This window comes from Rhizobium sp. G21 (assembly GCF_014158035.1).
In the GTDB taxonomy this organism is placed as follows: Bacteria; Pseudomonadota; Alphaproteobacteria; order Rhizobiales; family Rhizobiaceae; genus Rhizobium_E.
In genome coordinates, this window is record NZ_JACFXW010000001.1 from 4,038,174 (window position 1) to 4,095,476 (window position 57,303).

Genomic DNA, 57,303 nt, shown 5'->3' on the forward strand with positions numbered 1-57,303 from the left:
TTGGCAGACCAGCCTGAAATAGGCCATGGCGTCGCGGATTTCGAGGCGCTCATAAAAGCGCGGGCCGCCGATGACGCGGTAGTTCAACCCCAATGTCACAAAACGATCTTCGAATTCGCGCATCTGGAAGGAGGCGCGCACGAGGATGGCCATGTTGTTGAGCAGATGCTTTGTCCCGTCGGCGCCGTCGCCACGCTGCAGGCGCTCGATCTCCTCGCCGACCTGCCGGGCTTCTTCTTCCGAATCCCAGGCGGCGTGGACCTGCACCTTCTCGTCGTCGGGATCGTGGCGTTCGGTGAACAGCGTCTTGCCGAGCCGGCCTTCGTTGTGGGCGATCAGAAAGCCCGACGCGCCGAGAATATGGGCGGTGGAGCGATAGTTGCGCTCGAGCCGGATGACGGCTGCGCCCGGGAAATCCTTCTCGAAACGCAGGATATTGTCGACATCGGCGCCGCGCCAGCCATAGATCGCCTGGTCGTCGTCGCCGACGCAGCAGATATTGACCGAGGCGTGTGATGAAGACCCCTCCCCAACCCTCCCCACAGGGGGAGGGAGTCTGGCTGCGGCGCGTCGCCGGGAAAATCGTCGCCATCCACGAAATCCGTGTCCGAGGTTGCGCCGATACGGTCGCCACGGGCTCCAAGCCCCGCCCCCTTGTGGGGAGGGGTTGGGGAGGGGCTCTTTCTCCCTGGCCGCTGCGCCAGCAGCCGCAGCCACATATATTGCGCCGAATTGGTGTCCTGATATTCGTCGACGAGGATATAGCGGAAGCGGCTTTGGTAATCGGCGAGAATGTCGGGATTGGTCTTCAGGATGCGGATCGGGTGCATCAGCAGATCGCCGAAATCGCAGGCGTTCAGGCTGATCAGCCGGTTCTGATAGGCGGTGTAGAGCGCGCGGCCCTTGCCATTGGCGAAGGCGCGGGAATCCCCTTCGGGAATCTGGCTGGGGTCGAGACCCTTGTTCTTCCAGCCGTCGATCATCAGCGCGAATTGCCGCGCCGGCCAGCGCTTGTCGTCCAGACCCTCGGCCTGGATCAGCTGCTTGACCAGCCTAAGCACGTCGTCCTGGTCGAGAATGGTGAAGTCCGAGCGCAGCGACACGAGTTCGGCGTGGCGGCGCAGGAATTTCACGCCGATCGAGTGGAAGGTGCCGAGCCAGGGCATGCCCTCGACGACCTCGCCGGCGAGATGGGTGATGCGCTCGCGCATTTCCCGCGCCGCCTTGTTGGTGAAGGTCACCGCGAGGATCTGGCTGGGATAGGCCCGCCCGGTGGCGAGGATATGGGCGATGCGGGTGGTGAGCACCCGGGTCTTGCCGGTGCCGCGCCGGCCAGCACCAGAACCGGGCCGTCCAGCGTTTCCACAGCGCGCAATTGTTCGGGGTTCAGCCCTTCGAGATAGGACGGACGCGCCACCGCGCCATTGCGGGCGGCGAGCGCCCGGGCGGCGATGCCGCTGCCGCCGGCGCGTTCCGGCGCGGGCTCGCGATTGGTCCTAGGGCGCGCGGGCTGGGAGTCCGGCTCCTCGTCAAAGAAGGGAATGTCGTCGAAACCACTGGTCATGCCGCCTAATGTAGTGATTCGGCTGCTGATGGCCAGAAGCAGTTTCCGCTTTGTTCATGTGGAAAGGGCGGGGGTCGGCTGAATTTCCGCGATCAACGCGTCGATTTCCCTGGTCCAGTCTGCCGAGAGCGTCCGCTTCTCGCCATCGTCGAGCCAGCTGCAATCGATGCCGTCGAGGATGGAACGGCGGAGCATGTCAGGTGAAAAGCCGAGCAAATCATGCGCCTTGCGGTATTCCTCGCCGAGATCGGTGGAAAACATCGGCGGGTCATCGGAATTGATCGTCAGCTTCAGGCCGAAATCCGCCATCCGGCGGATGGGGTGCTCGGCGTCGAGGCTCTTCCAGGGCGAGGTGACTGCCGCGGTCGACGGGCAGCAGGTGAAGAGAATGCCGTCGTCGCGGCAGCGCCGCATCAGCGCCTCATCCGTGACCACGTGATAGCCGTGGTCGATGCGGGCGACGCCGAGCGCATCGATGGAGCCGGCGATATGGGCGGCGGGGCCGCTTTCGCCGGCATGGGCCGTGACTTTGAGACCCGCCTTGCGAGCGCGGGCGAAGAGAGCGGCATAGGGCTCCGGCGGGAAGGGCGCTTCGAGGAAATCGAGACCGATGCCGATCAGCCGCTCTTCCTTACGCGCCAGGATCATGTCGAGCAGGTCCTCGCCGGCTTCGGGCCCGAGTTCGCGGTTGACGCCGGGGATGATGCGGCTTTCGAGACCGAAATCGACCTTGGCGTCATCCATGCCGGTCGTGATCCCGTCGATCATCGTGTCGAAAGTGACGCCATGGACGAAATGCACCTGCGGCGAGAAGAAGAATTCGACATAGCGGGCATTGTTGGCCGCACAGCTCTCCAGCATCTCATAGGTGATGCGCCGGTAATCGTCCGCCCCGATCACGCTGTCGGAAACGGCGGTGTAGATGGCGAGGAACTCCTTGAGGTCCCGATAATGATAGAGGTCCTCCACCCTGTCATGCGGCGGCAATATCACATTGTTTTGATGCGCAAGGTCCGCCGCCGTGCCGGGCCGGATCGAACCTTCGAGATGAAGATGCATTTCCATCTTCGGCAGGCGGTGAAGAAATTCATACATTGTCAACATCAGGTTTTGCTCGAAAAGTGGGCGTTCTGTCGCCTTGCCTAAAAAATCCCCGATGGTGTCCTTTGTCAAGTCGAGCCGATCTCGATCATTACATTTCAGTCATCTGGCGTGCATGATCTTGTGGCAAAGGACCGAAACGCGGATAAGCAGATCCGCGGCGTTGCGAAAATCGTAAAGACCTCACGGCGCAAGACTGGAGACATGAATGCGGTATCTCGTCCAGATCCTCACCGGCCTCGTCTTTTTCGTGGTGGGCGCACTGATCCTGATGCATTTCATGCCGGGATCGGCCTCCCTGGCGCGCTCCATCGGCGTGCCCGAGTCCGTCATCGAACTGGTGGCCCGCGAGGAGCCCGACGCGCAGCCGGCGCAGAGCAACAGCCGCCGCCGCAATCAGGGACCACTGGTCGTGGTTGTGGAACCGGCCGGCGAAGGCCGCGTCAATGATCGCCTGAGCGCGCTCGGCGACGGCGACGCCATCCGCTCGGTGGCGGTGACGCCCTTCGTCTCCGGCCAGATCGCCGAGGTGATGGTGAATGCCGGCGATCGGGTGAAGCAGGGTCAGGTCGTCGCGCGCCTCGACGACGAGGTCGAGAAAATCGCCCTCGACCGCGCCAAGGTCGACCTCAAGAGCGCCGAGACGACGCTGACCCGCAATCGCGACCTCAAGAAGATCGTCTCGGGGGCCGATCTGCAAATCGCCGAAACGGCGGTCGACACCGCCCGCCTCGCCGTTGCCGGGGCCCAGGTCAATCTCGAACGCCGGCTGATCCGCTCGCCGATCGACGGCGTCGCCGGCATCGTCAACATTACCCAAGGCGACTATGTCACCTCCGCGACCCAGATCGTCACCGTCGACGACCGCTCGCGGCTGCTGGTCGACTTCTGGGCGCCCGAACGGTTTGCCGGCCTGGTCGAGGAGGGGCAGGAGGTGTCGGCGCAGCCGATCTCCCGGCCCGGCAAGAGCTATACCGGCAAGATCGCGGCGATCGACAACCGGATCGATCCCGCCAGCCGCACCATTCATTTGCGCGCCGAAATCGCCAATGACGGCGACGAGCTGCGCGCCGGCCAGTCCTTCGACGTGACGCTGGCTCTGGGCGGCGATCGTTGGCCGAGCGTCAATCCCTTGTCGGTTCAATGGGATAGCCAGGGTTCGTTCGTGTGGCGGGTCAAGGACGGCAAGGTCGAGCGCGTTGCGGCGGCGGTGATCGAACGCAATCCCGACCGGGTTCTGGTCGACGCCAAACTGGCGGCTGGCGACATGATCGTCACCGAAGGTCTGCAGCGGCTGCGCAACGGCGCCGAGGTGCAGATTTACGGCGAGAAGAAGCCCGACGCCGACAAGGTGGCCGATGCAGCGCCTGCGGTGAAACCATGAGCGGCGCCGCGCTGAAACAGGCCTTCTCGGCCTCGCTTTTCGTGCGACGACCCATTCTCGCGCTGGTCGTCAACGCGTTGATCGTGGTGGCGGGTCTCGCGGCGTTGAGCGGCGTCGAAGTGCGCGAACTGCCTTCGGTCGACCAACCCGTGATCACCGTACGCACCGAACTCGACGGCGCGTCTCCCGAGACCATCGACCGCGAAGTGACAGACGTCATCGAAGGCGCGGTCGCGCGCGTGACCGGCCTCAAATCGGTGTCCTCGACATCGGCCTTTGGCTCCAGCCGCGTGACGCTCGAATTCACGGACACCACCGATCTAGCCGCCGCCGCCGCCGATGTGCGCGACGCGCTCGGCCGCGTCAACGACACGCTTCCGGAAGACGTGACGGCTCCGCGCATCATCAAGGCCGATGCCGATTCCCAGCCGGTCATGCGGCTGGCGGTCACCTCGACCACCATGCGGCCGGAGGACCTGACCGTCTATATCGAGGACAAGATCGAGCCGCGCCTCGCCACCGTCGAGGGCGTGGCCGATCTGCAATATTACGGCGAGCGGGAAAAGGCGTTCCGGATCGACATCGACCAGGCCAAGCTCGCCAGCCGCGGCCTGACCATCGCCGATATCCGAACCGCGCTGTCGACCGCCGCACTCGACGTGCCGGCGGGCTCGATCGAAAGCGCGCAGACCGACATCGTCGTGCGCGCCACCTCCGACATCACCACGCCCGAGGCGTTCGAACGGCTGATCATTTCGGGCCGTGTGCGGCTCGGCGACGTGGCCGATGTTTCTCTCGGGGCGGAAGAGGGCACATCCTCGCTGCGCTCCAACGGCGCGCCCGGCGTCGGCCTCGGCATCGTGCGGCAGGCGCAATCCAATACGCTGGACATCTCCCAGGGCATCCGCTCCGCCGTCGCCGAGATTTCCAAGTCCCTGCCCGAGGGCATGACCATCCGCGTCACCTCCGACGACGCCAACTTCATCCGCGGCGCGATCCACGAAGTGGTGGTGTCGCTGGTGCTGGCCGTGGTCATCGTCGTGGCCGTCATCTATCTTTTCCTGCGCAGCCTGTCGGCGACGCTGATCCCGACCATCACCATGCCGGTGGCGTTGATCGGCACGCTGGCCGCGCTCTATCTCGCCGGCTTCTCCATCAATATCCTGACGCTGCTCGCCATCGTGCTCGCCACCGGCATGGTGGTCGACGACGCGATCGTGGTGCTCGAAAACATCGTCCGTTTCCGCTCACAGGGCATGGGGCCGCGCGCGCGGCCGTGCTCGGCACGCAGCAGGTGTTCTTCGCCGTTGTGGCGACCACCATCACACTCGCCGCCGTCTTCGTGCCGCTCGCCTTCCTGCCCGGCCAGGCCGGCGGACTGTTCCGCGAATTCGGCTTCGCGCTGGCGATTGCGGTGATGCTGTCGGGCGTGGTGGCGCTGACGCTCTGCCCCATGCTGGCCTCGCGTTTCGTCGGCCCTCAGGACGCGGAGCATGACGCCGGCGGGCTGCTCGGCGCCTTCGGTCGCGGCTTCGCCTATCTCTACGAGAAATCGCTGGGCGTGATGCTGGCCGCTCCGGGACCCGTGATCGCGCTGTCGCTGCTGTTCTCCTTCGCCGCCGCCGTCACCTTCTTCGCGCTGCCGCAGGAACTGACGCCGCGCGAGGACCGCGCCACGGTGCTGGTGCGGGCGCAGACCCCGCAGGGATCCAGCCTCGCCTATACCGAGGAGCAGTTGCGCCGCGTGCAAGCGGAGCTGCAGCCGCTGGTGGATCCGGCGAAGTGGTCAACATGTTCGTGATTTCGGGGCAGGGCGGCAATTCCAATTCCGGCTTCATGGTGCTGACGCTGGCGCCCTGGGAGAAGCGGGTGCGCAACCAGGCGGAGATTTCCGACGACGTCCGCGCCGCGCTGCGCGTCGCGCCGGCGCTGCAGGCCAACATCATCCAGCCCAACAGTCTCGGTATTCGCGGCGCGGGCGGCGGCCTCAACTTCGCGCTCACCGGCAACAATTATCAGGCGCTTTACGCCTCGGCCGCCAAGATGATCGATGCGCTCAACGCCACGGGCCGCTTCGAACTGGTGCGTCTGGACGCCGACCCAACCCAGGCTCAGATCTCGGTCAATATCGACCGCGAACGCGCCGCCGATATCGGCGTCGACATCAGCGGACTGGCCTCGGCGTTGCAGGCTCTGCTGAGCGGCTCCAGCATCGGCGACGTCTTCCTCGAAGGACGACGCATCGGCCTGTTCCTGACATCGTCGAGCAATCCGATCAATGATCCGCAGGATCTCGAAAACATCTTCCTGAAGACGGCGGACGGCAAATTCGTGCCGCTGTCCACCGTGGCGTCGCTGACGGAACGCTCGATCCCGCCGCAGCTGGCCCGTGAAAACCAGACCCGTTCGGTGAGCATCACCGCGAGCCCCAAAGGCGATCTCGGTCTCGGCGACGCGCTGGCGCTGGCCGAGACCATCGCCGCGCAGACGCTGCCGGATGGCGTGGCGCTTCTGCCGCTGTCCGAGGCGGCGACGCTCGGGGACAATTCCTCCGGCATGGCGCTTGTGTTCGGCTTTGCGCTGGTGATCATCTTCTTGGTGCTGGCGGCGCAGTTCGAAAGCTTCCTGTCGGCACTGATCATCATGGCGACCGTGCCGCTGGGACTGGCCTGCGCGGTGTTCGCCATGGCGATCACCGGCCAGAGCATCAATATCTACAGCCAGATCGGGCTGGTGCTGCTGGTCGGCATCATGGCCAAGAACGGCATCCTGATCGTCGAATTCGCCAACCAGCTGCGCGACGAGGGGCAATCGGTCGGCGACGCCATCCGCAATGCCTGCCGTATTCGCCTGAGGCCGGTGATGATGACGATGATCGCCACCGTGCTCGGCGGCGTGCCGCTGACGCTCGCCGTCGGCGCGGGCGCGGAAGCTCGCGTGGCGCTGGGATGGGTCATCGTCGGCGGCCTCGGCCTCGCCACGGTGGTGACGCTCTACATCACCCCGGTCGCCTATCTCCTGATCGCCGGCCTCACCAAGCCGCACGCGCATGAGGAGGAACGCCTGGCGCGCGAAATGAGCGAGGCGGAAGCCCGCGAACTCGACGACGAGATGCCGCTTGCGGCCGAGTGACCGGAGGCGAAGATGATCCGCAAATGTTCGGTGACGCTGAACGGCCACCGCACGTCCTTTTCGCTCGAAGAGGAGTTTCATGCAGAATTGCGCGGCATCGCGCTCGCAAGGGGCCTGTCGCTGGCGGGCTTGATCGCCGAAGTCGACGAAGGCCGCGAGGAGGGCGACAATCTCTCCTCGGCGCTCAGGGTCTACGTGCTCAAGGCGGTGAAGGCGCGACCGCTGGGCGACGGGAAAGACGGCTGAGGCCCGTTCGGAGGGGGCGGCATTCCCGTCATTCACGAACGGCGTTACTGCACCGCAGGCGCGCCGTCTTCGAGACTATCCCGGAGCGCTTTTTCGGCATCGAGGCGCTCTTTCTCTTCGCGGGCGAGGCGGGAAAGCGCCTCTTGCTGCTCGCGCAACAGGCGCTCTTCGTCGACAGCCTTTTGCCGCAAGCGCTCGCGTTCGGCGGCTTTCGCCTTCCAGAGCATCGTTTCGCGGCGCAGCCGTTGTTTTTCCTGCATCTTGGCCTGCAGGATCTCGACGCGGCGGCGCTCCTGCTCGAATTTGCGGAGCGACAGGAAATTGCTCATGGCGGTGAAGTCCGCCTTTCGCTCCGGCGTGGCGAACGGTCCCTGGAACGCCAGCGTCACGGAAGGTTCGGCCCCGCTCATGCGCTCCTCGCCGGGGTCGTAGCCGAGCGTCATCTGCGCGTCGAGCGTACCGTCGGCCAGGTCGACGGCGCTCTGCGCGTCGAGCCGGGCGCCGTTCTTCATCACGCCCGACACTTTGTCGACCCGCAACCTGCCGCCGGCGATGGAGAAGGGGATGTCCAGCTTGTCGGCCTCGATCGCGCCGGCGAACAAGGCGTCTTCGATCAGCGGGACGAGCGTCGCATCGGTGAACTGACCCTCGATCTTGTCGGCCGCGGCGAGAAGCGGCGGCACGGCGTTGGCGTTCAGGCCGTTGATGGCGAGATCGGAAAGCGTCAGCGCGCCTGAGCCGGTGGCGCCGTCGAGAAGCGCCTCGGGACTCCCGCCCGCCGCATCCAGCGTCATGGCGAGATCGGCGCGGGCTGCGGCGACGGGTTGGCCGGCGAACCGCCAGAAAGCGGTCTTCAGCGCGGCGTCGTCGACGGAAAAGCGGGCGCGGAAATAGCCCGCCCCCTCGGTGTCGCCGAGTTCGGCCTGCCCCTTGAATGTGCCGCCGAGGAGGTTGCCTTTGGCGCCCGACAGCGCGAGCCGGCCGGGCTCCATCGTGATCCGGCTCGAAAAGTCGGTGATCGTGGCGAGCGAACCGACACGCATCGTCTTCGAATTCAGCCCGAGGCTGACATTGAACGGCGTAACCGGCCGTTTGGGCAGCGCGGCTGCGGAAAAGCCGCCGTCGAGGCCCTCGAGCGGTCCGAATACGGTTTCCGCCAGCCAGCCGAAATCTGCGGCGTCGACGGTGAACTCGCCGCCGACGCTGGGGACGGCCTGGGTGCGGTCGATGCTCGCCATTCCGGTGAAGGCGTTGCCGTCCGCCTTGCCGTTGACGCCCTCCAGGGCCACCGCGTCCTTTTCGGCGTAGATGTTGGCGTTGACCGAGAAGGGCATGCCTTCGATCAGCCGCGGCAGGGCCAGGCCGTTCATCGCGAGATAGGGGGCTATGTCGCCGCTGTCGAGGCTGAGCGCGTAGGAGCCGGACAGGAAACGACCGGCGTCGAGCGCCGTCTGACCGCGTAGAGTGAGATCCGTGGTGCCCGAGGTGAAGGACAGGTTTACCTGCGGATCGGCGTCCGCCGGCTGCTCGACCTTGAGCGTCAGCAGCCCGTCCTGATCGGCGTCGACCGGCAGCGTGTTGAGGCCCGCCTGGCCGAGCATCACCCAGGCGTCCGGATTTTCGAGGGTCGCGTCGAGCGACAGGCCTCCGGAATTGGCGAGATCGAGGCTCTGGGCGGTCATCTTGCCGCTCAGGCGGCTGCCATGGGCAATGCCCGACAGCGTCGCCTCGATCGGCCAGTCGCCCTTGCCGACATTGAGGTCGACGAGAAAATCCGAGCCCTCGTAGTATCGCGCGTTCTTCGCGAGCCGGGCGAGAGCCGGATGGCCGGGAAGACGCTCCGTCATCAGCGCGAAGAGCCGCGTCGGATCGTCGGACTTGACGCTGATGCGGGCCGCGCCGGTGGGGCGTTCGGAAAGTCCCTCGAACCCGCCTTCGACGCTGATCCGGGCGCCGTAGAAATCGCCGAGCGTCAGCCGCGCATCGGTGAGCGCGCCCTGCGACAGGGAAATCGCCGCTTCGACGTCACGGCCTTCCAATCCGAGGCCGGAGAAATGGTCGAACTTCAGTCGCGCGCCGATGCGATGATCGAGGAAATCACCCATCTGCGTTTCGCCGGTGACGAGGCTGGCGAGCGCCGTCATGGTTTCCAGGTCGAAGTCGTTGCCGGCGAGTTCGGTCGAGAGAGCCGGCTGTTCGCCGTCGTTCATTTCATGTTCGAGCCGGCCGGTCAGGCGCGCATTCCCGAAGACGATCTCGAGATTCTCGAAACGCTGCAGGTCCGGGGTGAGGCTGACATTGGCCGAAAAGCCGGCGGTCTTCAGCCGGCGGATGGCGTCAGGAGTCTGGCCGGTCACCCATTCGGCGAAGCCGGAGGGCTGGTTGGACGCGAGCAGCAGTTCGCCCTGGAAACCCTGCGCGGCGGCGAGCGTCAACTTGCCCTTGGCGGAGAGCCGGGTGCGGCCCGGAAGCTCTGCCTCGGCCTCGTCGATCAGCCAGCCGTCGCCCGCAGGCCGCGTCTTGAGGGTGATGTTGCGGATCACCGTGTCATCGGCGATCACGGCGGGCAGGGTGATCTCGGCGCGGCCGGGCATCGGCGGGACCGGAATGTCGCCAGCCAGGGCCAGGAAAGCGCGCAGACGGTCTTTGAGAGGCAATGCGGCGCTTTCGCCTTCGCCGCCGCCGATCCGGCTCATATCGACCTGTTGTCCCGCCGCCGTCAGGAGAAATTCCGGATTGCGGCCGGCGTCGATCGTCGCTTCGCCGGTCACGGTGTACGGATCGTCGACCGGCCCCATGCTGAACTGGTATTTGTCGATGCGGAGTCGGTCGTTGTTGAGCCTGAAATCGCCCTGTATGCGCGGCGCGGACGCGGAGACCGCATCCGTCTCGCCGCCCTCGCGTTCGGACGCCAGTTGCCGGCGCAGCCGGAAGGAGCCGGCATATTCAGGGCGCAGGTCTTCGAGCCCGATCAGTCCTTCCATCTCCGCGACGATCGCCGGGTTCTGGGGCAAAAGCCGCAGCTTGAGGAAGACCTTGTCGTTTTCCGGCACGTTGGTCGACAGGCTGACGCTGCCGCGCTGGCCGTCGGCGGCGCCGGTTCCAGAGATCTTCCAGGGGCCGGCGAGCGTCTTGGCGGAAAGATCGAGATCGAGATCGGTCAGCTTGCGGGTGCGGCCGGTCTGTTCGTCGATAAATTCGACCGCGCCGTCGGTGACCTCGACCTTTTCGAGCACCACGCTCGAGGCGGGGATGCGCGGCTCGCCCGTTTTGACCCAGTCGAGCGCGCCGTCGGCGCCGAGCCTCAGCGTAACCTTGGGCTGGTCGACCCGCATATTGTAGATCAACGCTTCGCCGCTGAGGAAGGGCGCGAGTTCCGTCTCCATCGAAAAGCTCTTGGCGGAGACGAGCGCGCCGCCCTTGCCATCCTCGCCGACGCGGACGTCGGTCAGCGTCACCGAGGGGAAGGGCAGGAGCCGCGCGTCGACCGAGCCATGAACCACTACCTTCTTGCCGATGATGCGGCTCGCCTGATTTTCGAAGTCCTGCCGAAAATCGGTCCAGTCGACGAAATAGGGCGCGATCAACGCTGAAAACAGCGCTGCGGCCACCAGGCTTCCGACGACGATGAACAGGCGCGCCAGCACGGTCTTGTCTTCCTCAGGTCCGTTTGGTCAGGAAGCGCGGCTGGACCATCCAGTCACGCTAGTCGTTTGTAGGTTAAGGGATATTGCCGATGACGCAAGCGCGAAGGCGGCTCATCCCCGGTCGAGCGCGAAGATCTTGCCGGGGTTGAAGATATTGAGCGGATCCAGCGCGGTCTTGATCTGCCGCATCAGGTCGACGGCGCCGCCCAATTCGGCTTCGAGAAATTCCTGCTTGCCCTGGCCGACGCCGTGCTCGCCGGTGCAGGTGCCGTCCATGGCGAGCGCGCGGGCGTTCAGTCGCTCGATAAAGGCTTCGGCGCGGGCGATATCGGCGGGATCTTTGTCGTCGACGATCAGCGAGACATGGAAATTGCCGTCGCCGGCATGGCCGACGATCGGTCCTAGCAGGCCGTTGGCGTCGAGATCGGCCTCGGTTTCCGTGACGCAGTCGGCAAGCCGTGAGATCGGCACGCAGACATCGGTGGCGAGCACCGCCTTGCCGGGCGCGAGCGCCTTGACCGACCAGAACACATTGTGACGGGCCTTCCAGATTCTTGCGCGCTCCTCGGCGTTCGAGGTCGCGACATAACCGGTCGCGCCGTTGTCGCGGGCGACCTCGCCGAAGGCTTCGACCTGCAGCGCCACCGAGGCGGGCGAGCCGTGGAATTCGACGAAAAGCGATGGTTGCAGCGGCAGGCTCAGGCCGGAATAGGCGTTGCAGGCGGCCACCTGCGGCGCATTCATCAGTTCGATGCGGGCGACGGGTATGCCGAGCTGGATCGTCATGATCACGGCTTCGCAGGCGTGCTTCAGCGTGGGGAAGGTGCAATAGCCGCCGGCGATGTCCTCCGGAATGCCTTGCAGCCGAAGGGTCACCGAGGTGATCACGCCGAGCGTGCCTTCGGCTCCGACGAACAGACGGGTGAGGTCGTAGCCGGCCGAGGATTTGCGCGCGCGATGAGCGGTGCGGATTTCCTCGCCATTGGCGGTGACCACCGTCAGCGCCAGCACATTGTCCTTCATCGTGCCGTAGCGCACGGCGTTTGTGCCCGAGGCGCGGGTCGAGGCCATGCCGCCGATCGAGGCGTTGGCGCCGGGATCGATGGGGAAGAACAGGCCGGTGTCGCGCAGTTGCGTGTTGAGCTCCTCGCGGGTCAATCCAGGCTCGACGGTGCAATCGAGATCCTCGGCGTTGACGGCAAGCAGGCGGTTCATGCGGCTGAAATCGAGCGAGAAGCCGCCCGAGGCGGCGTTGACCTGGCCTTCCAGGGACGAGCCAGCGCCGAACGGCACGAGCGGAACGCGGTGCTCGGCGGCAATCCTGACCGCCGCCTTCACGTCCTCGGCGCTCTCGACGAAGATCACGCCGTCGGGCGGCTGCGGCGGCACCCAGGTCGTGGTGTGGCAATGCTGGTCGCGATAGGCCTGCGCAGTCGAAAAGCGCGCGCCGAAAATCTCATGATAGGCGGACGCTGCGGCTAGGATGCCTGCATCGTTGCGGACTCCCGGTCGGATCTTGGAGATGCCCATGTCTCGATACTCCCTGCACATGCTGACGGCGCGACGGCTTGAACTTCCATTATATCGTTGTAAATAAGAATGTTATGACCTTCTTGAGCATGAGCCCGCCTTGATTGATCCCGTCACTTTCGATACGCCCGTCATCGCCTATGGTCTGCGCACGGAGCAGGACTGGTTCGACGCCTCGGGCTGCCTCTCGAGCTGGGGAACGAGCCGGATTTTCGACGGAATCGCGGCGACCGGCTTCGCCATCCTCGACTGCGGCGAGGCATATCGCGCGCGGAGCGGCTGCGCAATGGCGCTGCGCCAGGCGATGACCAGCATTCTCGAGCCTGTCCGACAGGCGACTCCGCTTCGAGGGGCTTTCCGGCTTCTCGACGCCGGCGGCGGCGCTTTACATGTCTATCTGGAGATCTACGACGCGCTCGGCCGGCTTTCCGCCGCCCAGGAGGCGGTTTATGCGCTTACGGCCGCCGGCGGGGCGGTCGCCGCGTTCACCGACGCCCAGCGCGCAAATATCGAGATCATGCTCCGCTACCACGCTCCGCTGCCGAAACCGAAGCATCGCGGCAGGATGGTCACGTTGGATGCGGCATAAAACGACCTGTTTCCTGATGAATGACCGGTATTGGGGCGGTCGTGAAAGTTTAGTGGCGTAAATCAACCGAAAATTAGCGGTTGCTGTCGATCATCGGCCCCGTTGACAACGGGGGAATGCAGATGGCGGCGGCAAACTGGACGCTCGATCAGGTCCTTGGGCAACTCAACTCCGGCAATTCCTGGTCCGGCGACGAGATCACCTATTCGTTTCCCCGCGACGCGTCGCAATTCATCGGTTGGGACGAGGCGGACGGCTTCGTCGCCATGAACGACGCCCAGATCGAGATCGTGGAATATGCGCTGGCCGGTTGGGACGAACTGATCGCCGCGGATTTCACGCGGGTCGACAGCGGTTCCGATATCGAGATCGCTTACACCACCACGGGCATCGACTACGCCCACGCCTATTTTCCCGGCACGGGGAGCGTCTGGTTCAACTCTGACTACGACGACGTGAAGAATCCGGTCGTGGCTCAATACGGCTATGGGACCATCATCCACGAACTCGGCCATGCGCTCGGCCTCGACCATATGGGCGAGTATAATGGCGAAGGCGAGTGGGCGCCGTCGAGCTATCAGGACAGCACGGTTCTGTCGATCATGTCCTATTTCGGCCCCGATCATTTCGACGGCGAAGGACAGGTCATGTGGGCGGATTGGGAGAAGGACGGTCAGGTCTATTCGCCGCAGACCGCCATGCTCAACGACATCATGGCGATCCAGCATATCTATGGCGCCGAGACGTCGACGCGTCTCGGCGACACCGTCTATGGCTTCAACAGCAACATCGTCGGCGCGGCCGCCAAGATCTTCGACTTCACCATCAACGAGAATCCCATCCTCGCCATCTTCGATTCCGGCGGCCGGGATACGCTCGACTTCAGCGGCTTCCTCAGCGACAGCGTCATCTCGCTGGTCTCGGGAACCTATTCGGCCGTCAACGAGATGACCAACAACATCGCCATCGCCTATAACGCGGTGATCGAGAACGCGGTGGGCGGCGCGGGAGACGACGAACTCATCGGCAACGACATCGCCAACATGCTGAGGGGCGGCGCAGGCGACGATTTGTTGAAGGGCGGGGCGGGCACGGATACGGCGATCTTCAGCGGCGCGGCGTCGGACTACGCGATCACCGCCAATGACGACGGCTCCTATGCGGTCCGGGCGCTCGGCGGCGATGAAGGCGAGGACACGCTGATCGATGTCGAGAAGCTCTCCTTCAGCGATGGCGAGGTGAATCTCACCGACGACGTCGTCACCAACAGCGCGCCAGTCCTGGCCTCCGCCATCGCCGACATCCAGGCCGAAGCCGGGACGAATTTCCTCGTCGAGATCTCGCCCGGCGCTTTCGAGGATCCCGATGGCGATTCGCTGACCTATTCCGCGACACTGGAAGACGGATCGGATCTGCCGGACTGGTTGAGCTTCGATCCGCAGACGCTGACGTTCAACGTCGCCCCGGGGGCTGGGGATGTCGGCGCGGTGTCGGTGCGCGTGACGGCCAGCGACGGCAAACTGACGGCGTCCGACCTTTTCGCAATCGTGGTCAATGAGGCCAATACGGCGCCGGAGATCACGGCCGACATCGCCGCCGTGACCGAAGGCAAGACGGTGCTGGTCGACGTTCTGGCCAATGATTTCGATGCGGATAACGACGGGCTAACCTTGATGTCGGCCTCGGTCGTCTCCGCCAACGGCACGGCCGTGATGGAAGATGGTCAGTTGCGCGTCGCCTATGACGGCATGGATCTCGCCCGCGGTGAAAAGGCCGAAATCGACGTCGTCTACATGGTCACCGATGGGTCGGCGATGTCGGAGGGCAGCCTCACCGTAACGGTAAACGGCGTATGGAACACGATCAGGGGCACGGCGAAGAGAGACACGCTCTTCGGAACCGACAGCGACGATTTCCTCCAGGGTTTCAAGGGCAATGATACGATTTACGCCTTTGGCGGAAACAACACGCTGGATGGCGGCGGCGGCGGCGACACTCTGTGGGGCGACGTTGGCGCCGACACATTCCGGTTCGCCTCCAAAAGTGGTCGCGACATCATCTTTGATTTCACGGAGTCGGACAAAGATCGCATCGATCTCTCCCGCGTCTCTGAGATCAGCAATTATCGGGATCTCGTCAAAAACCATCTGAAGGATGAGGGCGACGCGGTGATCCGTATTTCGAACGGCAACTCGATCACCCTCGACGGCGTCGACGCCGGCGGTCTCGACCGCGGCGACTTCATCTTCTGATCTCTGCACGAAAAAGCGCGGCAGACACTGCCGCGCCGATGCATAAGATGATCAATCCGTCAGTTCTCGTCAGGCCGTTCCAGCTTGCCCTGATCGAGCGCTCGTTCGGCCTTTTCATTCAGCGACTTTGTCAGCTGCTTCTCAGCCTTGGTGCGTCCGAAGGTCAGGCGGTTCTGTTCGGCCGTCTTGTCCTTCTCCGCCCGGGCTTTCACTTTTCTGGCCTGCCGGAGATTGATGATGTCGGCCGCCATGGCGTCTCTCAGTTCTTCTTGCGGAACGCGTCGAGCGAGACGACCGAGCCGCCGGCCTTGGCGTCGTCGCCCTTGGCTTCGCCTTCGACGGTCTTGGCTTCGTCCGAAGACACCGGGTAAGCGGTGATCTCGGCGCTGTCGCCGGTTTCCTCGGCGACGGAAACGTCGAATTCGAGTTCGAAATTCACGGAAGGGTCGTAGAAACCGCGCACGGCGGCGAAGGGAATGGTCAGCTTTTCCGGCTTGTCGGAGAAGCTCAGGCCGATCTCGAAATAGGCGTCATGCACCTTGAGATCCCAGAACTGATGCTGGACGACGATGGTCATCTGTTCGGGATATTTCGACTTCAGATGCTGCGAAATGCGCACGCCGGCGGCCTGGGTCAGGAAGGTGATGAAGAAATGATGGTCGCCCGGCAGGCTGCCCGTGGCGGAAACTTCCGACAACACCTTGCGGATCACGCCTCGCAGCGCATCCTGAGCCAAAATATCGTAGCGGATGTGATCCTGCCCCATGTCGATTCCCATTTCCAATTCCAGATGTTGCTCTGACTATGCCATTTTCTGCTGCTTTGGCAAAGCTTTTCGTGGTCGGGAGGCGGCGCGCGGACGGGGGAAGGTAAGTGGAGGCTTCTGTTGCCAGGCGCCTCCGAGCCCCGCCTTACAGTGCTACCCGTAAGGACTTAATTTGGGTTTCTGGCACCGCGATTAAGCAGCGACAGCGTAACCCTGAGCGTTGTTGTCGTTTGCAACTACTCTGTTGACCCGATAACGGTGGTATCATGCCGAGCAAAAAGTCGATCTTTACGCCCTTGTCGATCCTATTTCGCCCCCATCAAAAGCGGCTCGTCGGTTGAGCCGTTTTTGGTGGAGGCGCCGGGTACCGCCCCCGGGTCCAATGGGTTTATTACACCGCCCGTTTATTGCCATAGCCGGCGAACCGGCAACGTCTATATAGGAGCCGGGGCTCGGTTTGGGAAGTGCATAGACGAAGTTTTCCGCTCTCGCCGTCATCTTCTCGTCATCGTCCCGTCACTCCGGTCGAACGGGTCGTCTTGACGGATGCCGTCTCCAGGTCCACCTAATATCCGTCGGTGGAGACCAGGGAGAGGATCGATGAACGACTATCTCGAGAATGTCCGGAAATATGACGCGTCTGCGGATGAAGCGGTGGTGGCCAAGATCGTCCGCCATCTCGGCATCGCGCTGCGAAATCGCGATTCTTCGCTGGTGTCCGCCTCCGACGCCCAGGAACTCGCCCGCGTCGAGGAGAAATGGTGCGGCAAGAAGCTCGGCGTCGTCGGGCCGGCGGCGAAAGCCGCTGTGGACGCGGTCTGCCAGGTCATGGCGTCGGAACGAGCGAAATCGAGGGTCACCTTCTACTATCTCGTCGCCAAAGAGCTGGGCAAGCTCGAAACGCTCTGACGGAGCGGCGTCGCCACCTTGGATAAGGTTGGCGCGGGCACAAGAGATTGTTGAGCAGGGGCGGCATTTGCCTATATGTGGAGCGACGCAGAAAGCGGAGCGCCGACGATGAAGCAATATCACCAACTCCTGTCGCATGTTCTGGAGCGCGGCGTCGACCGCGGCGATCGCACCGGCACCGGCACGCGCGGCGTGTTCGGCTATCAGATGCGTTTCGATCTGGCCGAGGGCTTTCCGCTCGTCACCACCAAAAAGCTGCATCTGCGGTCGATCATCCACGAACTCCTGTGGTTCCTGAAGGGCGACACCAATATTCGCTACCTGCAGGACAACGGCGTAACGATCTGGGACGAATGGGCGGATGAGAACGGCGACCTCGGCCCGGTCTACGGCTCGCAATGGCGTTCCTGGCCTGCGCCCGACGGCGGCCAGATCGACCAGATCGCCAATGTGATCGAATCCATCAAGACGAACCCCAATTCACGCCGGCATATCGTCACCGCCTGGAATCCGGCCGAGGTCGAGCGCATGGCGCTGCCGCCCTGCCATTGCCTGTTCCAGTTCTATGTTTCCGAAGGCAAATTGTCCTGCCAGCTTTATCAACGCTCGGCGGATATCTTTCTCGGCGTGCCGTTCAATATCGCCGCCTACGCGCTGCTGACGATGATGGTTGCGCAGGTGACGGGGCTGAAGCCCGGCGATTTCGTCCACACGCTCGGCGATGCGCATCTCTATTCCAACCATTTCGAGCAGGCCAGGCTGCAGCTCACGCGTACGCCGAAGGCTCTGCCGACCATGAAGATCCACCCCGAGGTCAAGGACATTTTCGGCTTCCGCTACGAGGATTTCGAACTCTTGGGCTACCAGGCCCATGAAAGCATCAAGGCGCCGGTGGCGGTATGAAGATCTCCCTCGTGGTGGCCATGGCCGAAAACGGCGTGATCGGGCGCGACAATGGCCTGCCCTGGCGTCAATCCTCCGACCTCAAGCGCTTCAAGGCGATGACGACGGGCAAGCCCGTGGTGATGGGGCGCAAATGCTACGCCTCGATCGGCAGGCCGCTGCCGGGTCGCCCCAATATCGTCATCACGCGCAACCGGGATTTTACGGCCGACGGCGTGGCGGTCGCGCATGACTACGATGCTGCGATCGCCCTGGCCGCGGGTGAGGCGAAACGTCTCGGCGTCGAGGAAATCTGCGTCATCGGCGGCGGAGAGATCTATCGCATCGCCATTGAGACCGCCGACCTGCTGCATGTGACGCATATTCTGGCGGAGATCGACGGCGACACCTTCTTTCCCGCGATCGATCCGGAGATCTGGGCGGCGGGCGAGGCGGAAGAACTGCCGTCCGGCGAGAAAGACGATCATCCGACCCGGTTCGCGACCTACCGGCGGCGGTCCGCATCCCCGACATAATTTTAGCAAAAGAACGCTGTTCTCTGGCGCTCGTCGTTGAAAGACCGGGGTGGATACCTATAAAGTGTCCGGGAAACCGACGGTCGTGAACTGCCGGTGTTGAGGTTTGGCAAAAGAGGTGTGAATGCCCTGGAGCAATCAGAACGGCGGCGGCGGCCCTTGGGGCGGCGGCGGCGGCGGCAAGAATCAGGGTCCCTGGGGGCAGGGACCGAACCGGCCGCGCGGCGGCGGAACGCCACCGGATCTCGACGAGATCATCCGGCGCAGCCAGGATCGGTTGAAGACCATGATCCCCGGCGGCATGAATGGCGGCATCTTCGTCATCGTGCTGATCCTCGCCGCGGTGTTCTGGCTTCTCAACGCCGTCTACACCGTCCAGCCGGATGAGCGCGGCGTCGAATCCCTGTTCGGCAAGCCCAAGGAAGAAATCTCCGGCCCCGGCCTGCATTTCGTGATGTGGCCGATCGAAACGGTCGAACTCGTCAACGTGGCCGAACAGCAGCAGAAGATCGGCGCCGTCGGCGACCAGGGCGAGGGGCTGATGCTCACGGGCGATCAGAACATCGTCAATGTGCAGTTCTCGCTGCTGTTCTCGGTCGGCGATCCCCGCGCCTATCTCTACAATGTGTCCGAACCCGGCCGGACGCTGGCGCAGGTCGCCGATTCCGTGATGCGCGAAATGGTGGGACGTCGACCCGCCCAGGACATTTTCCGCGACAACCGTCAGGCTGTCGCCCAGGAGGTCAAGGACGCGATCCAGCAGACCGCCGATCGATACAAGCTCGGCGTCGTGGTCAACACCGTGTCGATCGAGGACGTGTCGCCGCCCAAGGAAGTCTCGAGCGCCTTCGATGAAGTCCAGCGCGCCGAGCAGGACGAAGACAAGATGATCGAGCAGTCCAACCAGTACGCCAACCAGGTTCGTGGTCAGGCGAATGGTGAGGCGGCCAAGATTCGCGAAGAGGCCGCCGCCTACAAGAACCGCGTCGTCAAGGAAGCGGAAGGTGAAGGTCAGCGCTTCCTGTCGGTCTATGAGCAATACAAGAAGGCGCCGGATATCACCCGCAAGCGTCTCTATCTGGAAACCATGGAACAGGTGTTGCAGAACTCCAAGAAGGTCATCACCGACACTGCGGCGGGCCAGAACGGCGTCGTGCCTCTTCTGCCGCTCAATCAGTTGACGCAGCCGGCGCAGAAGGAGACGCAGAAATGACCAATCGTCTCGCCGTCGCCGCCATCGGCCTGTTCATCATCGTGGTAGGGTTGTTCTCGTCTTTCTACATCGTCAACGCCCGCCAGCAGGCGATCGTCATCCGCTTCGGTCAGATCACCGACGTGAAGACGGAGCCGGGCATCTATTTCAAGATGCCTTTCGCCTTCCTCGACGCCGACCGAGTCCAGTATGTGTCCAACCAGGAACTCCGTCTGGACCTCGACAATATGCGCGTGCAGGTCTCGGGCGGCAAATTCTACGAAGTCGACGCCTTCGTGGTCTACAAGATCACCAACGCCCGGCTGTTCCGCGAAATCGCCGCCGGCGACGTCGTGCAGGCGGAAAGCCGGTTGCGCACCCGCCTCGACTCGGCTTTGCGCCGCGTCTACGGTCTGCGCGGCTTCGAAGCGGCGCTGTCCAACGAACGCGCCTCGATGATGAAGGAAGTGAGCAACGACATCACCAAGGACGCCGAATCGCTCGGCCTCACCATCACCGATGTCCGCATTCGCCGCACCGATCTGACCAAGGAAGTCTCGCAGCAGACCTTCGACCGCATGAAGGCCGAACGTCTGGCCGAAGCCGAAGCCATCCGCGCTCGCGGTAACGAAGGCGCGCAGCGCCGTCGGGCCGTGGCCGATCGCGGCAAGGTCGAAATCGTCGCGGCCGCCAGCAAGGATGCGCAAATCCTGCGCGGTCAAGGCGATGCGGAGCGCAACCGCATCTATGGCGAGGCGTTCTCCCGCGATCCGGAGTTCTACGCCTTCTATCGGTCGATGCAGGCCTACCAGCAATCGCTGGGTTCGGGCGACTCGACCCTGGTGCTGTCGCCGGAATCGGAATTCTTCCAGTATTTCAACAGCGAAGTGCCGAAGCCTGGAGCGCCTCCCGCGCAATAAATTCGCTGCTCACGGTGAATTCAACAGATCGAGAAGGGGTTGCTCTAGCCAGCAGCCCCTTCTTCGTCAAAAATCAAGGGCATGCTGCCGGGATGATTCCGGGCGATGCGCGTCCGGCTTGGTGAGGGTCACGATATGAAGGCAGAACAGAACAGCATCGGCGGCGTCGCCACGGGGCGGGCGCTCGCGCTGGCCGTGAGCGCCGCGGTCGTCGGCGCAGCCATGCCGGCGTCGGTTTGGGCCCAGGCCCAGGCCCAGAACAGCGCCGTCACCAAGCCCGATCACGGTCCCGAGTCGGTGGCCGATCTCGCAGAGAGCCTCACCGACGCAGTCGTCAACATCGCCATCCTGCAGAACGCCAAGGCCGACGGGGAAGAAGCCGACCAAGGCTTTCCATCGCCGAACCTGCCGGACGGATCGCCGTTCCAGGATCTGTTCGACGATTATTTCAAGAAGAAGGATGGCGGCTCCGACAGCGCGGAGAAGGTCAGTTCGCTCGGTTCCGGCTTCGTCATCGATCCGGCCGGCTATATCGTGACCAACAATCACGTCATCGAAGGCGCGACGGATATCGAGGTCAACTTCGCCAACGGCTCGAAACTGAAAGCGAAGCTGGTCGGCGCCGACACCAAGACCGATCTCGCGGTGCTGAAAGTCGAGCCCAAGAAGCCTCTGCGCTTCGTGCGGTTCGGCGAGTCCCGCAAGATGCGGATCGGCGATTGGGTGATGGCGATCGGCAATCCCTTCGGTCTCGGCGGCTCGGTCTCCGTCGGCATCATCTCGGCCCGCAACCGCAACATCAATGCCGGACCCTACGACAATTTCATCCAGACCGACGCCGCCATCAATCGCGGCAATTCAGGCGGTCCGCTGTTCAACATGCATGGCGAGGTGATCGGCATCAACACCGCGATCATTTCTCCGACCGGCGGATCGATCGGCATCGGTTTCGCGGTGCCGACGGAAATCGCCGCCAACGTCGTCAATCAGCTGCGTCTTTATGGCGAGACGCGGCGCGGCTGGCTCGGCGTCCGCATTCAGCCCGTCACCGACGACATGATCGAGACGTTGAAGCTGGAGACCGCGCGCGGCGCGCTGATTTCCGGCGTCATCAAAGGCGGCCCCGTCGACAACGGCGTGCTGAAGATCGGCGACATCGTGCTGAAGCTCGACGGCTTCGACGTCAACGAAATGCGCGATCTCACCCGCATCGTCGCCGAAAGTCCGATCGGAAAGCCGCTCGACATGGTGATCCTGCGCGACGGCAAGGAAATGACGGTCAAGGTCACGCTCGCCCGCCAGCCCGACGAAGAGGCCAGGAAGAAGACCGAGGAGGCCGCCGCCGCCAAGCCCGCGCCGGACGCAGGCTCGGCCAATGGCGCCGACAAAGGCGACAAGCCGGTCGATCTCGACCCCGCCGATACGCTGGGGCTGACGGTCGCGGCGCTGACGCCCGAGAACCGCAAGGAATTGAAGATCCCCGAAACCGTGGAAGGCGTGGTCGTGCTCGAAGCGCCGGAGGATACCGAGGCCTACGCCAAGGGCGTGCGCAAGGGCGACGTCATCGTGGAAGTCGCCCAGGATTTCGTCGACACGCCGGAGCAACTGGCCGAAAAGCTGGCCGGCCTGAAGGAAAACGATCGCCGCAACGCCTATCTGATGATCGCCAACGCCAAGGGCGAATTGCGTCTGGTGGCCGTGCCGCTGGAATAGGCTCGGCTACGGAGAGAGCGGGTTTCTCCCGCCATTCCTCTGAAGTCGGCGCATAAACCGCAGGCCGCTTCAGGTGCGGCGCGCTCGCGGGCGGATCAAGGATCCGTCACGCGCTCTGGAAATCCGTCTTCCTGTAGCCCTGGATGTAGAGAAGCGCGGTCAGGTCGCCGTGGTCGATGCGCATGCCTGCCTCGGCCGCCACGACGGGTTTGGCGTGAAGAGCCACGCCCGCGCCGGCGAGCTTGATCATGCCGAGGTCATTGGCGCCGTCGCCGACCGCCATGGCCTCTTCGGGGGAAATGCCGAGCTTGCCGGCGATGTCGAGGAGCGCGTCGACCTTGGCCTGCTTGCCGAGAATGGGTTCGGCGACTTCGCCGGTCAGCACGCCGTCGTCGTGCAGCAGGATGTTGGCGCGGTTTTCGTGAAAGCCGATCGTCGCGGCGATGGGCCCCGTGAAGACGGTGAAGCCGCCGGAGACGAGGGCGGTGTAGTGCCCCTTGGCCCTCATCGTGCGCACGAGCTCGACGCCGCCGGGCGTCAGCGTGATGCGCTTGGCGATGACCTCGTCCACCACCGACAGCGGCAGGCCCTTGAGCAGCGCCACGCGTTCGCGCAGGGCCGGCTCGAAGGCGATCTCGCCATTCATGGCGCGGGCGGTGATCGCCGCGACCAGATCCTTGAGGCCGACTTCGGCGGCGAGTTCGTCGATGCATTCCTGGCCGATCATGGTGGAATCCATATCGGCAATCAGCAGGCGCTTGCGGCGCGTTTCGGCGTCCTGCGCCACCACGTCGATCTTTTCGCCGTCCAGCGCCCGACGCAGCGCCGCGTCGGCTTCCAGCGCGCTCATGCCGTCGCGGATGGCGATGTCGGCGGCGACGCCGTCGGCGAGCCAGTACAATCCCGATGCGGAAATCGCCGCCGCCGCCTTTTCAGCCAGACGCGGAACCAGTACAGGATGGGACGGATTGGCAATGAGAGTGGCGACGAGAGCCATCGGACTTCCTCGGATGGATGAATGGATGCGATCCTGATAACCGGGCCGACGGCCAGCGGCAAGTCCGCTCTGGCGGTGGAACTTGCCGCTCGCCACGGCGGCGAAGTGATCAATGCCGACAGCATGCAGGTCTATTCCGTGCTCGACTGGCTGACGGCCCGACCGCGGCCGGAGGAAATGGCGGGCACGCCGCATCATCTCTATGGCGAGGTCGCGCCAAACGAACCCTTTTCGACCGGCGCCTGGCTGCGTCGCGTCGAGCCGCTGCTCGTCGATGTCAAGGCGAGAGGGAAGCTGCCGGTCTTCGTCGGCGGCACCGGGCTCTATTTCAAGGCGCTGGCCGGTGGTCTTTCCGAAATGCCGGAAATTCCCGAGGACGTTCGCGCGTCGTTGCGTCGACGGCTCCTGGAAGAGGGGCCGCAGGCGCTGCATGCGGAGCTCGACCGGGGCGATCCGCTCGCGCGCGGCGACGCTCAATCCAGCGGATGGGCAGCGCATTCTGAGAGCGCTGGAAATCCGCGCCGTCACCGGGCGGTCCATTCGCGACTTGCAGGCGGAGGCGGGACCGGCTTTGATCGATGCTGCGTCCGCCATGAAGATTATCCTGGAGCCGGAGCGTAGCCTGCTGCACGGCCGCATCAACCGCCGCTTCGAAAAAATGATGGAGGAGGGGGCGGTCGCCGAGGTGGAAGCTCTGTTGACGCTCGATCTGCCCCCGGCGACGCCGGCCATGAAGGCGATCGGCGTCGCACAGATCGCCGACATGCTCGCCGGCCGGATCACACGGGCCGAAGCGATCGAACGTTCTTCGGCGGCTACGCGCCAATACGCCAAGCGCCAGTCCACCTGGTTCCGAAACCAGATGGACGAGAGCTGGATGCGGATCGCCGCGCCAGACGAATTGACCGCGCTCAGCGTTTGATCAGGCTGTCGAGCGGCTTTCTCAGGATGCTCTGCCGCCTTGCAGCCAGGTCTTCACGCGAGGATGGGGCGCCGCCGGGCGCAAAAGGCGTTTCTTCTCGCCGGTAATCGGATTTGAGCAGGGACGAGTAGCGATCCAGGCGTGAATCGGCCCGGGCGGTGTCCGGAGACTCGACGCGGGCCTGGCCCGGCAACATGCCGGGATTGTAGGGCTCCAACGGCGAAGGACCGATTTCCTTGCGCAGAGACGGAATGTCCAGATCGTCGCCGCCCGAAGCGGTGACCACGGCGTCGAAGATCGAGGCCTCCACCGCCGAGATGCGCGATTGGAAATCGGAAATATCGGGGCCGCCGCTCGATCGCATGCGCTCGACCACCATGCCGAGATTGATCGAGTTCGGATCGAGTTCCGCTTCTTCCACCTCGACGCCGTGAGCGCTCGGCAGACGGTTTTCGGGCACGCGGTTGAATTTCAGCCGCATCGGCACCGGCACCGCCTCGCCGAAGGCGATGGCTTCGCCATTGGCGAGCGAGGAGATGAAGCTGAGCGCCGAGCCGGACGAGTTCGGCAGCGCCTTGCGGATGATGTCCTGGTCGCGGTCATTGGACAGCCTCAGCGCAAATACGGTCGAGCATTGCGACAGGATGGTCTGGTCGAGTTCGCCGGGACGCTGGGTGATCACCCCCAGCGAACAGCCATATTTGCGGCCCTCCTTGGCGATGCGGGCGATGGCCTGGCGCGTGGGCACGAAGCCGAGATTGGCGTCGGCGGGCACATAGCGATGCGCCTCTTCGCAGACGACCAGCAGCCTCACCGCGCCTTTGCTCCACAGCGCGATTTCGAACGCCATCCGGCACAGCACGGAGGCGACGGAATTGACGACTTCTGACGGGATGCCGGCGAGCTGGAAAGTGCTGATCGGCCTGTCGCCGCCGGGAATGCGGAAGATGGTGGCGATCGTCTCGTTGATCGTGTCGCTGATCGTGTTGGAGGAAAACATGAAGCGATAGCGCGGATCGTTGATCGCGGCGGCCAGTCTGAGTTTCAGGGCGCGCAGATAGGGCTTTTCGTTTCTGCCGTCGAGCTTGCCGATGCGTTCGTCGATCAACGCCATGAGATCGGCGATGCGATAGGGAACCGGCGTGTCGGCCGTGATGCCGTTCTTCTCCGACAGACGCCGGGAACCGGCTTCGGCTCCGCGAAAGCCGCGCTTCGCTTCCGGGATCATGTCGCGCAGGGCGTCGAGTTCGTCGGGAACGGCGGGTCGCCCGCGGAACAGCACTTCGGAAAATTCCTCCAGGCGAAACAGCCAGAAGGGCAGGTCGAGATTGCCGGTTTCGATGACCACGCTCTTGTCCGGAAATGCGGCGGCGAATTCGTTGTGCGGATCGAGAATCAGCACGCGCAGTTTCGGATCCGACGCGATGGCCTCGCGCAACAGCAGGGTGACGGCGGTGGATTTGCCCGAACCGGTCGAGCCGACGATGGCGAAATGCCGCGACAGCATGGAGGGCATATGAATCGAGGCTTCGATCGTCTCGTCCTGGCTTAGCCTGCCGACGATGCAGTTTTCCCGCTTGCCGTTGTCATACATGCGCATCAGGTCCATCGAGCGGATCTGATGGGCGGGCGCGCCGAGATGGGGATAACCGGAAATGCCGGAGGAAAAACGTTCGACGCCGTCGGCGCCCACGCTCACTTCCCCCATGAGTTCGAGATCGACGAGAAATTCGTTGGTCTGGCCGGTTTGCCAGTGGTCCGATGCGGCGCGCGGCGCGGGTGAGCGCCACGACCCGTCGGTCCTCCACCGATATCGACAACAACCTGCCGACCGTCAACTGACTGGCGACGTCGCCGGCTTCGCCGCCGGTCAAGGCGAGGAGCGTCGCCGTGGAGCCGTTGCAGGCCACGACATGGCCGAGCGCGCGCGCGGCTTCGCCATGGACGCGCCGCTCCTGCAATCCCGCCTGCGGGGCGCTCTGCAACTCCCTGCTAAACAATGAATTCTCCAATATCCGTCGCGGCGAATGCAATAGACGCTCCAGACGGAATCCTCTGAATGCGTAGTCAAAACTAACGCTCCGGAGTTAATATCCTGTTTAGAGACAGGCGCCCCGTTCAGGGACGAGCGGGCTCTCCACATGCGCCGTTTCGATCCGGCGGCGTCGGCGTCGGCCGCTGTTCAATCCTTTGAAACGAAACGGTGGTGGCGGTTGACGAAGCCGGAAAATGCGATTATGACGGCATCCATGATCAAATTCGCAAACATTCTTGTAGTGGGAAAGCGCATGGGCAGGACGGTGTGACCGTCCGGCGATAGCCACCCATGCGCAAAACGAGGCTCCTCCGGGGGCCTTTTTTATGCCCTGAAACTTGGTAATGCGCGCGGTAATTCGAAGGGAAGGAAATCGAGACAATGAGCGACATGCGGATGACGGGGGCGGAGATCGTCCTGCAAGCTTTGAGGGACAACGGCGTCCAGCACATTTTCGGCTATCCCGGCGGCGCCGTGCTGCCGATCTATGACGAAATCTTCCAGCAAGACGACATCCAGCATATTCTCGTCCGTCACGAGCAGGGCGCGGGCCACGCCGCCGAAGGCTATGCGCGCTCCACCGGCAAGGTCGGCGTCATGCTCGTCACCTCCGGTCCCGGCGCGACCAATGCGGTGACGCCGCTGCAGGACGCGCTGATGGATTCCATCCCGCTCGTCTGCATCACCGGCCAGGTCCCGACCACGCTCATCGGCTCCGACGCCTTCCAGGAATGCGACACCGTCGGGATCACGCGCCCCTGCACCAAGCACAACTGGCTGGTCAAGGACGTCAACGATCTCGCCCGCGTGCTGCATGAAGCCTTCCGCATCGCCCAGACCGGCCGTCCCGGTCCCGTGGTGGTCGACATCCCCAAGGACGTGCAGTTCGCCACCGGCACCTACGTGCCGCCCTCCGAGGTTCCGCTCAAGGCCAATTACCAGCCGAAGATCCAGGGCGACCTGAGCGAGATCGAAAAGGCGGTTGCACTCTTGGCCGGCGCGCGCAAGGGCGTCATCTATTCGGGCGGCGGCGTCATCAATTCCGGTCCGGTCGCTTCCAAGCTGCTGCGCGAACTCGTCGATCTCACGGGCTTTCCGATCACCTCGACCCTGATGGGCCTCGGCGCCTATCCTGCGTCCGGTCCGGCCTGGCTCGGCATGCTCGGCATGCACGGCACCTACGAGGCCAATATGGTCATGCATGACTGCGACGTCATGCTCTGCGTCGGGGCGCGCTTCGACGACCGCATCACCGGCCGCCTGAACGCGTTTTCGCCGAATTCGAAGAAGATCCATATCGATATCGATCCCTCCTCGATCAACAAGAACGTCCATGTCGATTGCCGCATCGTCGGCGACACCGCGTCGGTGCTCGAAGACATGCTGAGGATCTATCGCTCTCAGGCGAAAGCCGCCTCCAAGGATCGTCTGGCCGACTGGTGGGCGCAGATCCAGAAATGGCGCGGCCGCAATTCGCTGGCTTACGCCAAGAGCAATGACGTGATCATGCCGCAATACGCCATCGAGCGGCTCTACGAACTGACCAAGGATCGCGACACCTACATCACCACCGAAGTAGGGCAGCACCAGATGTGGGCGGCGCAGTTCTACCGTTTCGAAGAACCTAACCGCTGGCTGACCTCGGGCGGGCTCGGCACGATGGGCTATGGCTTGCCGGCGGCGCTGGGGGCGCAGATCGCCCATCCCGAGAGCCTGGTCATCGACATCGCCGGCGACGCCTCGATCCAGATGTGCATCCAGGAAATGTCGGCGGCGGTGCAATATAACGCGCCGATCAAGATCTTCATCCTGAACAACCAGTATATGGGCATGGTGCGCCAGTGGCAGCAACTGCTGCACGGCAACCGCCTGTCCAACTCCTATACCGAAGCGATGCCCGACTTCGTCAAGCTGGCGGAAGCCTATGGCGGAAAGGGCATCCGTTGCGACAAGCCGGAGAACCTCGACGCGGCAATCATGGAAATGATCGAAAGCCCGCTGCCGGTGATCTTCGACTGCCGCGTGGCCAATCTCGCCAACTGCTTCCCGATGATCCCCTCGGGCAAGGCGCATAACGAGATGCTGCTGCCGGATGAGGCGACGGACGAAGTCGTGGCCAACGCCATCGACGCCAAAGGCCGCCAGCTGGTTTGATAAAGATCGGCGGGAGGGATATGATCCTCAACATCCTTCCCGCCAGGAGATCGCAATGGCCAAGGTGAAGATCAGTCCCGACGACGTGGTGGCGCTGCCGAGAGCGGTGCTCGAGGCGCATGGCATCGCCGAAGGCGACGACGTCGAAGTCACTGGCGGCCGCAAAGAGGTGCGGCTGAGAGTTGCGCCTACGGTGGCGGAGCCGCAACGCAAGCTGACGCCGGATGAGTTCGTTGCCGGGCTCCCGCGCTACAAAGGACCGGCGATCACCGATGCGCTCATTGAAGAGGCGATCGCTGAGGAAGTCCGGGAACGTTGGGAGCGGAAGAGTCGGTAGCCATGGACAATCGCGTGGTCGATACCAATGTGCTCGTTCGATATCTCGCAAGAGACGACAGCGAGCAATGGGAGGTCGCAGCGCGGATCTTCAGTCAGGGCGAGGTTCGTCTGCTGTCCACAGTGCTGCTGGAAACGGAGTGGGTTCTTCGCAAGGTGCTCAAGCTGGACAAGGCAAACTGTCTCGACATGCTCCGCCGACTGCCGCTGCTGTCGACGGTGGTCATAGAGGAGCCGGAGCGCTTTCGACGGGCGCTCAAGCTGTGCGAGCGTGGGTTGGATTTTGCCGACGCTTTCCACCTGGCATCTGTGCGATCCGGCGGGACCTTCATTACGTTCGACCGCGCTCTGGCGCGAGCGGCGCAGAAAATTGAGAATTCAGTCAGCGTCGAGCTGGCGCACTAAACACAAGGGCAGGAAACAGACATGAACGCACATCTTCAGCCGACCGGTTCGGCCTACTTCATCTCAAAGGAAACCGAGCTATCGGAAAGCCATACGCTATCGGTTCTGGTGTCCAACGAGCCGGGCGTGCTCGCCCGCGTCATCGGCCTGTTCTCGGGCCGCGGCTACAATATCGAGAGCCTGACGGTGTCGGAGACGGAGCATAAGTCGCATCTGTCGCGCATCACCATCGTCACGCGCGGCACGCCGCATGTGCTCGAACAGATCAAGACCCAGCTCGACCGTATCGTGCCGGTGCATCGAGTCGTCGATCTGACGGTTCGCGCCCACGAGATGGGCCAGGAGCGTCCGATCGAACGCGAGCTCGGCCTGATCAAGGTGGCGGGCAATGGCGAACATCGCGTCGAGGCGTTGCGGCTCGCCGACGCCTTCCGCGCCAAGGTCATCGACGCCACGACCGATCACTTCGTGTTCGAGATCACCGGCAAGCCGTCCAAGATCGACCAGTTCATCGCCATCATGCAGCCGCTCGGCCTGATCGAAGTCTGCCGGACCGGCATCGCGGCGATGAACCGCGGCGCGCAGGGCATGTAAGATCTTCTTCGGCGGCCATCGCGGCCGCCGCTTCCTTTCCTCAGATCATTTCGAGCGGGATCTTGCGCGTCGGTCGAGGGAAGACTTCGTCGAGCGTCGCAAGAGCCTCTGGCGTCAGCGTGACGTCTGCCGAGGCGCGATTTTCTTCGACACGCTCCGGGCGGCTGCTCTTCGGGATGGCGATCACGCCGGCCTGTCCAAGCAAATAGGCGAGGGCGATCTGGGCCGGCGTAGCCTGATGCGCCTTGGCGAGCCGGATGAGATCGGGGTCGCTCAGCAGTTTGCCCTGTTCTATCGGCGAATAGGCCATGATGCTGACGCCACTGTCGCGGCAATAGGCGATGAGATCGACTTCCGGACCGCGGCGAAAGAGATTGTAGAGGATCTGGTTGACGAGACAGTTCTCTCCGCCCTCGACCTCCATCAATTCCTGCATGTCGTCGGTGTCGAAGTTCGACACGCCCCAGCCGCCGATCTTGCCCTCGGCCTCGAGCTGTTCGAAGGCGGCCACGGTGTCGGCCAGCGGATGTTCGCCGCGCCAGTGCAGGAGATAGAGATCGATGCGGTCGATGTCGAGGCGCGTCAGGCTGCGCTCGCAGGCGTCGATTGTGCCCTGGCGGCTGGCGTTCCAGGGATAGACTTTCGAGACGAGATAGACCTCGTCGCGGCGACCGCGGATCGCCTCGGCCACCACCTTTTCCGCGCCGCCTTCGGCATACATTTCCGCCGTGTCGATCAGTGTCAGGCCGAGATCGAGGCCGTGGCGCAGGCTCGCCGCTTCCGCCGCCGCCTGTGAGGCGGTTTCGCCCATCATCCAGGTGCCCTGGCCGAGAGTGGGGAGTTCGGCGCCGTTCTTGAGGCGAAGCGTCGGGATCGGGGCAGCGGGCATCATGTGTCTCCTTGCGTTCATTCTGATCATTGCAGAGCCAACGCCAAGGATCAATTTTCGTTCACGGTTGCTCAAGACTTCTCATTGGACAGAAAAATCGCGACCTCTATGGTCCCTCGAACTTGGTGAGGGTTCAATGTCTCCTGAAATTCTGCTGTCGCTGGTCCTGTTCGCATTCACCACTTCGGTCACCCCCGGCCCGAACAATATGATGTTGCTCGCCTCGGGCGTGAATTTCGGGCTGAGACGGACGATCCCGCATATGATCGGCATCGAGGTTGGCTTCGGCAGCCTGCTGATTGCCTGCGGCTTCGGACTGGGCGCGCTGCTCGAAGCGGCCCCGATACTCTATACGCTGCTGAAGATCGCCGGCGGCCTTTACCTTCTCTATATCGCCTGGTCGATCGGCATGTCGCGATCGCTGGGAGAGGGCGGCGAGGCGAGCGTGCCCATGCGCTTCTGGTCGGCGGCGGCGTTTCAATGGGTCAATCCGAAAGCGTGGGTCATGGCCGTGTCGTCGATGGCGGCCTATGCCGATCCGGCCCATCCGGTGCTGTCCGTCTTTATCGTCGCCATCGCCTTTCTGCTGCTCGCGCTGCCCTGCCAGGGCGGCTGGACCGTGTTCGGCGCGCTGCTGCTGCGCGACTGGCTGTCTGAGCCGGTGCGGCTGAAATGGTTCAACCTGACCATGGCGGGGCTCCTGGTGCTGAGCCTCTGGCCGATGCTGCGCTGAGCCGATTTACCGAGTCTCAGCAAGGGCCTGGCGCCAGATGTTTCAGTTCATGAAGAGAGTCAGGTCGGGCTTGTTGAGCATCAGCCAGAAGATGCCGACAACGGCGGCGAAGGCGGGGAAGCCGCAGGCGAACCAGAGCCGATAGAGCCCGAAGTAAGCGGACGGCAAGGCCGCACCGTCGGCCGCGGCGCGGCGAGCGAGATCGCGCATACGGATCTGGATCGCCACCACCGGCAGCCAGAACAGGCCGGTGAAGACGTAAAGCGCCAGCGACAACAATATCCAGCCCTCCGTCAACGGCCAGCCGATTTCGCGCGCCAGCAGATAGCCGGTGATCGGCTGCAGGATCGCGGCAATGGCGGTGAACAGAGTATCGGCCACCACCACCGTGCCCGAAACATGGGCGATGAGTTTCGCGTCGCGGCTGCGATGCGCCATGACCATGAAAAAGGCGATGCCCGCGCCGGTGCCGAGAAGCACGGCGGCGCCGACGACATGGGCGAGCCGCAGGAAAGGTTCGAGCTCCATCACCGTTCATCCAGAATGGCGAGGGTGACCAGCGACAGCAGGATGGCCGGCAGGACCTTCACATAGGGGCCGATCGGATCGAGCCACAGCGCCGGTTCCAAAAGGCTGCCGCCCAGCAGATAGGCGGACGCGAGCCCCATTTGCCCCATGAGCGCCAGGCGCGCCGTGGGACGATAGAGCAACATCAGGCCCAGGGCGATGTCGGCCAACGATGTCACGACCACGGCCAGCACCGACAAACCCGGCGACAGGAAGGGGAGGAAATGGCCTGCCGCCTGTTCCAGCGCGAAAAACGGAATCAATCCGGAGACGAGCCAAAACAGGCTCAAGACTAAAATCACGACCGGCTTAAGCAGATACATCCGCGCGAACCAGAGATCCTGAACGCTGGAGGAATGCCGCCCTAGGATCGAATCCAGCGACTGAAACGGCATCGGCGCCAGTTCTGAACTTGCATGGACGCCGTCGACCATCACCCGCATGGCTGTGGAGCGCAGGGGCGATCGCCAGCCGAGCCACCCGGCCAGATCGGCGATGGCGGAGATCGGCCGGGCAACGCTGTCCGGCAGGGCGATGACGGGGGCATCGCTGAGGGCCAGCCAGCGACGATGGGTGGCGACGAGATCGGCCAGCCTCATTCTCTCTGGTCCCGTCAGCGCGAAATCGCTTCCCGCGGCAATCTTGCCTGCGACGGCGCGCGAGACGGCTTCGGCGACATCATCGAGCGCCACGGTCGCTATGGGCCGGTCAGCATGCACGAGCGGCAAGACGAGAGGCAGGGCCGCCAGCCCGCGCAGGAGGGCCGTGCCGCCATAGGCATTGCGGCCGACCACGAGCGACGGCCGCAGGATGACCCATGCGAGCGAGGAGGCTCTAAGAGCGTCGTCGGCCTGCCGCTTGGTGGACAGGAAGGCCGTGTCTGCGGCTCCGCCTCCGGTTTCGGCGGAGATCTGGATGATGCGCCGAATATGGGCTGGTTCTGCGGCCGCATAGAGCGCGATCATCGCAGCCGTCTGTACGGCGGCGAGATCGTCCCGCAGGCCGTCCTGCAATGCGCCCGCGCAGTTGACGACCATATCGACGTCGGCCAGAATTGCAGTCCAATCAGAGGCTTGCGTCATGCGGCTGAGATCGGCTTTCAGCCAGTTGATGTTCTGATTCAGTCGGCGCGCCCGCGATAGATCCCGACCGAGACCGGTCACCGCATGTCCGTCGGCAAGCAATCGATTGGCGACGGCCGAACCGATGAAGCCGGTTGCGCCGAGGACAAGAATGTTCATGCGTCACTCATCGTCTGGAATGTTATCGGGGGTCAATCGAAATACACATCATTGCTTGTCAATGTTGCAATCGTCATGCCTTCGACAATCAATCGATCCTGCCCGGAGAAGATCACCAGATCGCCCGCCGAATTCTCCATGACGTGATGCGCCTTGAGATCGGCGAATCCGGTTACCCCGTTCAGCCCCTTGAGCGCCAGCTTGTCGGTATCGTCCTGAAAGTCGATGATCGTATCGCGGCCATAACCGGCCTTGAAATAGAACGTGTCCTCATCGCCGATCGCGCTGCCGCCGCTCAGCATGTCATTGCCGGCGCGCCCATCGAGAAAGTCGTTGTTGTCCTGGCCGAACAGCTTGTTTGCGCCGCTGTTGCCCGTCAGGCCGTTGCCGCTGGCGTTGCCTTTGCCTGTCGTATTGCCGGCGCCGAGCAGGACCAGCATTTCGACATCGGCGGCCAGCGTGTAGCTGACCGTGGATCGGACAATGTCTGTACCGCCGCCGAAGGCTTCGACCAGCCGTATCGTGCCGTTTGACGTCCAGAGCATGTCGTTGCCGGCGCCGCCGATTATGTCGTGATCGACAGTTCCTTTGCGGGTGTCGAAACTGTCGTTGCCGCCGCCGAGATCGATCTTGCCCTGAATATCGCCGCTGTTGACGACGATCTCGCGACCATTGAAGCCATTGATTGCCGTGGTCTTGCCGATCAGCAGACCCTCGTTGTTGATGCGCAGGACATCGAATTCGTCACTGAGCGAGTTGATGCCGTCCTCGTTGCTGCGTATCGTCGCTCCGCCGAGATTATCGACCCGGCCGCCGGCGATGGTGACCGCGTCCGATCCCGCCTTCAGCGTTCCCGCGTTGGTGAAGTGTCCCTGGTCGAAGTAACCAATGCCATCGCCAAACATGCTGATCAGGCCGCGGTTGGTGATTTCGCCGCCATGCACGGAATAGATCCCGTCGTCGCCGATCAATTTCCCTGTGCCGGTCACGAGAATGATGGATCCTGTTCCTTGGTCGAATATCGTGTCTTCTTCACAGCGCAAGACGCCCCTGATCTCGACGCGGTTGTTGGTGGCCGTGCCGGTAAGGTGAATGGCCATGTCGGGATCACGGATCGTCACGCCCTGATCAACGATAAAACGATCGCCGCCGCCATCGATGATCAGTGTGGTATTGGGGTTGCTGCTCACATGGAAGGTCGACACGCCTTTACTCCGGATGTGGTTTCAGGTTGCGCAGAGCGTTGCTATCCTAGCCCGGATTCTCGGTAATGTCTCAGGCCGTCATCATATCGATCCTGTCGCGCACTTGCATCGCGACCCCGAATCCTGCCTAGTCCCGCCATGCAATTTTCGACCCAACAGGATGAGGCGCTCCAAGCCGTCGCGCGCTGGCTCAAGGACGGACGGAGCCAGGTGTTCCGGCTGTTCGGCTATGCCGGCACCGGCAAGACGACGCTCGCCAAGCATTTCGCCGAGAATGTCGACGGTGAGGTGCTGTTTGCCGCCTTTACCGGCAAGGCGGCGCAGGTGTTGCGCTCGCGCGGCGCCTCCAACGCCAAGACGATCCATTCGCTGATCTATCGCCCGAAAGGCGAGGAGGAGGTGGAGGACGAGGTGACGGGCAAGACGAATATCGCCCCGATGTTCTCCATCAACCGCCAGAGCCCGGTCGCGAAAGCGCCGCTGATCGTCATCGACGAATGCTCGATGGTCGACGAGGCGCTGGGCAAGGATCTCCTGAGTTTCGGCACGAAAGTGCTGGTGCTCGGCGATCCGGGCCAGCTGCCGCCGGTGTCGGGCGGCGGTTTCTTCACCGAGCAGGAGCCGGATTTCCTGCTCACTGAAATCCACCGTCAGGCGCGCGACAATCCGATCATCCAGCTGGCCATGCAGATCCGCGAGGGTCGCGAAATCATGCATGGCGACTACGGGACCGCGCATGTGATCTCGCGCAACGATGTGACGCAATCGCTGGTTCTGGAGGCCGACCAGGTGCTGGTCGGCACCAACAAGACCCGCAAGCGCTACAATCAGCGCCTGCGCGAGCTCAAGGGGTTCGCGAGCGGCTATCCGGCCGCCGGCGACAAGCTGGTCTGCCTCAGGAACGATCAGGTCAAGGGCCTGCTCAACGGATCGCTCTGGCAGGTGATGTCGTCGTCGAAGGAGACGACGAAGCCGGGCATCAACCTGCTGGTCCGGCCCGAGGACGACGACATGGATCGCGGCGCGGCCAAGATCAAGCTGCTGAAAGCCGCCTTCGAGGAGATCGATGGCGAGATCCCTGGTCGATGCGCAAGCGCTATGACGAATTCGACTACGGCTATGCGCTGACCGTGCACAAGGCGCAGGGCTCGCAATGGAACAATGTCGTTCTGTTCGACGAAGCCTGGGCCTTCCGCGACAGCCGCGAGCGCTGGCTCTACACCGCCGTCACCCGCGCCGCCGAAACATTGACCATCGTGCGCTGATCGGGGATCGAGCCGCGAGCGAGGTCGAATTCCAAGAACGACGCAAAATCGGAAATATGGTCGGCCATGGCCGAGCCGGTGACTGGGAGCGTCGCGCAGCGCCGGCTGCCTGCAAAATATCCTTTTCCAGGCTTCATCATGGATGGAGGTGTTGCGGGTCGGCTACCTCGTCCTTCTATCTGGAAACAAGTCTCATTCGTCAGGCATGGGCGGCGACTGCGCGGAGGTGTCGCCGATAAGCTTCAGAAAGGCTTGGCCAGCCTCGCCTGCATCCTTGATCGCGGCAGTCTCGGCGAAGATCGGTTTGAACTCGGCGATACGGGCATGAAAGGCCGCCTTGACAGCTTCGATCGCGTCGGCGACCCCTGCTATTCCTTCCAGTCGCGCCATTTCTTCGCCGAGCCCTGAAGCGCAGCGCGTGATCCAGTCATTTCGCATGGCGTGTCTGGGCGTATAGAATTCCATGAAATCCCGGAGGAACTCCTTTGTGATCGATATGCCGTCTCGGCCGGTCTTCTTCGCGTAATCGCCTCTATTGCGGGAAAATTTCCAGAGAAACTCTTCGGCCGACTTGAAGAAATAGTGATAAATGCAGGCAAAATCGCGGTTGGGATTGTCGCTCAGGGCGGTGCCGTAGATTCCCGAATGCGCCGAGGCTTTTTGATGGCTGTGAAGCGCCGATGTCGAATCTCTGAACAGGATTGTGGATTTGACAGGCGCGATCGGAAAATGCGGTTCCGAATAGATAAATTTGCGGGGCTTGCAGAGTGATTTCACATGCGCGTCCACCGCGGGATTTCCGAGTTGGTCGACGAACCTTTCGCGCAGCGGAAGATCCCGCCAGTGTGACTCGCCGGTTGGGCCGATAAAGACCCAGTTCAGCGCGATAGCGTCGACGTCCTGGCGCTCCTGCCAGTCGAGATAGTCTATGACGGAGGAAAAGCGCGCCGGATTGACGACGAAATACTCGTCCATGTCGATGGTCAGGCACCAGCGATAGTCCAGGATATCCGGCAGAATGCCGAACGCATGCCCATAGGCCTTCAGTTGAGCTGCGCCGCCCTCCGCCACGAGATTTCTGATCCAGACGATCTCGCCGGCTTCGGCGAGCGCCGCAAGAAGCAGGTCGGATTGGTCGTCGTTGTCGTTGCTGTAGATGAAGATTTTTTCAAAGCCCAGCACACGATGATGCGCCAGCCATTCGATCAGGTAGATGCCTTCGTTGCGGGCCGTGGCCACAATACAGGCGTTCTTGGTCGGCTCGACCATGCGGCGCGCGGCGCTTGCGCAGGCATGCGGCAGCGATCGGTAAACACGGTCTCGGGCCGCTTTGGTGATGGCGTCGAAAGACGAGTCGATCTCGCGGATCGAATGTCCGGGCCTTTCGCGGGCCGCCTTCAAGAGCTCCACGAAGCCGTGTTTCGCCCAGATGTCGTCCGGAAACTTGGCGGCGAACGTCTCGGCAATCTTCGGGTCGGCGAACAATTGCGATGCAAAGGCATTCAGCCGCTTTTCGCCGACTATGGGCAGAACTCCGTTGACCGTATCGACAAGATCCGGCTTCATCTGCTTCACCGCGCCGGCGATATCGACGTCGACCATCAGGCTGCGCAGGACAGGCGCCAGGGCCTCGAGCCTGTCACGAAGATAAGTGAAGCGTTCTGGGAGAGCGACTTCGGTCAACCGGAACTCTTCCCATTGCCTGGCCTCGCGTCGATTGGCCGAAATCACATGCTCCGTGTCATCAGAGTTGACGGGCGGCGCGCACAGGTACAGGCCATTTTCGAAGGAGACGAGATTGTAGATCTCTTCGCGGCCGGTCTCATACGCCATGAGCGGCAAGAAGGGGGCAGGTAGCCCGAGATTGTCGCAGCGGATCGGCAGGGCTTCGGCCACTGCGCTGGCCACGAAAATGAAGCGATCGTCGTCGTTCAGTCTCGCTGCGATCACGGGCACATGGCGTTCGTCGAGGCTGTCGTAAGTCGTGTTGAGCAGCCTGCCAGATCCATCTTCCGCGCAGACGACTTCGTCTCGTGACGTCCTAAACCTGAAAAACTTCATGCGACGGCCCAACATACAGCATTAGGCGTCGTATAGATGAGATCGGCGGGCGTGTATACTCATCGTCGAGCGTCTCGAACAGTTGGGGTGTGGCGGGCGACAGCGCCGATATTGCGAACCTGTCGGGACGCCGGGGCCGTCAGTCCCCCACGATGCCGAGCAGCACCGCCTTCGCGACCGCCTGAAAGCGATTGGAGGCGCTGAATTTACGAACGATTCCGCCTTCCATCGTCAATACCTGTTCGAGCGCGATGTCGAGGGCTTTGGAAATGCGGACGGGATTATAGCCCTCGGCCATCAGTTTCAGGCAATGGAATTCGCTGTCGCTGAGAAAGGGCGGGTGCGCCGGGAAGTTCTGATTGTCGGCGTCGTCGCGCACCGCGTCCATTTCCGTGAGCGCCGTGGTGATCTGCTGCATCTGGCGACGGATCAGCGATTCTTCGGCGACGAGTTCGTTGCGGCGGGCGATCAGCGCGGCCCGCAGTTTGGCCTCGCTCTCGGCGACGCTTTCGGAATAGGTGAGGTCGGTCAGAAGATCCTGGATCTGCGCGATGGCCATGCCGGTTTCACGACAGAGATTGATCAAGCCCATCATGCGGATCTGTCGATGCGAATAGATGCGCATCGCGCCGTGGCGATCGGGCTGCAAGAGCCCCTTTTCCTCGTAGAAATGCAGGGTGCGGTGCGTGACGCCGAAGAAATTCGCCATTTCGGCGATCGGCAGGGGGTGTTCCGGCAGCGGGCGCGGCAACGGCGCTTCGGGTAGATGGGCGATCGCCTGCCAATCGGACGAGGCGTCCGAGACGAATTGAAGACGATCCGGGCTCTGCTCTTGCATCTCGTCCTACTCTCTCCGGGGCTCTGTCCGGATCGGCGTTTCCTCTTCCCGCCAGCGATGTTTTGATGATCATTCGCCGTTACGGGGATTCACTTCATGCTCAGCGCCTCATGCACCTCCGGTTGTCGCCCGCGTTGTCGCCTGGCATAACGCCCGGATCCAGGAATTATCGTCGTATCAGTAAACTGCGTGTGGATTCGCCACAAAGCATCATCTAATATTCGATAATACTCATACACTATTTTTCAATTTCAGGTAATGGAAAAATACTGTTTCCACCTTCGTCTTTCGTCCATGCGTCGTCAACGCCATCCTAGCGCAACCATGCCCGGCAAACCTAGCGCCAACTTTGTGATTGATCAAATTTGCGCGTAGAAAGATGAAGAAAAGTCGCTGGAGTCGCGATCTGCGATCGGTTAGTTAGGCCTGATACAGGGATCGGGAGTAAACGTCATGGCCGCCAGCCTATCGGTGAACCTCAACGCCATCGCCATGCTGCGAAATCGCCGGGATTTGCCGTGGCCGAGCGTGGTCGGATTGGGCCGCGCGGCGCTCGAGGCGGGAGCCGGTGGATTGACCGTGCATCCGCGGCCCGACCAACGCCATATCCGCTTTTCAGACGTGCCGGAATTGAGGGCGCTGATCGATCGGGAGTTTCCCGGTCGCGAATTCAACATCGAAGGATATCCGTCGGAGGACTTCCTGCAACTGGTCGAGGCCGCCCGGCCGGTTCAGGTCACTCTCGTGCCCGACGACCCCTCACAGGCGACGTCCGACCACGGCTGGGATCTCGCTGAAAACCGCACTCTGCTAAGCGAGATCTGCGGGCGTCTGCGTGCCGGCGGCATGCGTCCGTCGCTCTTCGTCGACGGAGGCATCGGCGGCGAACTCGTTTCCATCGCCCGTGACGTGGGGGCGGGCCGTATCGAACTCTATACCGGTCCCTATGGCGGATGTTACGATGACCCGGTTGCAGCGGCGGGCTGGATCGAAAAGCTGGGCGGAACCGCCGACCATGCCCGCGATTTTGGTCTCGGCGTCAATATTGGCCACGATCTCACCGTCGAGAATCTGCCCGCCCTGATGGCGCGCATTCCCTATGCCGACGAAGCGTCGATCGGACATGCGTTGACGGCGGACGCGCTTCTGTATGGGATGCCGGACACGGTTCGCCGGTTTCGCCGCGCCCTCGGCCAGACGCTCTGATCGGCGCAAGGGCGGTCCGCGCCGCCCTTGCCGCCAGTGAATCATACAATTTTATGTGTATTGTCGCTGTTCACTATTAATTGAAACCATGCCCGCACTATTCGTCTTAAATACCCTTTACACGGCGGGTGAGACGAATTGTTTGTCTTTTATTCGTCTATTTGAGGAGTTATGGACTGGCTTGTAAGAGCGTTGACCGCAATGCTGCGAACGGCTGGGATTTGTCCTTATGTTGACCTTGCCCGAAAGGGTGCGTTTCAAAAAGAAACCCTATCTTTCCTTGAGATCGCGCCTGAACGCGCGGCAGGTGATGACGCAGGCGCAGGTTTTTTTCAGTGAGGTGCGGGCGGAGCTGCACCGTCAAAAGACGACCGACCATGGCCTCGCTTTTTTCCGGTACAATCTCTTCGCCCCGAATGGCGAGATGGAAATCGATTTCGGCTATTTCACGCCACGCCTGCTCGTCGCCAGGACGCCGTTCCGTTCCGCCTATATGCCCGCCGGCAATTTCGTCAGCGTAAACTGGCATGGCCACTACGACCGTCTGCGCGAGGTGCATTCCATGCTCCGCGGCTGGATGGAGATCATGGGGTGTCCGCCGGAGCAGATGCCCTCGGCGGACGGTCAGGCCTTTGCGTGCAGCCTCAATATCTTTCACCGCAGCATGGTCCATGACCCCGATCCGAAGAACTGGGTCACGGAAGTCGCCTATGCGCTGCCGCAGTCGGTTGGTTGAAGGCATAGGTCGCCTTCTAAATCACGGGGCCAACCCGGCCCCGGTCTGTTATTCTCCCGGAGACCTCAGCGCCTTGTCGCGCTTGCAGGTCTTGAGCGGCAATTGCTTGAAGCTGGAAATCGAAACGATCCGGCTTTCGCCGACATCGACCTCCGCGTCGACGCAGGCGCAGCCATAGCCGTAATTGCCATTGGTCGCCACATAGTCGCCGGCCGAGATGTCGCCGATCAGGTCCATGCCTTCGGCTTCGGCGCCGCCTTGGGCCGCGAGGATCCAGGAGCCGTCGCGGTCGGTGAGCCACCAGTTGCCGGGAGTGGGATTTTCGATCCAGCCGCAGAGTTTTTCGGCGGACGCCGCCCCGGCCGTCGCGGTGAGGGCCAGGGCGATGAGAAGAGTCTTGATGCGCATGAATTGCCTCCGGATGTGCGGGCCGGATGATACCAGCCCGCGCATCTGAGGCGAAGGGGTTCGGGACTATGATTTCCGCGTCGCGCGTCCTGGCCGGAATTCAGTGAGGAGCGCGAGCAGAGCGAGGGTGGGGAACGCAAGGCCGACCCAGCTCGTCCGTTCCCAGCCGCCGGTGGCGTAGGCCCAGCCGCCCAACGCCGAACCGACCGCGCCGCCTGCGAAGAAGAAGGCCATGAACAGGCCGTTCAGGCGGCTGCGGTTTTCCGGCGACAGGCTGTAGATGGCGCGTTGCCCGCAGACCAGGCTGGTGGTGACGCCGAAATCGAGGATGATGGCTGCGGCGACCATGAGCCCGAGCGCCAGCGTGGAGCCGTCCGCCGCCACATGGCTGATCAGGAAAGCGACGATCGCCATCAGCATCGCCGCGATGGTGGCGAAGCGGGTGAGGCCGCGGTCGGCGAGACGTCCGGCGATCGGCGAAGCGATGGCGCCGGCGGCGCCGGCCAGCGCAAAGAGCGCGATGCCGGTCTGGCTGAGGCCGAAAGCCGGGCTGGCGAGCAGCAGCGGCGAGGCGGTCCAGAACAGGCTGAAGGCGGCGAACATGCCGGCCTGATAGACGGCGCGGCGCTGCAGCACGCGTTCGGTGGCGGCGAGCCTGGCCATGGAGGCGAGGAGCGCGCCATAGCGCATGCGGGCGACCGGGCGACGTTCCGGTATATTCAGCCGGAGCACGACGGCGATCGCGGCCATGAGAGCGGCGGTGATGAAATAGACGGCGCGCCAGGACATGAATTCCGACAGGAAGCTGGAAAAGGGTCGCGCCATCATGATGCCGATCATCAGGCCGGACATGACGTTGCCGACGACGCGGCCGCGGGCGTGATCCGGCGCCATGCCGGCGGCGAAGGGAACGACGACCTGGACGGCGACCGAAGCGAGGCCGATGGCGAGCGAGGAGGCGAGGAACAGTCCGGCCGTGACCGAAAAGCCGGCGCCGAGCAGCGCGAGGCCGGCGGCCAGGATGAGCCCGATCATCAGCCTCCGGTTTTCCAGGAGATCGCCGAGCGGCACGAGGAAGAGCAGGCCGAGTCCGTAGCCGATCTGGGTCAGGGTGACGATGAGGCCGGCTGCTGCGGGGCTCATGCCGAGTTCGAGGCTGATCGGCCCGGCCAACGGCTGGGCGTAATAGAGATTGGCGGCGACCAGCCCACAGGTCGCGGCGAACAGGAAGGTGAGAAGAGGCGAGATCGCCTGCGGCGCGCGCGCGCCTTCAGCGGTGGTGGCAATGGACATCGGAGGCTCCGGTCGGGGTTTTCGTCTTGGGAGGACGGTTAATCGAGAAGTTTCATGGCGGTGGCGGCGATGGCCTGCATCTCCGCCTCGCTGCGTCCGGTCTTGCCGATGACGCGCATGCCGTAGAGCAGGCAGAGCATCGCCTTGGCGGTCGCCTCGGCATCGACATGCACGGGAATCGAGCCGTCGGACTGGCCGTCGCGGATCACGTCGAGGATCAGGCTCTCGCGGACAGAGACGGCGTTTTCGATGCGGGCCTGCAGATCGGGATCGAAAAGCGCGAGATCGCGCGCCGACCCGATGACCAGGCAACCGCGACGACCGGACTCGCCATGGGAATTTCCGGCGTAATAGTCGATCAGCCGCCTCAATCGTTCTCGGCCAGTGGCGGCCTCAGTGAGATGGTCGGCGATGCGGACATCACGGGTGGAGGTGTAGCGGTCGAGCGCGGCGGCGAAAACGCCGCGCTTGTCGCCGAAGGCTTTGTAGATGCTGCCGGCTGTCAGGCCCATGGCTTCGCCTAGATCGCTGATCGCGGCCGCCGCATATCCCCGTTCGATAAACAACGCCATGGCGGCGTCGAGCGCCGCTTCGGTGTCGAATTCGCGCGGGCGACCGCGGCCTTTCTGCAGGTCCAGAGTATCGGACATGATCGCGCCTTTCGGAAATGATCGTTTCCCATTTAATAGGGAATGATCATTTCCAAATCAAGCGTTTTTTTCGTCCATCGTCAGGCGCTGAGGCGCATTTGCTTCGGAAAGGCGAAACGGGCCGCCGCGTCGCAATGGATCGCAGTGGAATCGAAGCCCGGCAGCGGCGTCTTCTCGGGGTCGAGGCTCAGGCAGATTTCGGTGCAGCCGAGAATCACGCTGTCGCAACCCTGATCCTTCGCGGCTTCGATCAGGCCGGTGAGGTCGGTGCGGGAGTCGTCCAAGACATGGCCGGCGCACAGCTCTTCGAAAATGATCGCGTGGGTGCGGGCGCGGCCGGACTCGTCAGGCGTCGCCAAGTCCAGCCCATGCTGTGCGAAACGGCGGTGATAGAAGCCGTCCTCCATCGTGTATCGGGTGGCGAGCAGCAGCGGCTTGCGTTTGCCCGCCGCCTTGAGCGCCAGCGCCGTCTCGTCGATGATGTGGAGCAGGGGGACCGAGACCGCCGCCTCGACCTCGTCGGCCACTTTATGCATGGTGTTGGTGCAGATCAGCACGCAATCGGCTCCGGCCAATTGCAGCTTCGCGGCGGCGTCCGACAGCACCGCGGCGGCCTTGTCCCACCGACCGGCTTTCTGCAGCGCGACGATCTCGTCGAAATTCACCGATCGCAGCAGAATTTCGGCGGAGGCGAGGCCGCCATAGGCGGCGCGCGCCAAACGGTTGAGATTGGCGTAATAGACCGCGGTGCTTTCCCAACTCATGCCGCCGATCAGGCCGATTGTTTTCATCTCGTGTCCCCTATGACTCGTTCCGACATGAAATCTAGCGCGTCGATCGCGGCGGATGTTTGCGAATTGGGTCGACCTCATCTATCTTGGCGCTGAAAAATTGCATCATTTGGCTTCAAGGCGCGCGAAACGAGGCGCGATACGGATATGCTCGACGATCGAGATCGCAAACTTCTGGATCTGATGCAATCGGATGCCGGACTGCCGGTGGCGGAACTCGCCGAGCGCGTGGCGCTGTCGGTGTCGGCCTGTTCGCGACGGATACAAAGACTGGAGGCGGAGGGCTATATCATCGCACGACGGGCGGCGCTCGATCCCAACAAGATCGGCCTGCCGACCACGGTCTTTGCGCTGATCAAGACTTCACGGCATTCCGACGATTGGGTCGAGGCCTTTCATAAGGCCATCGCCCGTATTCCCGAGATCGTCGAGGCGCATCGGCTGACGGGCAACTACGACTATATCCTCAAGATCGCTCTGCCGTCGGTCGAATATTACGATGTGATCTACAAGCAGATCATCCGCCAGGTGGAGCTGTTCGACATGTCCGCCTCGATCTCGATGGAGGCGCTGAAACAGGGCGGCGCGCTGCCGGTGACGCATGCGGTCTAGCCATGTCCCGGCTCGCGCCGGGCCATGGCGGGGCGTCGCGCCGTCAGGCGCGCTTTTCGCTGTCGAGATGGGCCATCATCTGTTCGGCGTAGCGTGTGCCGGCCACGGCGTCGGCCGGCACGGCGGCCTCGATATGGGCGATATCCTCGGCCGTGAGCGTCTTATTCAGCGCTCCGAGGGATTCCGACAATTGCGTACGCTTGCGGGCGCCGATCAGCGGCACGATGTCTTCGCCCTGGGCGACGACCCACGCGATGGCGGCTTGCGCGGCGGTCATGCCGCGCTCCGCCGCCACCTCCTGAAGGGCTTTGGCCAAGGCCGTGTTGCGCTCGGCGTTTTCACCCTGGAAACGCGGGCTGTGGGCGCGGAAGTCGTTTGCGGGGATGGCGCTGGCGTTGAAGGCGGCGCTGAGCAGGCCGCGCGACAGCACGCCATAGGCGGTAACCGAAACGCCCAGTTCACGCGTCGTCGGCAGGATATCGGCCTCGATACCGCGCGACATCAGCGAATATTCGATCTGCAGATCCGAAATCGGATGGACGCTGGCGGCGCGGCGGATCGTATCAGAGCCGACTTCCGACAGGCCGATATGGCGGACATAGCCTTCCTTGACCATGTCGGCGATCGCGCCGATCGTGTCTTCGATCGGCACATCCGGGTCGAGCCGCGACGGGCGGTAGATGTCGATATAATCGACGCGCAGCCGCTGAAGCGTATAGGCCAGCGCCGATTTCACCGCCTTGGGGCGGGCGTCGTAACCGAGCCAGGCGCCGTTCGGCGCGCGCATCGCGCCGAATTTGACGCTGAGCAGATAGTTGTCGCGCGGGACGTTCGCCAGTCCTTCGCCGAGCAGCATTTCGTTGTGGCCCATGCCGTAAAAGTCGCCGGTGTCGAGCAGCGTGACGCCTGCATCCAGCGCCGCATGCAGCGTGGCGATGGATTCAGCGCGGTCGGCCGGTCCATACATGCCCGACATGCCCATGCAGCCGAGGCCGACGACCGAGGTCTGGGGGCCGGTTTTTCCGAGTGTGGTGGTCTTCATGTTCCGTCTCCTTTGCATTCGTCCCGCCCTGCGGTTCCGGGAATAAGGGTCTTTTACCGCGCTCTCGGTTGTGCGATAATCCGGATGAGATGAAACACCCCGTGCGGAAAATCGTACAATGAGCCAATTGCCGCTCGCCGACCTCGAAGCCTTCGCCGCCGTCGCAGAATCCCGCAACTTCAGACGAGCGGCATCATTGCGCGGTGTCTCGGCCTCCGCGCTCAGCGAAGCGGTGCGACGGCTGGAGGCGAAACTCGGCGCTCGCCTGCTCAACCGCACCACCCGCAGCGTAACGCCGACCGAAGAGGGTGAGCGGCTTCTGGAAAAGGTGCGGCCGCTGATCTCGGAGATCTCCACGGCGCTCGAACGGGTGGCGGAAACATCGGACCGCCCTGCGGGTCGTCTGAGGTTGAACGTGCCGTCTTTCGTGGCCCGACAGATCCTGCCGCCGATCGCGATCGCCTTTCTCAGGGAATATCCGGCCGTCACCCTCGAAGTGCAGGCCAGCGACACTTTCGTCGACGTTTTCGCCCAAGGCTTCGACGCGGGCATCCGCTATGACGAGAGCCTGGAACAGGACATGATCGCCGTCCCGATCGGCCCGCGGACACAACGTTTCGCCGCCGTGGCCTCGCCGGACTATCTCGCCCGACATGGAACGCCGCGGCATCCGCACGACCTGCTCAAGCACGCCTTCATCCGCCATCGCTTCGACAGCGGCAGAATGTCGGCGATGGAATTCGAGAAGGACGGCGACGTCATCCGCGTCGCCCCCGATGGACCGCTGGTCGCCAACATCATCGATATCGAACTCGCGGCGGCGCTCGGCGGTCTCGGCGTGCTCGCGACCTTCGAGGAGGTCGGTCGCGCTCATGTCGCCACAGGCGCGCTCGTGGAGGTGCTCAGGGATTGGCAGCAGCCTTTTTCCGGACCCTATCTCTACTATCCCAGCCGACGGCATATGCCGTCGCCGCTTCGGGCGTTCGTGGATTTCATTCGGCGCTGGCCGGGCTGATTCTCAGGGCGTGCGGCGCTGATAAGTGTTCTGCAACTCGTCCTGCAGCACATGCGCCACGCCCTTGGCCTCAAGTTTATAATCCTCGGCCAGAACGCGTGTGGAATAGGTCCAACCTTTCGGCAGCTTCAGTCGCTCGCGGAGACCGGGAAGGTCGGCGAGCGTAAGCGCGGGATCGACGATCTGCGCATAGGATTGCATCATATAGACTTGGCCCTTGGGATCGATCAGTTCGAAGACCGGTTTGCCGGCGGCAAACAGCCAGACCGTCTCCCGCATGACATCCGTTGGCTGATAAAAGGACTTGCCGATCGTCGCGCCCAGCAAGGTGATGGTGATCTCGGCGCGCGCCGCCATGTCGATCCCGCCGAAGGACCGGGGTTCGCCGGCCGCGGTCTCTCCCTTGCCGATAATGCCGTCAATCAGCCAGTGGCGCAGGCCATTGAGCTCGACAGCGTCGGCATCCAGCTCCCTGGCGAGCGTCTTGGCGTCCAGCTTGGCCCAGGCGGCCTTGTGGCAGGTGTTGTAGCCGAGCGTGTTGTAGACTGTGACATGCAGCTTGAGACGGGCGCGTCAGGACCTCGCAGTAGCGCTGCTCGAACAGGCCGGCGGCAGTACGTTCCTCGGCGTGCGCGGGCCCGTTCACTGCGGTGAGGAGGGCAATCAAGAGAGACAGTTATGTTCGCATGACGGTGCTCCGATTTGGGGATCAGGCGCAGGATAGCGCGCGCGGGCAAGGCGGGCGCTGAAGATATTTGGGTTGGCGCCGGCGCTTTTCTCCATCTCATATCCAGTGTATATAGAGTTGCAATACAAGGTAATGGATCTGACGGAGGCCGGAATGAAGCGGGATATCGGCGTTTCCATGCGTCTACGCGAGGACGATCTCGAAGTGATCGATCGCGGCGCGGCTTTAAACGGCCTCTCCCGAACCGAATTCATGCGCCGCGCCGCGCTGCAGGAGGCGCAACTGGCGGTGCTGAACGAAAGCCTCATCCGCATGTCGCCCGACGGGTTTGACCACTTCGTCGAGGCGATTGAGGGCGCTCCCGCTCCAATGCCGGACAAAGCAAGAGAGAGGATCGCGCGCAGCTTTGCGAATGGTCCGAAGGACGCTTCCCGTTGAGCTTGATCCGAGGGCCGGAACTCCTGCGTCCGGACCATACCTGCGCCCACTTCGACTGCGGAAAGCATGCGCTCAACGAGTGGCTGGCGACGCATGCGCTGTCGAAGCAGAGCAAAGGATTCTCACGGGTCATCGTCATGGCGGAGGCAGGGCGCGTGATCGCCTTTACGGCCTAGCGCCGACATCGATCTCCGCGCGCGCCATGCCGCGTTCGGTCCGCACCGGACGGCATCCTGACCCCATTCCGGCCATTCTGCTCGGGCAATTCGCCGTCGACCGCCGCTATTCAGGCAAAGGGCTCGGCGGCATGATGTTGGGCGACGCGTTGAAACGGGCAATCGCTCGCCGGTGGTGCTGACGCCATCGGCGGTCGCGCCATTCTTGTACGCGCCATTGATCGCGACGCCGAGCACTACTGGGAATCCAACGGGTTCATCGCGTCGAAACACGATCCGTCCCTGTTGTTCCGGTCTGTCGCTGATGTGCGGACCCTTTTTGAATAGGCGTCGCCGAAAATCCCGACGCAGCCCCTTGACCTCCCGTCCGATCCCCTGCATAAACACCACGAACCGTACCGTACGGTACCGCACTGCAACATTGAGGTGGAGCGATGTTGACCACGGCAGAGACCAATCCGGACCAGTTTTCGCCACGGCAGAACGCCGTGCTGGAAGAGGCGCTGCGTCTGCTCGTTTCGGGCGGCGAAAAAGCGTTGACCACGGCGGGGGTGGCGCGCGCCGCCAATTGCTCCAAGGAAAGCCTCTACAAGTGGTTCGGCGATCGCGACGGGCTGATGGAGGCCATGATCGCCTATCAGGCCTCCAAGGTGAAGACGGGCGAGGCCAATGCCGGCGCGCTGACCCGCGACAGCCTGGAAAAGATGCTCGACGATTTCGCCATCGCGCTGCTCGACGTGCTCTCGGGCGACGTGTCCCTGGCGCTCAATCGGCTCGCCATCGGTCAGGCCAGCCGCGACGGCTCGCAGCTCGGCGAAATGTTGCTGGAGCGCGGGCGTAAACAGATCGGCCGCCGTGCCGCGACCCTGCTGATCGCCGCCAAGAGGGCGCGCCTGATCGAGTTTGACGACGTCACGGAAGCCTATGAGGTTTTGTACGGATTGATCGTCAAGGACTGGCATGTCCGGCTGCTGCTCGGCGAAGACATGTCGGCGGCGAAAAAGAGTTTGGTTCGCGGGCGAAGAGGGCGGTTGCCGCCTTCCTTCGGCTCTACGGAACCGATAAGGGGATGGCGGGCTAAGACCGCCGAATTCAAAGACAGACAGCTAAGGGAAGGACATTCAACATGCGCGTCTATTACGATCGTGATGCCGATCTCAATCTCATCAAGTCCAAGAACGTCGCCATCATCGGCTACGGTTCGCAGGGTCGCGCCCATGCGCTGAACCTCAGGATTCGGGCGCCGGCAATGTCGCCATCGCGCTGAAGGCCGGCTCCAAGACTGCCGCCAAGGCCGAAGCCGACGGCTTCAAAGTCATGACCGTCGCCGAAGCCGCCGCCTGGGCCGACCTGATGATGATGGCCACCCCGGACGAACTCCAGGCCGACATCTATCGCGACGAAATCGCCGGCAACATCCGCGACGGCGCGGCCATCGCTTTCGCCCACGGCCTCAACATCCATTTCGGCCTCATTGAGACCAAGGCTTCGGTCGACGTCGTCATGATCGCGCCGAAGGGTCCCGGCCACACCGTGCGCGGCGAATATCAGAAGGGCGGCGGCGTTCCCTGCCTCGTCGCAATTCATCAGAACGCTTCGGGCAACGCCCTCGAGCTGGCTCTTTCCTACGCCTGCGGCGTCGGCGGCGGCCGTTCGGGCATCATCGAAAACCACCTTCAAGGAAGAATGCGAAACCGACCTGTTCGGCGAGCAGGTCGTTCTCTGCGGCGGTCTGGTCGAGCTCATCCGCGCCGGCTTCGAGACGCTGGTGGAAGCCGGTTACGCGCCGGAAATGGCCTATTTCGAATGCCTGCACGAAGTGAAGCTGATCGTCGACCTGATCTATGAAGGCGGCATCGCCAACATGAACTACTCGATCTCCAACACGGCCGAGTGGGGCGAATATGTCACCGGTCCGCGCATCATCACCGCCGAAACCAAGGCTGAGATGAAGCGCGTGCTGCACGACATCCAGACCGGCAAATTCACCTCCGCCTGGATGCAGGAATATCGCGCCGGCGCCGCCCGCTTCAAGGGCATCCGCCGCATGAACGACAATCACCAGATCGAGGAAGTCGGCGCCAAGCTGCGCGGCATGATGCCCTGGATCGGCAAGAACAAGCTGGTCGACAAGGCCCGCAACTGATCGCGTTGCGCTTTTCAGGATTTGAGATTGAGAAACCGGGGGCGACCCCGGTTTTTTCGTGATCGGCCTTCAAGCGGTGGCGATATCCCCGTCGCCGTCGACCGCCACGCGGTTGCGGCCCTTCTGCTTGGCGCGGTAGAGCGCGCGGTCGGCGCGGGCGACGAGGTCTGCGGGGCTGGTATCGGCGCGGGTGCGGGTGGCGGCGCCGAAGCTTGCGGAAATGGACGGCGCAGCGTCGGCGAGATCGCCCAACTCCGCCGCCGCGATGGCGCGGCGAAGCCTTTCCGCCAGGCGCGCGGCTTCGAAGGCGTCGGCGCCGGGCAGGATGAGGGCGAATTCCTCGCCGCCATAGCGCGCGGCATGGAAGTCGCTGCCGTCCAAGACCTCGGCGATGACGCTCCCCACCAACCTCAGACAGTCGTCGCCGACCTGATGGCCGTGGCTGTCGTTGAACGCCTTGAAGTGATCGATGTCGAGCAGGATCAGCGACAGCGGCGCCTGGGTGTCCGAGGCGAAAGCCGCATTCAGCGCCGCATCGAAGCTGCGGCGATTGGCGATTCCGGTCAGCCCGTCGGTCAAGGCGTGGCGCGCAAGCTGCTCATTGGCCTGTTTCAATTTTCTGTTGGCGTCGGCCAGCTGCTGCAGCGCGGTTTCGCGCTCGTATTCGGCCAAGATTTCGCCGAGATAGAGATCGCTGAGACGGGCGAGATAGGTGAGTTGAAACAGAAAATAAACAAGGCATATCAACGCCATCATCCACTGGCCTTCGAGGGCCGCCGCGATCGACACGGTGCTCATCAGAAGCGCGATGTTGATCAGCATCGGCGCGGGCGACATGAAGGCGCGGGCCGCCGAGGATTGGATGATGCCGCAACCGACCGCAAGGACGATCAACTGGCTGTCGCCGTTTCCGCCCGAATAGAGCGCCGCCAAAGACAGTCCCCAGCACGCTCCCGACGCAACCGAGATCGCTGCGAATATGCGGGTCCATTTTTTCAGCGACTGGTCGCTGCGTCGTCGGAAAGCAGCTTGGCCGGCGATGCGCATGACGATCTGGAACGCGATCAGGCCAGCGGAGAAAGACACGGCGCCGGTTTGCCCATCCAGCCAGGGATGCAGCGCGGCCAGCCCGATGGCGAGGGCGGCCAGAAGATGCGGTGTGATGCGATAGAGTTCGCCGAGCTGGCGCCAATGGGTTTCCGGGCGGCCGAGATCAAGTCCGATCATGATATGGGTGAGATGGCGGAACTGGCGCACGTCGTCCTCGAGTACAGATGCCTAGCCGCCGCTGTATATTTTATCTTCTATAAAAAAACCTGTATCGTTACGCGACAAGTTATGGGAGCGCTGTTGTAGAAATACTGAAATTACAAATTCATGCCCGTGTGACGCCGTTGCATTCACGCTCGACGCGGCGCGCTATAAATAGGTCAGCATTGTTGACTTATTGCCTCTGCCGTGATCTTCTGGCGGCATAATATCGGAGAGGAAACGAATCCATGGATTGGCAACAGGTCTTCGCCACGCGCGCGAGCCGCATGAAGGCGTCTGAAATTCGCGAATTGCTCAAGCTTCTCGAGCAGCCCGACATCATCTCCTTCGCCGGCGGCATCCCCGACGTGAACCTGTTTCCGAAGGCCGAAGTGGCCGAAGCCTATGCCGAAGTGCTCGCCAGCCCCCAGGGCGACGCGGCGCTGCAATATTCGGTGTCGGAAGGCTACAAGCCGTTGCGCGAGTGGATCGTCAAGGAAATGGCGAAAATCGGCATCGCCTGCACCGCCGATCACGTCTTCATCACCTCCGGCTCGCAGCAATTGCTCGATTATCTCGGCAAGCTCTTCCTGTCGAAGAACGATACGGCGCTGGTGACCTGGCCGACCTATATGGGCGCGCTCGGCGCCTTCAACGCCTATGAGCCCAATTACGACAAGCTATTGCCGCTCTCCAACCGCGAGCCGTCGTCCTATCACGACGCGGCGAAGGAGAAGGGCGGCGCGGTGAAATTCGCCTATTGCGTGCCCGGAATTCCACAATCCCACCGGCGTGACCATGACGCGCCCAGAGCGCGAATGGCTGCTCGATCTCGCCGAGAAGCTCGACGTGCCCGTGATCGAAGACGCCGCCTATCAGTCGCTGCGCTATGCCGGGGAGAGCGTGCCGCCGATCCTGGCGCTGGATCTCGATCGCAATGGCGGCGATATCGAAAAGACCCGCACCTTCTATTGCGGCACCTTCTCCAAGACGCTGGCTCCGGGCCTGCGCATCGGTTGGCTCGTCGGCAATTCCGAAGTGGTGCGCAAGCTGGTGCTGATCAAGCAGGCCGCCGACCTGCATTCCTCGACCATCAACCAGATGGTCATCCACAAGGTCGCCGAGCGGCTGTTCGACGAACAGATCGCCAAAATCCGCAAGGCCTATGGCCATCGCCGCGAAAAGATGCTGGCGGCGCTCGACGCCTATATGCCGGCGGGCCTGGAATGGACGCAGCCCGAAGGCGGCATGTTCGTCTGGGTGACGCTGCCCAAAGGCATGGACGGCGCCAAACTCCTGGCGCGCGCCATCGAGACGGTGCGCGTCGCCTTCGTGCCCGGTCGAGCCTTCTTCGCCGATGGGTCCGGCGAGAACACCATTCGCCTCTCCTTCTCCTGCGCCTCCGACGAGATGATCGACGAAGGCGTCAAGCGGCTGGGCCAGTTGATCGCGGCAGAAGGCGCCGCGCTGGCGGCGTGAACGGATCAGGCGCAGCCGAGGGCGGCTGCGCCTGCGCCTGCTCTATCGGCGTCTCGTAGATAGACTGACGGCGTGCTCCACCCGTCATCCGGCTGCCGCTCCTTCTTCCCGCAGGCGCGGGGAGCAAAGTCCCGGCGAGGGATGAGGACCGCGCAGGCCGTCACACTCCTGCTCCGAACGCCACCCGCGCCACGTTTTCCTTCCCGGATCCCCACATGGAAACAGACCTTTATCTGCCGGTGAAGCGTTTCCTCGAAAGCCTGGGCTTCGAGGTGAAGGGCGAGGTCGGCGGCTGTGATATGGTCGGGCGTCTGCAGGGCGAGGCGGGCGACGTGGTCGTCGTCTGCGAGCTCAAGATGAGCTTCAATCTCGAGCTCGTGCTGCAAGCGGTCGATCGGGCGCAGGCCGCGGATGAAGTGTGGATCGCGGCCAGGGTGTCGGCAAAGGGCAAGGGACGCGAGACCGACCGACGCTTTCGCGACCTCTGTCGCCGCCTCGGGCTCGGCATGATCGGCGTCGACGATCGCGGCGAAGCGCAGGTGCTCGTCAAATCCGTGTCGCCCATGCCGCGCACCAACCCCAAACGCCGATCACGGCTGATGCGCGAATTCGACCGTCGACGCGGCGACCCCATCCTCGGCGGCTCGACGCGGACGCCGCAGATGACCGCCTATCGGCAACAGGCGCTGGCGGTTGCCGCCGCAGTCCGCTGCGGACGCGTCCGACCTGCCGAGATACGCCCCGATTGCCCCGATGTCGGCAAAATCCTCCAGAACAATGTCTATGGCTGGTTCGCCCGTGTGGAACGCGGCGTCTATGCGCTGACGCCGGCGGGGGAGGAGGCGCTGACGCGCTGGAGCGCGCAGGCGCCGAGCGCCTGAGAGTCGGCCATCACCCGACACAGCATGCCGGCGAGCAAGGCCGCTCACCATCGATCGATGCAAATTTCCGTAAAACCTCGGAAGGAAGACATCTGGTGGGTGATGTAGGGTTCGAACCTACGACCCGCTGATTAAGAGTCAGCTGCTCTACCAACTGAGCTAATCACCCGTTCCAGAAGCGCTCGCTGCGCGTCTGAGGGGGCGTATAAAGGGCTTCTTCGGGGTTGGCAAGTCCCTGCGTCGGGGAAAACGCCACAGTTTTCAACAGGATTGGCGAGGCGTCCCGAAACAGGCCGACCGGTTCAGACTTTGCGCCGGAGACGCTTTCGAGCAGACACCGCCGGCGGCGCGTGGCGCATGATCAATGTTTGGGCGGCGTCCAGCGTCAAGGGCCGTCCGAGATGGTAGCCCTGGCCGAAATCGAAGCCGAGACTGGTCACCGTCGCCGCCTGACTGTCCGTCTCGATCCCTTCCGCGACCGTTGTGGCGCCAAAGCCGGACGCGATCGCCACCACGGCTTTTGCAATCGACAGGGAGCCTTTGTTGCAATCGAGATCGGCGATGAAGCTGCGGTCGAGCTTGATCTTGTCGAACGGGAAGTCGCGGAGATAGGCGAGGGAGGAATAGCCGGCGCCGAAATCGTCGATCGAGATTTTCACGCCGAGCGCCTTGAGCGATCTGAAGAGTGCGAGACTGTGTTCGGCGTCGCCCACGAACACGGATTCGGTGATCTCGAGGTCGAGGCGATGTGGTTCGAGCCCGCTCTCATCGAGAGTGTTTTCCACGAGTTTCGGAATGTCGGAGCCTTGCAACTGTCGGGGCGATAGGTTGACCGCCATCGTCGATTCCTTCGGCCAGCCGGCGGCGACGGAGCAGGCGCGCCGCAACACCCATTCTCCGAGCGGAGCGATGAGCCCGGTCGTCTCGGCGAGATCGATGAAGTGGCCCGGGCCGATCAGGCCGAAACGAGGATGCCGCCAGCGCACCAGCGCCTCGAAGCCGGCCAGACCGCGGTCGCCCAGTCGAAAGAGCGGCTGATAATGCAACTCCAGCTCATCGCGCCCGATGGCTTCGCGCAGTTCCGCGGTCATTTGACGGCGACGCTGAGCGGCGGCGCTCATGATCGGCGAATAGACGCGAAAGGTCGCGCGGCCCGCTTCCTTGGCGGCGTAGAGGGCGATGTCGGCCAGTCGCAACAGCTCCTCATCGCTGTCGGCGTGATGCGGCGCGAGCGCCACGCCGAGGCTGCAGCTGAGCATTTCCTCGCCGTTTTCGAGAACGAACGGCGTGTTGAACACCGCCTGCACCCTTTCTCCGAAGGCGTCTACTTCGCCGGCGTCCGGAAAACGGGCCATGAGCGCGAATTCGTCGCCGCCCAGTCGGGCGACCAGCGTGTCCGGCAAGGTCTTCGTCAGCCGGGCGGCGAGCTGGCGCAGCAACGCGTCGCCGGCGCTGTGGCCGCCGGTGTCGTTGATGTCCTTGAAGTTGTCGACATCGAGAAAAGCCAGCGCCACGACGCCTCCGGCCGCCATGGCCTCGTTCAGCCCTTCCATGAAAGCGGCGCGATTGGCGAGCCCGGTCAGGGGATCCTCCAGCGCCAGACGTTCGAGTTTCCGGGCGAACATCCGCGCCTCGGTGACGTCCTCGGAGACGCCGAGCAGGAAGCGCTGCGGCTGGTCGGCGCCCAGCCGCAGCATTTTCTTGGTGGTCTTGATGATCCGCTCGGAACCGTCGGCGACGCGATGCCGCGCCTCATAGACATAGGCCTCGCCGGAGGCGGCGGCTACGCGGTCCGATTCCTGAAAGACTTTCGTTGTCTCCGCCGAGAAGATGTCGTTGTCGCGGCGACCCAGCACATCGGCGGGATCCTTGCCGTCGATGGCCGCGCTCACCGCGTTGAAGATGATATAGGCGCCGTCCGCATCCATGTCCTTCACGAACACGCCGTTCGGCATGTTTTCGATGATGGCGTTGAGAATGATGTGAGCTTCCTCGACCTGTCGCTTGGCGAGGTTGAATTCGCTGCGGTCCTGCACGATCGCCAGGATGGCATCGGCGCCGTCGAAGCGGATGGTCCGCCCATAGGTCTGCACTTCGAATGTCTCGCCGTCGGCCTTGAGGTGCAGCCAGCTGTCTCTGCGCTCGATATCGCTCCGCGCCGTCACGGCGCATTGCATCCTCTGCCGCTCATGGTCGGGGCGGATGTCGAGGACCGTCATATCCGCGAGTTGTCTGCGGCTGTAGCCGTAAAGCGAGACCATGGCGTCGTTGACAGCCAGGAACTTCAGCGTTTGCGGATCATAGACCCACATCGGCGACGGGTGGGTTGCAAACAAGAACTGGAAATCATCTTGGCCGATCGATTGGCGAGGCTCGTTGAAATTTCGCATTATTAGTCACTTTGAATGAATAATTATGAGAAGGTATCGGAAAAGTGTGAACAAATGAAAAAACAGATCACGCGGTACATGGTCTCTCGAGACAGGCGAGGCGTTCGGATGATCGTTGTTTCCGCGTCTTGTGCGCAGCTTGATCGCGATGATGAAATCGACGAGTCGTCGCCCCGATATTCGCGCCGGGAGCATTGAGACGCCATATCGCGCGAGAAGAAAAGGCCCAAGCCCGGTTTTTTCAGAAAGTCTGTGCACAAAGGCCGAGGGAAGTGTCTGGTGGGTGATGTAGGGCTCGAACCTACGACCCGCTGATTAAGAGTCAGCTGCTCTACCAACTGAGCTAATCACCCGTTCCAGAAGCGCTCGCTGCGCGTCTGACGGGGCGTATAAAGGGGTTGCCGAGCCTTGGCAACCCCGGTCCGTCACAAAAATGAAAAAAATCCCCGTACTCCAACCGGCGGCGCGGAGGGTTGAAAAATCACAGGAAAATCTCGCCTGCCGCCAACTTCACCGCCTGTCCGCCGATGCGGGCGCGGATGACGCGGCCGGCTTCGGTGTCGATATGCAGATGGATATGCGACGTCCGGCCCATCTCCACGCCTTGCTCGATGAAGAGAGCGTGGCGTCCGTCGGTGAGGCCGTCGAAGTGGTTGATGGCGCCGCTCATCGCCGCCACCGCCCCGCCGGTCGCAGGGTCTTCGACGATGCCCATGTCGGGCGCGAACATGCGGGCGTGGAAGCTGGCGCGGTGATCCTCGCCGCCGCGGCAATAGAGATAGCAGGCGCCGGACGGGACGGCTTTCGTCCACAGTTTCGGATCGAAACGAACGGCCGCGGCAGCCGCCAGTCCCGAGACCGGGACCATGACGAAGGGCACGCCGGCGCTCCACAGCGACAGGCGGTGGTTTTCGAAGCCGATATCGCCGGCGCTGAGGCAGAGCGCGTCGGCGACGGCCTGGATGTCGAACTCGGCAGGGATTTCTTCAGACAGGCGTGGCAGGTCGAATTCGGCAAAAGAAATCTCGCTCGCTGCGAGGCGGACGGCGGCGCGCACGGGGCCGATTTTCTCCTCGAGCATCGAGACGAGATCGATGCTCGCGCCGGGCGACTGGCGTTCGGCGAGCGCGATGGCCGCGCCCACCGTCGGGTGACCTGCGAAAGGCAGTTCGCGGCCGGGAGTGAAGATGCGCAGCTGCGCCGTATGCGCAGGGTTGTCCGCCGGCAACACGAAGACGGTCTCCGAGAGGTTGAACTCGCCGGCGATGGTCTGCATCGACTCATCGGAAAGGCCCGAGCCGTCGAAGACGACGGCGAGCGGATTGCCTTTCAGCGCGTTGGCGGTGAAGACGTCGTAGATGGCGTAGGCGCGGGACATGGTCATCCTTTCCGGTCGAACAGCCAGGTGAGCAGGGGGGCATGAAGGCGGGATAGTCGTGCGCCGCGCGATCCGAGTCGCGGATCGCCAGCGCGCCGTCGATTTCCGGTTCAGGGTC

General features: G+C 63.0%; 46 protein-coding genes, 2 tRNA genes, 1 other RNA gene and 8 pseudogenes (2 of these 57 running past the window's edge). 30 read left to right on the forward strand and 27 right to left on the reverse strand.

Annotated elements, in window-relative coordinates:
• Positions 1-1,564: pseudogene (locus H2O14_RS29550) on the reverse strand (ATP-dependent helicase) (it extends 1,110 nt beyond the left edge of the window).
• Positions 1,565-1,618: 54 nt separating this feature from the next.
• Positions 1,619-2,668: an adenosine deaminase gene (gene add / locus H2O14_RS20045; RefSeq protein WP_182829038.1), complete on the reverse strand. Its 1,050-nt coding sequence runs from the start codon at positions 2,666-2,668 to the stop codon at positions 1,619-1,621.
• Positions 2,669-2,873: 205 nt separating this feature from the next.
• On the opposite strand from add, the gene H2O14_RS20050 reads away from it, so the two are divergent.
• From H2O14_RS20050 to H2O14_RS20060, 3 genes and pseudogenes are all read left to right on the forward strand, one after another.
• Positions 2,874-4,049 carry an efflux RND transporter periplasmic adaptor subunit gene (locus H2O14_RS20050; RefSeq protein ID WP_182829039.1) on the forward strand — a complete coding sequence of 392 codons (1,176 nt, stop codon included), beginning with the start codon at positions 2,874-2,876 and terminating at the stop codon, positions 4,047-4,049.
• Positions 4,046-7,181, forward strand: a pseudogene (locus H2O14_RS20055) (efflux RND transporter permease subunit). The gene H2O14_RS20050 and the pseudogene H2O14_RS20055 overlap by 4 nt, the downstream one beginning before the upstream one ends.
• A gap of 12 nt (positions 7,182-7,193) precedes the next feature.
• Entirely contained in the window at positions 7,194-7,427 is a 234-nt protein-coding gene (locus tag H2O14_RS20060) for a ribbon-helix-helix domain-containing protein (protein WP_182829040.1), read from the forward strand.
• 44 nt (positions 7,428-7,471) lie between these two features.
• Here the strand turns inward: H2O14_RS20060 and H2O14_RS20065 are convergent, their stop codons facing one another.
• The gene (locus H2O14_RS20065) at positions 7,472-11,074 is read right to left on the reverse strand and encodes an AsmA family protein (RefSeq protein ID WP_182829041.1); all 3,603 of its coding nucleotides are present in this window, start codon (positions 11,072-11,074) and stop codon (positions 7,472-7,474) included.
• Positions 11,075-11,185: 111 nt separating this feature from the next.
• Positions 11,186-12,604 (reverse strand): FAD-binding oxidoreductase, encoded by a 1,419-nt coding sequence (locus H2O14_RS20070; RefSeq protein WP_182829042.1) that lies wholly within the window; start codon positions 12,602-12,604, stop codon positions 11,186-11,188.
• Positions 12,605-12,704: 100 nt separating this feature from the next.
• On the opposite strand from H2O14_RS20070, the gene H2O14_RS20075 reads away from it, so the two are divergent.
• Together H2O14_RS20075 and H2O14_RS20080 are read left to right on the forward strand one after the other, a co-directional pair.
• Positions 12,705-13,193 (forward strand): hypothetical protein, encoded by a 489-nt coding sequence (locus H2O14_RS20075; protein WP_182829043.1) that lies wholly within the window; start codon positions 12,705-12,707, stop codon positions 13,191-13,193.
• Positions 13,194-13,315: 122 nt separating this feature from the next.
• Positions 13,316-15,445 carry a M10 family metallopeptidase C-terminal domain-containing protein gene (locus H2O14_RS20080; RefSeq protein ID WP_182829044.1) on the forward strand — a complete coding sequence of 710 codons (2,130 nt, stop codon included), beginning with the start codon at positions 13,316-13,318 and terminating at the stop codon, positions 15,443-15,445.
• 59 nt (positions 15,446-15,504) lie between these two features.
• Here H2O14_RS20080 and H2O14_RS20085 read toward each other — a convergent pair whose 3' ends face one another.
• The 3 genes from H2O14_RS20085 to ssrA all read right to left on the reverse strand — a co-directional run bounded on the left by H2O14_RS20085 (position 15,505) and on the right by ssrA (position 16,679).
• Positions 15,505-15,696, reverse strand: coding sequence for a DUF4169 family protein (locus tag H2O14_RS20085; RefSeq protein WP_182829045.1), 192 nt, complete (start codon positions 15,694-15,696; stop codon positions 15,505-15,507).
• Between the two features lie 8 nt (positions 15,697-15,704).
• Positions 15,705-16,211: an SspB family protein gene (locus H2O14_RS20090; RefSeq protein ID WP_182829455.1), complete on the reverse strand. Its 507-nt coding sequence runs from the start codon at positions 16,209-16,211 to the stop codon at positions 15,705-15,707.
• A 106-nt stretch (positions 16,212-16,317) separates the two neighbouring features.
• Positions 16,318-16,679, reverse strand: a transfer-messenger RNA (tmRNA) gene (gene ssrA / locus H2O14_RS20095).
• 132 nt (positions 16,680-16,811) lie between these two features.
• Between ssrA and H2O14_RS20100 the strand changes: the two genes are divergently transcribed.
• From H2O14_RS20100 to H2O14_RS20125, 6 genes are all read left to right on the forward strand, one after another.
• Entirely contained in the window at positions 16,812-17,120 is a 309-nt protein-coding gene (locus H2O14_RS20100) for a DUF2853 family protein (protein WP_182829046.1), read from the forward strand.
• Positions 17,121-17,228: 108 nt separating this feature from the next.
• The gene (locus H2O14_RS20105) at positions 17,229-18,023 is read left to right on the forward strand and encodes a thymidylate synthase (RefSeq protein ID WP_182829047.1); all 795 of its coding nucleotides are present in this window, start codon (positions 17,229-17,231) and stop codon (positions 18,021-18,023) included.
• Positions 18,020-18,538: a dihydrofolate reductase gene (locus H2O14_RS20110; protein ID WP_182829048.1), complete on the forward strand. Its 519-nt coding sequence runs from the start codon at positions 18,020-18,022 to the stop codon at positions 18,536-18,538. Before H2O14_RS20105 ends, H2O14_RS20110 begins: the two co-directional genes overlap by 4 nt.
• A 124-nt stretch (positions 18,539-18,662) precedes the next feature.
• Entirely contained in the window at positions 18,663-19,751 is a 1,089-nt protein-coding gene (hflK, locus tag H2O14_RS20115; protein WP_182829049.1) for an FtsH protease activity modulator HflK, read from the forward strand.
• Positions 19,748-20,650: a protease modulator HflC gene (gene hflC, locus H2O14_RS20120; protein WP_182829050.1), complete on the forward strand. Its 903-nt coding sequence runs from the start codon at positions 19,748-19,750 to the stop codon at positions 20,648-20,650. Before hflK ends, hflC begins: the two co-directional genes overlap by 4 nt.
• Positions 20,651-20,785: 135 nt before the next feature.
• The gene (locus tag H2O14_RS20125) at positions 20,786-22,363 is read left to right on the forward strand and encodes a Do family serine endopeptidase (RefSeq protein WP_409526932.1); all 1,578 of its coding nucleotides are present in this window, start codon (positions 20,786-20,788) and stop codon (positions 22,361-22,363) included.
• Positions 22,364-22,469: 106 nt separating this feature from the next.
• Here H2O14_RS20125 and serB read toward each other — a convergent pair whose 3' ends face one another.
• A complete protein-coding gene (gene serB / locus H2O14_RS20130; protein WP_182829052.1) occupies positions 22,470-23,360 on the reverse strand; it encodes a phosphoserine phosphatase SerB in 891 nt (296 codons plus the stop codon).
• A 21-nt stretch (positions 23,361-23,381) separates the two neighbouring features.
• Here serB and miaA point away from each other — a divergent pair.
• A pseudogene (gene miaA, locus H2O14_RS20135) lies at positions 23,382-24,282 on the forward strand (tRNA (adenosine(37)-N6)-dimethylallyltransferase MiaA).
• Here miaA and H2O14_RS20140 read toward each other — a convergent pair.
• Positions 24,272-26,282 (reverse strand): annotated as a pseudogene (locus H2O14_RS20140) (ATP-binding protein). The pseudogenes miaA and H2O14_RS20140 overlap by 11 nt on opposite strands.
• A 141-nt stretch (positions 26,283-26,423) precedes the next feature.
• On the opposite strand from H2O14_RS20140, the gene H2O14_RS20145 reads away from it, so the two are divergent.
• The 5 genes from H2O14_RS20145 to ilvN all read left to right on the forward strand — a co-directional run bounded on the left by H2O14_RS20145 (position 26,424) and on the right by ilvN (position 29,806).
• Positions 26,424-26,588: a hypothetical protein gene (locus H2O14_RS20145; protein ID WP_182829053.1), complete on the forward strand. Its 165-nt coding sequence runs from the start codon at positions 26,424-26,426 to the stop codon at positions 26,586-26,588.
• Positions 26,589-26,698: 110 nt separating this feature from the next.
• Entirely contained in the window at positions 26,699-28,471 is a 1,773-nt protein-coding gene (locus H2O14_RS20150) for an acetolactate synthase 3 large subunit (RefSeq protein WP_182829054.1), read from the forward strand.
• Positions 28,472-28,526: 55 nt separating this feature from the next.
• The gene (locus tag H2O14_RS20155; protein ID WP_182829055.1) at positions 28,527-28,808 is read left to right on the forward strand and encodes a hypothetical protein; all 282 of its coding nucleotides are present in this window, start codon (positions 28,527-28,529) and stop codon (positions 28,806-28,808) included.
• Between the two features lie 2 nt (positions 28,809-28,810).
• The gene (locus H2O14_RS20160; protein WP_182829056.1) at positions 28,811-29,212 is read left to right on the forward strand and encodes a type II toxin-antitoxin system VapC family toxin; all 402 of its coding nucleotides are present in this window, start codon (positions 28,811-28,813) and stop codon (positions 29,210-29,212) included.
• 21 nt (positions 29,213-29,233) lie between these two features.
• Entirely contained in the window at positions 29,234-29,806 is a 573-nt protein-coding gene (ilvN, locus tag H2O14_RS20165) for an acetolactate synthase small subunit (RefSeq protein WP_182829057.1), read from the forward strand.
• Between the two features lie 40 nt (positions 29,807-29,846).
• Here the strand turns inward: ilvN and H2O14_RS20170 are convergent, their stop codons facing one another.
• Positions 29,847-30,695, reverse strand: a complete 849-nt coding sequence (locus H2O14_RS20170; protein WP_182829058.1) for an aldo/keto reductase — start codon at positions 30,693-30,695, stop codon at positions 29,847-29,849.
• A gap of 136 nt (positions 30,696-30,831) precedes the next feature.
• Here H2O14_RS20170 and H2O14_RS20175 point away from each other — a divergent pair, with 136 nt between their 5' ends.
• Positions 30,832-31,428, forward strand: coding sequence for a LysE family translocator (locus H2O14_RS20175; protein ID WP_182829059.1), 597 nt, complete (start codon positions 30,832-30,834; stop codon positions 31,426-31,428).
• Positions 31,429-31,470: 42 nt separating this feature from the next.
• Here the strand turns inward: H2O14_RS20175 and H2O14_RS20180 are convergent, their stop codons facing one another.
• The 3 genes from H2O14_RS20180 to H2O14_RS20190 are packed head-to-tail and all read right to left on the reverse strand — an operon-like array spanning position 31,471 to position 34,441.
• Entirely contained in the window at positions 31,471-31,956 is a 486-nt protein-coding gene (locus H2O14_RS20180; RefSeq protein ID WP_182829060.1) for a DUF2269 domain-containing protein, read from the reverse strand.
• A complete protein-coding gene (locus H2O14_RS20185) occupies positions 31,956-33,236 on the reverse strand; it encodes an SDR family oxidoreductase (RefSeq protein WP_182829061.1) in 1,281 nt (426 codons plus the stop codon). The genes H2O14_RS20180 and H2O14_RS20185 overlap by 1 nt, the downstream gene beginning before the upstream one ends.
• 32 nt (positions 33,237-33,268) lie before the next feature.
• A complete protein-coding gene (locus H2O14_RS20190; RefSeq protein WP_182829062.1) occupies positions 33,269-34,441 on the reverse strand; it encodes a calcium-binding protein in 1,173 nt (390 codons plus the stop codon).
• Positions 34,442-34,579: 138 nt separating this feature from the next.
• Between H2O14_RS20190 and H2O14_RS20195 the strand changes: the two are divergent.
• Positions 34,580-35,706 (forward strand): annotated as a pseudogene (locus H2O14_RS20195) (ATP-dependent RecD-like DNA helicase).
• Positions 35,707-35,898: 192 nt separating this feature from the next.
• Here H2O14_RS20195 and H2O14_RS20200 read toward each other — a convergent pair.
• A complete protein-coding gene (locus H2O14_RS20200; protein WP_182829063.1) occupies positions 35,899-37,767 on the reverse strand; it encodes a glycosyltransferase family 2 protein in 1,869 nt (622 codons plus the stop codon).
• Between the two features lie 139 nt (positions 37,768-37,906).
• A complete protein-coding gene (locus tag H2O14_RS20205) occupies positions 37,907-38,605 on the reverse strand; it encodes a MerR family transcriptional regulator (RefSeq protein WP_182829064.1) in 699 nt (232 codons plus the stop codon).
• 453 nt (positions 38,606-39,058) lie between these two features.
• Here H2O14_RS20205 and H2O14_RS20210 point away from each other — a divergent pair, with 453 nt between their 5' ends.
• Entirely contained in the window at positions 39,059-39,811 is a 753-nt protein-coding gene (locus H2O14_RS20210; RefSeq protein ID WP_182829065.1) for a pyridoxine 5'-phosphate synthase, read from the forward strand.
• A 280-nt stretch (positions 39,812-40,091) separates the two neighbouring features.
• A complete protein-coding gene (locus H2O14_RS20215; RefSeq protein WP_182829066.1) occupies positions 40,092-40,547 on the forward strand; it encodes a hypothetical protein in 456 nt (151 codons plus the stop codon).
• Between the two features lie 48 nt (positions 40,548-40,595).
• Here the strand turns inward: H2O14_RS20215 and H2O14_RS20220 are convergent, their stop codons facing one another.
• The 4 genes from H2O14_RS20220 to H2O14_RS20235 form a co-directional block, all read right to left on the reverse strand.
• Positions 40,596-40,955 carry a DUF4087 domain-containing protein gene (locus tag H2O14_RS20220; protein WP_182829067.1) on the reverse strand — a complete coding sequence of 120 codons (360 nt, stop codon included), beginning with the start codon at positions 40,953-40,955 and terminating at the stop codon, positions 40,596-40,598.
• Between the two features lie 66 nt (positions 40,956-41,021).
• Positions 41,022-42,248 carry an MFS transporter gene (locus H2O14_RS20225; RefSeq protein WP_182829068.1) on the reverse strand — a complete coding sequence of 409 codons (1,227 nt, stop codon included), beginning with the start codon at positions 42,246-42,248 and terminating at the stop codon, positions 41,022-41,024.
• Between the two features lie 38 nt (positions 42,249-42,286).
• Positions 42,287-42,898 (reverse strand): TetR/AcrR family transcriptional regulator, encoded by a 612-nt coding sequence (locus H2O14_RS20230; RefSeq protein ID WP_182829069.1) that lies wholly within the window; start codon positions 42,896-42,898, stop codon positions 42,287-42,289.
• Positions 42,899-42,978: 80 nt separating this feature from the next.
• A complete protein-coding gene (locus H2O14_RS20235; RefSeq protein ID WP_182829070.1) occupies positions 42,979-43,689 on the reverse strand; it encodes an aspartate/glutamate racemase family protein in 711 nt (236 codons plus the stop codon).
• Between the two features lie 147 nt (positions 43,690-43,836).
• Between H2O14_RS20235 and H2O14_RS20240 the strand changes: the two genes are divergently transcribed.
• A complete protein-coding gene (locus tag H2O14_RS20240) occupies positions 43,837-44,301 on the forward strand; it encodes an Lrp/AsnC family transcriptional regulator (RefSeq protein ID WP_182829071.1) in 465 nt (154 codons plus the stop codon).
• Between the two features lie 43 nt (positions 44,302-44,344).
• On the opposite strand, the gene H2O14_RS20245 is transcribed toward H2O14_RS20240, so the two are convergent.
• Positions 44,345-45,343 (reverse strand): aldo/keto reductase, encoded by a 999-nt coding sequence (locus H2O14_RS20245; RefSeq protein ID WP_182829072.1) that lies wholly within the window; start codon positions 45,341-45,343, stop codon positions 44,345-44,347.
• Between the two features lie 118 nt (positions 45,344-45,461).
• Here H2O14_RS20245 and H2O14_RS20250 point away from each other — a divergent pair, with 118 nt between their 5' ends.
• Positions 45,462-46,358: a LysR family transcriptional regulator gene (locus H2O14_RS20250; protein ID WP_182829073.1), complete on the forward strand. Its 897-nt coding sequence runs from the start codon at positions 45,462-45,464 to the stop codon at positions 46,356-46,358.
• 3 nt (positions 46,359-46,361) lie between these two features.
• Here H2O14_RS20250 and H2O14_RS20255 read toward each other — a convergent pair whose 3' ends face one another.
• Positions 46,362-46,715, reverse strand: a complete 354-nt coding sequence (locus H2O14_RS20255; RefSeq protein ID WP_182829074.1) for a hypothetical protein — start codon at positions 46,713-46,715, stop codon at positions 46,362-46,364.
• Between the two features lie 403 nt (positions 46,716-47,118).
• Between H2O14_RS20255 and H2O14_RS20260 the strand changes: the two genes are divergently transcribed.
• From H2O14_RS20260 to ilvC, 5 genes and pseudogenes are all read left to right on the forward strand, one after another.
• A complete protein-coding gene (locus tag H2O14_RS20260; RefSeq protein ID WP_246697462.1) occupies positions 47,119-47,484 on the forward strand; it encodes a DUF1778 domain-containing protein in 366 nt (121 codons plus the stop codon).
• Complete coding sequence (locus H2O14_RS27795; RefSeq protein ID WP_246697463.1) at positions 47,481-47,660, forward strand: hypothetical protein; 180 nt, start codon at positions 47,481-47,483, stop codon at positions 47,658-47,660. Before H2O14_RS20260 ends, H2O14_RS27795 begins: the two co-directional genes overlap by 4 nt.
• Positions 47,661-47,686: 26 nt before the next feature.
• The gene (locus tag H2O14_RS27800) at positions 47,687-47,842 is read left to right on the forward strand and encodes a hypothetical protein (RefSeq protein ID WP_246697464.1); all 156 of its coding nucleotides are present in this window, start codon (positions 47,687-47,689) and stop codon (positions 47,840-47,842) included.
• Between the two features lie 252 nt (positions 47,843-48,094).
• A pseudogene (locus tag H2O14_RS20270) lies at positions 48,095-48,741 on the forward strand (TetR/AcrR family transcriptional regulator C-terminal domain-containing protein).
• A gap of 45 nt (positions 48,742-48,786) precedes the next feature.
• Positions 48,787-49,806: pseudogene (gene ilvC / locus H2O14_RS20275) on the forward strand (ketol-acid reductoisomerase).
• Between the two features lie 69 nt (positions 49,807-49,875).
• Here ilvC and H2O14_RS28990 read toward each other — a convergent pair.
• The gene (locus tag H2O14_RS28990; protein ID WP_182829075.1) at positions 49,876-51,063 is read right to left on the reverse strand and encodes a GGDEF domain-containing protein; all 1,188 of its coding nucleotides are present in this window, start codon (positions 51,061-51,063) and stop codon (positions 49,876-49,878) included.
• A gap of 242 nt (positions 51,064-51,305) precedes the next feature.
• Between H2O14_RS28990 and H2O14_RS20285 the strand changes: the two are divergent.
• Together H2O14_RS20285 and H2O14_RS20290 are read left to right on the forward strand one after the other, a co-directional pair.
• Positions 51,306-52,536: pseudogene (locus H2O14_RS20285) on the forward strand (PLP-dependent aminotransferase family protein).
• Between the two features lie 215 nt (positions 52,537-52,751).
• Positions 52,752-53,417 carry a DUF2161 domain-containing phosphodiesterase gene (locus H2O14_RS20290; protein ID WP_182829076.1) on the forward strand — a complete coding sequence of 222 codons (666 nt, stop codon included), beginning with the start codon at positions 52,752-52,754 and terminating at the stop codon, positions 53,415-53,417.
• Between the two features lie 93 nt (positions 53,418-53,510).
• Here H2O14_RS20290 and H2O14_RS20295 read toward each other — a convergent pair.
• The 5 genes from H2O14_RS20295 to H2O14_RS20315 form a co-directional block, all read right to left on the reverse strand.
• A tRNA-Lys gene (locus H2O14_RS20295) sits at positions 53,511-53,586 on the reverse strand.
• A gap of 133 nt (positions 53,587-53,719) precedes the next feature.
• Positions 53,720-55,753, reverse strand: coding sequence for a bifunctional diguanylate cyclase/phosphodiesterase (locus H2O14_RS20300; protein WP_246697465.1), 2,034 nt, complete (start codon positions 55,751-55,753; stop codon positions 53,720-53,722).
• A gap of 331 nt (positions 55,754-56,084) precedes the next feature.
• A tRNA-Lys gene (locus H2O14_RS20305) sits at positions 56,085-56,160 on the reverse strand.
• Positions 56,161-56,288: 128 nt separating this feature from the next.
• A complete protein-coding gene (locus H2O14_RS20310; protein ID WP_182829078.1) occupies positions 56,289-57,185 on the reverse strand; it encodes a PhzF family phenazine biosynthesis protein in 897 nt (298 codons plus the stop codon).
• A protein-coding gene (locus tag H2O14_RS20315; RefSeq protein ID WP_312858633.1) for an NUDIX hydrolase crosses the window boundary here: on the reverse strand, positions 57,088-57,303 show its end. 624 nt of this gene lie beyond the right edge of the window; the window shows 216 of its 840 coding nt (coding positions 625-840); its start codon lies off the right edge, out of view; it ends in the stop codon at positions 57,088-57,090. The genes H2O14_RS20310 and H2O14_RS20315 overlap by 98 nt, the downstream gene beginning before the upstream one ends.

Coding starts and splice junctions, on each gene's coding strand:
- add (WP_182829038.1), bottom strand. CDS start 2,668: ATGTTGACAATGTATGAATTTCTTCACCGCCTGCCGAAGATGGAAATG.
- H2O14_RS20050 (WP_182829039.1), top strand. CDS start 2,874: ATGCGGTATCTCGTCCAGATCCTCACCGGCCTCGTCTTTTTCGTGGTG.
- H2O14_RS20060 (WP_182829040.1), top strand. CDS start 7,194: ATGATCCGCAAATGTTCGGTGACGCTGAACGGCCACCGCACGTCCTTT.
- H2O14_RS20070 (WP_182829042.1), bottom strand. CDS start 12,604: ATGGGCATCTCCAAGATCCGACCGGGAGTCCGCAACGATGCAGGCATC.
- H2O14_RS20080 (WP_182829044.1), top strand. CDS start 13,316: ATGGCGGCGGCAAACTGGACGCTCGATCAGGTCCTTGGGCAACTCAAC.
- H2O14_RS20085 (WP_182829045.1), bottom strand. CDS start 15,696: ATGGCGGCCGACATCATCAATCTCCGGCAGGCCAGAAAAGTGAAAGCC.
- H2O14_RS20090 (WP_182829455.1), bottom strand. CDS start 16,211: ATGGGGCAGGATCACATCCGCTACGATATTTTGGCTCAGGATGCGCTG.
- H2O14_RS20100 (WP_182829046.1), top strand. CDS start 16,812: ATGAACGACTATCTCGAGAATGTCCGGAAATATGACGCGTCTGCGGAT.
- H2O14_RS20105 (WP_182829047.1), top strand. CDS start 17,229: ATGAAGCAATATCACCAACTCCTGTCGCATGTTCTGGAGCGCGGCGTC.
- H2O14_RS20110 (WP_182829048.1), top strand. CDS start 18,020: ATGAAGATCTCCCTCGTGGTGGCCATGGCCGAAAACGGCGTGATCGGG.
- hflK (WP_182829049.1), top strand. CDS start 18,663: ATGCCCTGGAGCAATCAGAACGGCGGCGGCGGCCCTTGGGGCGGCGGC.
- hflC (WP_182829050.1), top strand. CDS start 19,748: ATGACCAATCGTCTCGCCGTCGCCGCCATCGGCCTGTTCATCATCGTG.
- H2O14_RS20125 (WP_409526932.1), top strand. CDS start 20,786: ATGAAGGCAGAACAGAACAGCATCGGCGGCGTCGCCACGGGGCGGGCG.
- serB (WP_182829052.1), bottom strand. CDS start 23,360: ATGGCTCTCGTCGCCACTCTCATTGCCAATCCGTCCCATCCTGTACTG.
- H2O14_RS20145 (WP_182829053.1), top strand. CDS start 26,424: ATGCGCCGTTTCGATCCGGCGGCGTCGGCGTCGGCCGCTGTTCAATCC.
- H2O14_RS20150 (WP_182829054.1), top strand. CDS start 26,699: ATGAGCGACATGCGGATGACGGGGGCGGAGATCGTCCTGCAAGCTTTG.
- H2O14_RS20155 (WP_182829055.1), top strand. CDS start 28,527: ATGGCCAAGGTGAAGATCAGTCCCGACGACGTGGTGGCGCTGCCGAGA.
- H2O14_RS20160 (WP_182829056.1), top strand. CDS start 28,811: ATGGACAATCGCGTGGTCGATACCAATGTGCTCGTTCGATATCTCGCA.
- ilvN (WP_182829057.1), top strand. CDS start 29,234: ATGAACGCACATCTTCAGCCGACCGGTTCGGCCTACTTCATCTCAAAG.
- H2O14_RS20170 (WP_182829058.1), bottom strand. CDS start 30,695: ATGCCCGCTGCCCCGATCCCGACGCTTCGCCTCAAGAACGGCGCCGAA.
- H2O14_RS20175 (WP_182829059.1), top strand. CDS start 30,832: ATGTCTCCTGAAATTCTGCTGTCGCTGGTCCTGTTCGCATTCACCACT.
- H2O14_RS20180 (WP_182829060.1), bottom strand. CDS start 31,956: ATGGAGCTCGAACCTTTCCTGCGGCTCGCCCATGTCGTCGGCGCCGCC.
- H2O14_RS20185 (WP_182829061.1), bottom strand. CDS start 33,236: ATGAACATTCTTGTCCTCGGCGCAACCGGCTTCATCGGTTCGGCCGTC.
- H2O14_RS20200 (WP_182829063.1), bottom strand. CDS start 37,767: ATGAAGTTTTTCAGGTTTAGGACGTCACGAGACGAAGTCGTCTGCGCG.
- H2O14_RS20205 (WP_182829064.1), bottom strand. CDS start 38,605: ATGCAAGAGCAGAGCCCGGATCGTCTTCAATTCGTCTCGGACGCCTCG.
- H2O14_RS20210 (WP_182829065.1), top strand. CDS start 39,059: ATGGCCGCCAGCCTATCGGTGAACCTCAACGCCATCGCCATGCTGCGA.
- H2O14_RS20220 (WP_182829067.1), bottom strand. CDS start 40,955: ATGCGCATCAAGACTCTTCTCATCGCCCTGGCCCTCACCGCGACGGCC.
- H2O14_RS20225 (WP_182829068.1), bottom strand. CDS start 42,248: ATGTCCATTGCCACCACCGCTGAAGGCGCGCGCGCGCCGCAGGCGATC.
- H2O14_RS20230 (WP_182829069.1), bottom strand. CDS start 42,898: ATGTCCGATACTCTGGACCTGCAGAAAGGCCGCGGTCGCCCGCGCGAA.
- H2O14_RS20235 (WP_182829070.1), bottom strand. CDS start 43,689: ATGAAAACAATCGGCCTGATCGGCGGCATGAGTTGGGAAAGCACCGCG.
- H2O14_RS20240 (WP_182829071.1), top strand. CDS start 43,837: ATGCTCGACGATCGAGATCGCAAACTTCTGGATCTGATGCAATCGGAT.
- H2O14_RS20245 (WP_182829072.1), bottom strand. CDS start 45,343: ATGAAGACCACCACACTCGGAAAAACCGGCCCCCAGACCTCGGTCGTC.
- H2O14_RS20250 (WP_182829073.1), top strand. CDS start 45,462: ATGAGCCAATTGCCGCTCGCCGACCTCGAAGCCTTCGCCGCCGTCGCA.
- H2O14_RS20255 (WP_182829074.1), bottom strand. CDS start 46,715: ATGGCGGCGCGCGCCGAGATCACCATCACCTTGCTGGGCGCGACGATC.
- H2O14_RS27800 (WP_246697464.1), top strand. CDS start 47,687: ATGCCGCGTTCGGTCCGCACCGGACGGCATCCTGACCCCATTCCGGCC.
- H2O14_RS20290 (WP_182829076.1), top strand. CDS start 52,752: ATGGAAACAGACCTTTATCTGCCGGTGAAGCGTTTCCTCGAAAGCCTG.
- H2O14_RS20310 (WP_182829078.1), bottom strand. CDS start 57,185: ATGTCCCGCGCCTACGCCATCTACGACGTCTTCACCGCCAACGCGCTG.